Below are 57671 nucleotides of genomic sequence, written 5' to 3' on the forward strand. Positions count from 1 at the left end.
GCGATGTAGAGCAGCCTGTCGGCTTCGTGAATGGTCTGTTCGAGATCGCGGTACTGGCTGTCGGCGACGCCGATGCTGATGGTGACGCGATTGACCGGGCTTTTCTCGTGGTTGAGCCGAAGGTTCCATATGCAGTCTCTGATCCTCTCGGCGATTTCGGTGCCGCCGGCTCCGGTGGTATTGGGCAGCAGGACGACGAATTCTTCACCGCCGTATCTACCGACGATGTCCGTGTCGCGCAGCAACTGGGCAATCGCGGAGGCGACCGACTTGAGGCACTCGTCGCCGGACTGATGGCCGTAGCAATCGTTGTAGGCCTTGAAGTAGTCGATGTCCACCATGGCAACGCAATAGGTGAGCTGCTGCCTGACGGCGCGTCGGTGCTCTTTTTCTGCCTCGGCATCCCATGTTCGACGATTGAGGATTCCCGTGAGTCCGTCGACGCGCGAGAGCTGTGCGAGCCGGCTGTTGGTCTGCTCCAGCTTGGACGCGGTGGAGAGTAGTTGCTGGTTTCGATTTTCGAGTTCAAGCTCGGTCTGCTTGAGGCGAAGCTGGACGCCGATTCTGGCGAGCAGTTCCTGGGGCTCGATGGGTTTGGTGAGGTAATCCACGCCGCCTGCGCTGAGGGCCCTGACGATATTCTCTTTTTCCGAAGCGCCGGTGACAAAGATCACGGGGGTGGCGCGACCCCAATCGGACTGGCGAATGCGCTGACACGTTTCGACGCCGGAGAGGCCGGGCATGTAGAAGTCGAGCAGGACGATGTCGGGGCGCCTGGACTCTGCGAGTTTGAGGGCCTCGGCACCGCTTGTCGCAACGATGGTTTCGGCGCCGGCATTGTTAAGAATGTCGGCCAGGATCATGGTATTGGACCGAATGTCGTCGACGATCAGTACGCATGGGGGCGCGCCGTCGATCTGAGGCAGATGCATCGACGACGCCGCCTGCACTGGAGATTGGCCTGAGGCTTCCTGGGCGTGAGGAGTCATTGGTTGGGCTTCCCCCGAAAATGATTCGTGGATATAGCTTCGGTCACGCTCTCGATCGTCCCAGGGAAGGCCGCGATGGCTTCGTCGACGCTGGTGCGCAGCGACTGGATGAGCTCGTCCAGCAGATCCTGCCTTCCGGATTTTGCGCTGGATTCCAGCTCCAGTGCGGCGGTCGCAACGGCCTTTGCGGTCAGATTTCCCGCAGCGCCTTTGAGCGCGTGCGCCAGCTCTGAGATCATGCGGAGATCTTCGGCCTTCCGAGCGTTGGAGATATCATTCATTAGCTGCTCGGCGTCTTCCCCAAAGTGATGGAGAATTCTTGTTATGACGGCGGGGCCGCCGGGGCAGCGTTGCAAGAGGCCATTGATATCGAAGGCGGCGGATCGGTTGTTGAGTTCCGGCCGAGGGTCTGCCGGCTGAGCCGCTGCAACAGGCGCGACCGCGGTCGCCGCGCCGGCCGAGGATGACGTCAGACGCTTGATGGTTTCAAGGAGCACGACGGGATCCAGGGGCTTGGTCATGTAGTCGTCCATGCCGGCATCCAGGCACTTGCCCCGATCCCCCTGCAGCGCATTGGCAGTCAGGGCAACGATGGGGATTCTCGGGGCGGCGTCGCGGGATTCATTTTCTCGGATTCTTCGCGTCGCCTCGAAGCCATCCATCTCCGGCATCTGGCAATCCATCAGCACCAGGGCGTAGTCACTTTTCTCCAATGCCGACAGGGCCTCCAGGCCGTTCGACGCGACGTCCACCTGATAGCCGGCGGTTTCGAGGATGTTCGCCGCAACCTCCTGATTGATGCGATTGTCCTCCACGAGCAGCAGGCGGATATCTTGATTGGCGGGATTGGCCTCGACCCATGAAGCGTACGGCGCCGGCGCGGACTCACTGTGATGATATTTCGGATCGACCGCCTTGAGGATCGCATCGAACAAGCGCGACTGCTTGGCGGGCTTCGAGATCATTGCGACGAAGCCGATGTCCTTGAGGCGTTCAAACGTGTGATCATCCGTCATGGAGGTCAGCATGATGAGAGGAACGTTTTGCAATACGGGATCGGCCTTTATCATCTTTCCGAGATCAGCGCCGTCCCGGCCCGGCATGTGCATGTCCAGAATCGCCAGCCCGAAGGGGGTCGATTGGTCGCCGTCGCGGCGCATGGCGACGAGCGCCTCATCGGCGCTGCAGACCGCTTCGGGGGTCAAGCCCCATGCGGAGAGCTGCTGCATCAGGATCTCACGGTTGGTGCCGTTGTCATCCACGATGAGAACACGAAGCCCGTTCAGGGATGGAATCGCCCGGAGGCGCTTGGCGAGCATCGCCGGCTGATCCACGCTGCCGAGCTTTACGGTGAACCAGAATTCCGATCCTTCTCCCTGTTTGCTTGTGACGCCGATTTCGCCGCCCATCAACTCGACGAGCTGCTTTGAAATGCGCAGGCCGAGTCCCGTGCCGCCGTACTTTCGGGTCGTCGATGCATCGACCTGTGAGAAGGGCTTGAAGAGGCAGTCAAGGCGGTCCGCCGGGATTCCGATTCCCGTATCCTTCACCAGCACGCGCAGGACGAGTTCTTCGCCGCTTGCGGAGTCGGGAAGAACGGAAACTGTCACGTTTCCTTTTTCCGTGAACTTGATGGCATTGTTGGCGAGATTCAGGAGTACCTGCTGCAATCGGCCGGGATCTCCGCGCACCACGGGCGAAATCCTGGGATGAATAAAACATGCCAACTCGACCTGTCCCGGATCGGCACGATGGGCGACGAGATCAACGACCGACTCCACGGCTTCGATAAGATTGAATTCGACGTGTTCGATTTCAAGTTTGCCCGACTCGACCTTTGACAGGTCCAGAATATCGCTGATGAGACTGAGCAGCGTGTCGGCGGAGAGCTTGGCCGTCCGGGCGAAGTGCATCTGCCTCGGCTGGAGCCGGGAGGCGAGCAACAGCTCGGTCATGCCGATGACGCCGTTTAGGGGCGTGCGAAGTTCGTGGCTCATGTTCGCCAGGAACTCGCTCTTGGCCTTGCTTGCGGCCTCGGCAACGTCCCTGGCCTTTATCAGCTCTGATTCGGTCTGCTTGCGGTGCGCGACTTCCGCCTCAAGGTCCGTCGTGCGCCTGGCAAGTTCGTGCGTCCGGTCCTGCACCTGCTGCTCGATCGAGGCGTAGCTCTCCTCCAATCGGGAGGCCATGTGGTTGAAGGAACGAGCCAGTTCACCGATCTCGCCGATCGCGTCCTCGGTTGCCCGTCTCGTCAGGTCTCCGCCGGCAATCGCGGAGGTCGTGGCCACCAGATCGTGAATCGGACGCAGAAAGGGCTGCATGAGGAAACGCGTGGCGATGAGGACGACGCAGATCACCCCGAGCGCCAGGAGCGAGGTGGTCAGTGCCAGACCGCGCATGTCGGCCCTGAGCGGGGCAAACGTGTATTCGAGCATCGTGAAGCCCAGGGCTTCGGGGCTCGCCTGCTGGTCGTCATCACTGAGCATCTCTTGCAGGTGCAGATCGGAATCGTCGCTTCGCGGCATGATCGGAAGCGCAAGGGTGAAGCCATCGTCCGTATCTTCATAGATGGGGTGAAACTGGCCGTCGATCGCGCGAAGGGTGAATGCGGTGCTGCCCGGCATCGGCAGGCCTGACTCCGTGGCGACAACGACACCGGTTGCGTTGGTGAAAATGCAGCGACGAACGGCGATATCGCTGCTGGCGTTTCGAGCAAGCCGAATCAGCGCCTCTTTATCGTCGAGCAGAATAAACGGCTCTGCGTTCTGGCTGATGATCCTTCCAAATACGAGCGCCTTCGTGTGCGCATCCGCAACGGCGCTGCGAAAAACGACCCAGTTGTAGACGAATCCGAGCACGATCGAGGTGCCCGCCACAAGCACAATGCAGAGAGACATCACCTGGGCAGTAAGGCCTCGGCGATTCCAAAACGGAGAATGCCTGAGTGCAAAGATGCGCATTTCCAGACCCCTCCGACCGCTCACGCCCTCCCTTGGCCAAGCACTACGGCGATCGGCGCCGCAAGCGGTCCCGCGGCAGTACCCGCGGGGCCTTGGGTGTTTCCCGTAGCGAGAATCATCGGGCAAATGCGCACGGCACTTATCTTGTACCGGTACCTCCTCCCAAGAAGATTTCCGGACGGCCCGGTTTCAGTGCGACTCTCCGGGTTCTACGGGACGGAGTCCGAAAAACAAGAATCGGACCCGAGCGTCAACGTGGGAGAAAAGACGGGCCATCGGCCTCCCAATTGCACTCAATTCCGGATAAATGTGAATGCTATTTGGGCATTGATCCGACGATAGTTCTGCGTACATTACTGGAAGTACGGGGATGACGACGCTCCAAGCGAGGGGCTTGCCAGGAACGAGTAATTGATGCGATCCCGCCTCGCACGATTCACGCCGCGCCCTCGCAGGCAGCTCTTCGCATTCCCATTCCAAGCCTCCGTGGTCACCACCGGGCTCGCCATCATGGCGGGCACGTGGACTCATTCGAGTCGGGGTGAAGACCCCGGAGATCCCGGCAGGCTCACCATCCTGACGGGCTCAAACGACCGCTACAAAGCTGCCGCAGTTGCGCTGAGCGAATCGCTGCGTAGTTCGGGGATACCCAATTCCATCGTGGAGCTCCCCTCTTCAAAGGACAAGAAGGCGATTGAATCGGTCCGTGAACAACTCGGCCGGGAATCGCCCCGCGTCGTTGCCGCGAGCGGCGAGCAGGCGGTCAATCTGGCACTCAGCACACTTCCCAGCGCACGAATTGTTTGGTTCATGCTTCCAAACGCCGCCGACGCGAGATGTGTTACCGAATCGCAGAAGCTCGGCAACAGGACCGCGGGCGTTGCGGCCGATCCCAATCCGTCGGATCGGCTTGCCTGGATCAAGCGCGTGGTTCCCGGGACTTCGCGATTGATTCTCCTTCATTCAACCGCCACGAAGCGCGTGTTGGCGTCATTTGTCGACGCAGGCAAATCCATCGGGGTCGAGGTGGTCGGCATCAGCGTCGCGACCGGGGGCTTCGGAGAGGCACTGAAGACCCTGGCGTCCGGGCCATGCGATGGCGTGCTGATGATTCCCGATGCGAAATTTTACAATTCGGGCACGATTCAGGAATTGATCTTGTGGGGGCTTCGAAACAAGAAACCCATCTGGGCATTCTCGCCCAACCTGGTGAAGGCAGGCGCGTTTGCCGGTCAGTGGGCTGAGCCCGCCGATGTGGGTCTCGCCGCGGCGGACCTCGTAAAGCGCATGCGCCGCACCGGAAACGAGGATCGAAGCGCCATTTATTATTCGTCAGTGATCAAGAGGGCCGTCAACAAGAACACCGCCGAGAGAATCAACGTGTCGTTTGAAGATCGAATTGACCAGAAGGTCACCGTTTTCGGAGACGCCCCATGACGCTGACTGAGTCCCCTCCGGCAATTCGTTGGGACAGCCGGGCCCATGGCGGCGGGGCCATTCCGCTTGTTGCTGTGTTTCTGTTTATCGCCGCGCTGGTCATGACATCGTCCACGCCGGCTCGGGCGGACGGTCCCGAGAGCACCGGGGGTCGCGCAAACGTCGATGCGCCCGGGACCGCGGAGGAGCCTTCCACGGATTCATCGGATGACTCCGACATGGAGGAGCCCGAAGCCGGGGAGATTGAGGATGCCATTGATCTGTACGAGTTGGATGTTCCGGTGATGGTCAACGTCAACCGACGAAAGGAAAACATCAAGACGCTTCCTTATGCCGCGACCGTCATCACCGCGGAGGATATTCGTCGAGCCGGGGCGCGGACGGTGCCGGATGCGCTGCGACTGGCGCCGGGTGTAGATGTCTCCGACCTGACGTCGGGCGCCTCCGCGGTCTCTGTTCGGGGCATGCACGGGCTGCTGGCCAATACCGTTCTGGTTCTCGTGGATGGACGGCAGATCTTCGATCCGATGTTCGGCGGCACACTGTGGGGTAACTGGCCGTTTCAACTGGAGGACATCGATCGGATTGAAGTCATTCGCGGGCCTGCCGGCGTGGCGTGGGGCGCGAACGCGGCGACGGGAATCATCAACATCGTGACCAAGGATCCGAACGATCAGATCGGCTTGACGACGACGGCTGGTGGTGGATCGCGCGGGTGGCACAAGGAACACGTCGGGTACGGATTCAAGGAAGACAATCTGCGGATGCGCGTTTCGACTGAATATGAGGCCATGGATGGGTTTCGAAACGGCGTTTCGATCCTCGGGCCGTTTGACGACGAGTACAAGGGCGGCCGCGTCGGGGCGCGCGGCATCTGGACGCCGACGAAGGACGATGAAGTATCGTTTTCCATTGGCAGCCATATTCTGGAGGGCGGCGTCACGCCGACGCCGCTGGCGCTGGGTGGATACAGGACGAGCAGCTCGAACGCCAACTATCTCCAGGGTTCGTGGGATCATCGGATCGACTCTGAGAACTCCACGAACTGGACGTTTTACGTCAATGATTTCTACCTCGACGCCGGTATTCCGCAGCTCGAGTACCGGTATCAACAACTCGCCCTGCAATTTGGACATACGTTTTCGCCGGCAGAGAATCATACGTTTACCTACGGCATCGATTCGCGATGGGACCTGGTCGATACTTCGCTGGCCGATCCATTCATGCTGACGCGGGATCATGTGCAGACCGGCACGGTCGGGGCGTATGTGCAGGATCAGTGGCGATTCGCGGAGCGGTGGACGCTCGATCTGGGCGCGCGGGTGGACTACGACACTTACGGAGGCTTTGAGCCGAGCGGGCGGGCATCGCTCTCCTATGCGCCGACCGATGACTCCAGCGTGTACGGGGCCATATCGCGGGCGTTTTCGATGCCACCGGGTGCTACGCGGTTTCTGAATCTCCCGTTGATGGCGGGACTGGCCCGGGTCACCGCGGACCAGGACATCGACGCTCAGGGCATCATGGCTTACGAGGCGGGGTACCGAAAGACGTTTCTTGAGAAGAAGCTGTCGTTTGATGCCAACGTATTTCTGCACGATTACACCAATCTCACTACGTTGAGCCCGCAACTTGGTCCACCGGGGCTTATCCAGCAGCGCTTCGACAATTCCGGCGATGGGATACTGTACGGGGTGGAACTGGACAGCAAGTACAAGATCTCCAAGGCGCTCACGCTTCTGGCGAACTACACCTACCAGCAGTTTGACTGGTCGGCGCATACGTCCTTTCACGAGAAAGACACACTCTATCCGCCCAAGCACAAGGCCATGGTCGGCGCGCGATACGATCTGACGGAGCAGTTGAGCCTGAACGGTCACGTGTATTATGTCGATTCCACGAACGGTACGAATCCGAACTTTCCGTTCTTCAAGCGAAGGTACGACCCGTATATTCGCGTCGATCTGAATACGGAGTACCGATTCTGGGAGGATAAGGCGGCGCTTCAGGTCGGCGTGCGCAACCTGATGGACAAGTCGCACGCCGAGGGCGGGTCGTCCTTCATTCACGCGGGGGAGACGGAGCGCATGGTGTACGCCGAGCTGAGGCTTTCGCTCAAGTAGCGCATCGGACTTTGTCGTTGTCATCGCGATCAGCCTTGGCGCGCCTCGGCCGGGAGAAGGCCTGGTTCGGTGGGGCCTGCACGACTCGTTCACGAGCACCTCCGCCAGAGCATGCGTCGTGCCTGGGTTCATGTCTTCGCGATTCGCGCTCCGCTGCGGGGAAGGGATTTGGATTGATTTCCCGGGGAAAGAGCGACTTTGCAGGCAAAGTGGAACAAAGGGGTCAAGGGGGCGAGGGTGACGAGAAGATCGCGCGGGCACGGGGGCTCCGGGTGGTCCGTCGCCAACCCACTTCGCTGCGCTCCATGGGCAAGCCGGCAAGTCGCATTGGGGACCAGCGCGGGAAGCGGAAAAGCGAAGGTGACATAAGGCGAAAAAAGTTCTGGGGCGCGCTGGCAAGTGCTGTGGCGGGCGCGGGTTGGGGCGATTGGCATTTTGGGTGATTTTTTGGAGAAACGGACGCGAGACGTGGGGCACTGGGCTTGAGAAGGAGGGGGAGTTTCGGATTTGAGATTTAAGATTTGAGATTTGAGAGAGGACGCGGAGAGGCGCGGCGCGCGGGATGGGCGGAATTCGGGGTGACGTCCTCGCTGGCGCTTCGGGCTGGTCTGGGCGCGGGATGGGTGCGGTGCGCCGGTTTGGCGTAGAGGGCTGGATGGGTGGGGCTTGGCGCATTGCAATGGAGTTACTCGTGGCTCGATACTCGTAGCTCGATACTCATAGCTCAATACTCATAGCTCGATGCTTGCTCCGCGCTCGCGCCGGGGCCTGGCTGACGCAGCGCGCGATCTATCGTGAGACTGGGCTGGTGCGGCGTTTTTTATGGATGGATTGCCGCCGGCGCATGCTGAGAATGGGAGATCACATGGAAAAGTAGCATGTCCCTGAAATGCCCCCCGTCCGGCAGAGGCGCCGGACGCTACACAGATGCGCAAGCCGCCCTAGCTCACGCAAATATCGTGACTTGACGTTGAGAATTTAATTCCTCAGGCATCCCGGGAATTTCCAATGCTGGTGGAAGCAGGCTATTGAAGGATGCCGTCAGCCTTAATCGCGTGGCGAAGTTTGGCGATGGCCGACAACTGAATCTGCCGGACACGCTCTTTGCTGACGCACATCTTCTTGCCGACGTGTTCCAGCGTCTGACGTTTGCGGTCATCTTCGATTGGAAAACGCCTGGCCAGGACCTTCTTCTCCATATCGGTCAGTCCGGCATAGTCCAGCCGCAGGACTCGCTGCAGACGCTCCGAATAGAGCAATCGCTGGTCGGCCTTGCGCACATCCGGCGCATTGCTCGCATCGAATTCGGGATCGTACCGACCGATGATTTTGCTTCGGCGCTTTGATTCCTGCATTCCCGCCCGCGAAAAAGCGCGTATGATGGCGTTGCAGGCATAGGTGCTGAAACGAAAGCCGCGCCAAGGATCAAAGGTATCCACAGCCCGAAGCAGAGCCATCATGCCTTCACTGACCAGCTCTTCGCGCTCGATGCTGTCGAAGGAGCGGCGCCCGATGAGGTCGTACACCAGACCCAAGTTGCCCTCGGTCAGCCGCGCGCGAAGCTGGTTATATCGTAGAATCCAGCCTGAGTAGCGCCGTCGCCTCGATGCCGTCGGACCTGTATCGGCCAACCTGTACAAATGCCTGAGGCGGTAAGCGGAATAATGGAGCTGCTTGAAAAGCAACGTCTCATCGGATGGCGTCAGCCGCCCCAATCCAAGAGCAGGGCCGGGATAATCGGCGAACAGTTTCGCTTCGATGCTGCGACGAGCCAGTTCAGGATTCATGACATAGGGCGGCGGCTGCATCCAACTTTGCATCGCCCTGCGATCAGACCGCTTGGTCGTGACTCTCAAGGTCCGGCTATTCCATTTTCTGGACTGGCCCTCCGGTTGAGTCTTCACGGTTGAATTGGATTCTCTCATATTGAACCCCACTTTCGAAATCGGGCTGCGCCTTCCGCAGAACAAAAAAAAGCCGACGTGGATAAACGCCCGAAGGCATTCGTCCACGTCGGCTTACTCGCTAGCGAGCCACCCGCCACGGCGGGCTGCCCTTTATCTAGTCGTCCGACGACCTCTATTCAAATTCTGACGGAGACTGCGTAAAAGCTTACGACCGCTCCGGCACCTAAAACATTATGCTTGTATTGAGCAGAAAATGCAAACAGAATTCGGCTTGCTGGCCTGCAAGACAGACGATGGCCTGTGATTTGTCAGTCCACACAGCCGAATCCACCTCCGTAGAGGCCCAATCGTGAGGAAATGGTGGAAGTCGCACAGAAGTCACAAGGAGAAACCGGAGCCGGCATGTATGCGGTGATGAGACGCATTGAGCCGAGTGCCTGAATGAGAATTGGTTCCGGTCGTTGGACGACGCCAGACAGAAGGTCGAGAGCTGGCGCAGACATTACGATCTTGAACGACCGCACAGCGCCCTGGGATACATGGCTCCGAGGGAATTTGCTGCGACGAGAAGCCAGGTTGGCTTGAGCTGATGATGGTCGATTTCTCGCTCTAAGAATGGATCAACTTTTGGTACAAGCGCATGGGTTATCCGCGCAATCCTTGACATCTTCCTTAACTATCAGAGGCACGCGCCGGTTTTTTCAGCACTCTCCCATCCTCCAGGACATGACACACTTCTTCCTCCGGAATCATCAGCTTGCTTGCGATATGTGAAGGACTTCCACCGAAATGGGCGGCCGCCGCGATGATGAGCCGTCGCTTGATCTGATCCAAGGTCGGGCACTCCTCATCGAAGTTAATAACGATCGGACTCGTCTGGTGTAATGCCAGGCGGGATGTACCGGCAGATTGCATCGGTCGTAATGCAAGGTGCCTGGCCCTGATCGAGTCCTGCCCACACACGAGGACCGCACTTTCCATCGCATGTGAGAGCTCCCTTGCGTTTCCGGGCCAGTCGTAGGCCATCAGGGCATCCATGGCTTCGGTCTCAATCCGGGGTACATCGATGCCGGAGCGCCTGGCATGAGTTGAGAGGAATCGCTGAGCCAGTGGCGCGATATCGTCCCTTCGATCGCGCAGCGGCGGTAGGTGGATGACCGATTGCATGATGCGATGATAGAACTCGGGCATCAGCCGCTTGCCGATCATGTCCAGGGCAAGATCATGGCTGCTGGTCACCACGAATTGCAAATCGAGGTTGGTGCGGGCGCGATCGCCTTTCGCGGTCCCGGCATATCCGCTTTCGAGCAACCCGAGAAGGCGGGTCTGAGCTCGCCTGGAGAGGCCCGTTACCTCTTCCAAGAAAACGGTGCCGCTCTCTCCGAGTTCGACGATTCCCTTGCGCCCATTCTGCAGGTGCTCGGTGGCGTCGTCTGGTCCGAATAGTTCCTTTTCGATTTCATTCGCATCCGACGCCATGCAATGTGTCGAAAGAAAAGGCCCATCCCGGCGCGGACATTCGTTGTGTATCGCATGGGCCAGTTGCGACTTGCCCGTGCCGGTTTCTCCGGTGATGAGAATGACGGGGGGATCCTTGCCGGACATGACGGGCGAGGCGAGTAGCTGACGAACACGGTGTTTGATCTCGCGAATCGCCGGCGACACACCGAGGAACTCGTCAAGCGATCCGGCGCGGCGTTCAAAGGCCCTTGCGTGTTTGACTCGATCCAGCGCGCGGCTATGGCTGACTGCCCGGTTGATGAGATAGACAAGTTCTCGCAGCTCGATGGGCTTGTTGAGGTAGTCGTAAGCGCCTTCGCGGATGGCCTCCATCGAAGTCTGGTTCGTTCCGACCGCCGTCATGATGACTACCAGCGTCCTTGGCGCGGCTGCTCGAACTCGGCGAAGGAGCGCAAGCCCGTCCATTCCCGGCAGTCTGAGATCGCTGAGGATCAGGTCGGGCGCGAGAATGACGGCGAGTTCGAGCGCAGATTCCGCGGAACCTGCATCGTAGAGATCGTGCCCTTCGGCTCGCAGTCTGTCGACGATGTTCTTGCGAAGGATTTTTTCGTCCTCGACGACCAGAATGCGTGCCATGGAAAGGCTCCCTAGGCGAATTGCCGGATCGACTGCCGTCCGGTGTCGGCCGGGTCGCGGTGTGGCGGCGTCTCTGCCTGGATATGCCGCGGCAACGTGACGCGAAACGTCGCGCCCGACGTTGGCGCCGGTTCGAATTCCAGCGATCCGCCCATTGAATTGACGATGCGGCGCGCCCAGGCGAGGCCGACGCCGGAGCCTCCGTCCTTGGTCGTAAAGAAGAGGTCGAAGATGTGCTTTGCCGTTCCTTGCGGAACGCCGGGGCCGGAATCGCGAACGACGACGACGACGTGCTCCGGCGTGTGGTGAGCATGTACCTCGACGCGCCCACCCGGCGGGGTGTGGTCCAGGGCATTGGCGAACAACTCAAGAAACACTGACGCGAGCTCATCGCGATCCGCATCGGCGACCAGTCCATCGTGTCCCAGCCTGCAATCAAGCGTAATCTCGCGCTCCGCGAACCGGGAGGATAGCTCGCCGGTGATTTCCTCGACGACGCTGCTCACACAAACCGCCTTTCGACGCGGCTCCGGGGCGCGAGCAAAGTTCAGCAGACGACGGACACGGTGGCTGAGCCGCGTGCACTCCGTGAGCACGTCCTCCGCGCGATGGCGCGTGTCCGCATCCATGGCGCCCAGGTCAAGGATCAGCTCGGAGGAGCTGCGAATGGCCGCGAGGGGGTTTTGGATGCCGTGGGCCACGCCGGTGCAGAGTTCTCCGATGACCGCCAATCGCTCGCGCCGCTCCTCCTCGACGCGCAGTCGTTCCGTCTGAAGCGCTGCGTCTGATTGTTGCAGCCTGCGCGTGTACCAAATCATGCCTCCCAATGCTCCGATCAGGCCGACGGCCAGGATCATTTCAGCGATCCACTGCGCGGCGAGAAGGCCGGCGTGGTCGAGATGTCGTTCCGCCGCATCCGACAGGAGGGCTTCCTGTTGTCCGGCCAGGAAGCGCGCCGCCTTGCGACGATGACGATCCACCGTGGCCAGGGCGCTGGATAGATTCTCCGGTGCTTCCTGGCTCTGCTTCTCGTATCGGGCGAAGAAGGCCTCCTGCGCATGGCATAACTGGCCGACTTCGCTCCAGAACTCCTTCATCCGCCTTTGAGACAGGCGCGATCGCGCTTTGATATCCCCGAGATCGACTTGAAATCGCCTCCACCGGGTTCGCTGGCCGGCGACATCGCCTGTCTCGCAGACATCCATCGTCGGAGCGCTCAGTTGCATCACCGCTTCGCCGAGCGCGGTCAGATCTCGCTCGCGCGCGTCGAAAACCGCGGCTTCATCGAGGAGGCTCTGAAAGCTTCCCAGCGTTCGGTTGTGCAGCCAGAGACCGGTGGCGATCACGACGGCGTCGATTGTCGCCAACAGGAAACACGCGTGATGCCACCGGAATCTCCGCACGACACTCCTACTGCCTCAATGCGAGGCGGATTGTGCAGTTATTGTCCTAAGAGGCCTGACGCCGGCCCGACCTGAACGCTTGTGCCGACTTCCAGTTCCGTCGGGAGGCTGTTGGGCCAAGGAAGATGACCCGGCTCGATGTGGGTATCGAACTCAAGTTCGCCCTGACCGAGCGCGCCGATCGTAAGTTGGCCGATGAAGATTCCGCCCACCGACACGTCATGCAAGGTGCCGACGGCGGCGTCTTCCAGTTCAACGCTTAGTCTTCGCCGGGAACCATCCTTGCGATACTCTGCATCACCATGCGCCGCGGTTGAGCCGGTCAATTCAGCGTTGATGCGAAGGCTGTTGTTACCACCGCCGCCGTTGTCGTCGATGCCGTTGGATTCGGCGTCATCGTCGATGCCGTTGGAGTTTGCGTCGTCAAAGCCGTCGGTGTTCGCATCGTCCACCCCATTTGTGCCGATGTCGTCGCCCGCCGAGCCTTGCTGGAATACGACATTGATCAGCGCGTTGAGGTCGCAACCGTTGGATTGCCCGAGCAGCCCGACGGTGCAAATGGAAAGTGCCGCCCACATTGTCACTGTGTGTACGCTGGTCATTTCTTCGTTCCTTTTTGTAAATAGTCCCGATCAGCTTCGTCGCATCACGCGCGGCGAAGCACCCTACGCATTCAATTTCTTCGCCATCCTCCCCACATGGCCGTGCTGCTTATGGCTTGCACTTGCCACAGGGGGCCCAACCTTTGTCGAAGGCCGCGGCGGTTCCGGTTATCTCGATGCGTTCGTTGCCCGACTCGACGAGTTTGGAGCAGTCGGGCCGATGGAACGTGCCGCGGTCCGGTTCGCCGATGATGGTCCCTTCAGCGGACGGTGAGACCCACCGCCATATCCCGAGCAAATTCAATTGAGCCTCACGCTGCGCGGCAAGCAGCTCTTCGGCGAACTGTCGCTCACCCGCACGAAGCTTTACGAACGCCAGCCCGTCGCGAACCAGACGCTCATTGATGAAGGTGTCGTTGGCATAGATGTAGGCGTGGATACGTCCCTTTTCGTCGACGACACTCTCATCGAATCGCAGCCGCACGCCCTCATCCTCGATCCACTTGTTCAATACCTCGCGCGATTTTTCGGCATTGGGCTCGTCGTCGTAGGGCAGGCGGATGGCGGCGAACTCGACATCCCGCCCGTCCTTGAGCTTGAGTCGATCACCGCTTAATCGTCGGACTTCACCGCCGGCTGCGCGATGGTTGATCTTTGGCGTTGCCACGATGCCCTGGACGCCGAAGGCGACGGCCAACCCGGCCAGCGCGATCATGGCTGCGCCGCCGACCCAGGCCTTGGGGCCGCTGAGGATCGACTCCGACCTGGCCCGCGTGAATTCGCTTTGCTTGGTCATCAGATTACTCCCGGGCATCCAGCTTCTTCCAAATCTGCATCATGGTCGGGTTATCGATGAGCGAAGTCGGAAGCGTCATTTCGTTATCAATGAGCCGCTCGAAGGCCTGAACGAATCGAGCGTGACCGTCGGCATAGACGACGTTGACGCCGTTCTTGTGACCTTTCTCGGAGACGTAATCCGGCGCATGGAGGAGGTCTGCGTAAAGCGCCGTTGAGGCGGGAAGCTGCGTCACGTCCAACCCGGTGATCATCGGGCGACGACCAAATCCCGCTCGCGTATCGAGCAACTCCTGAATGGGCCAGGGGTTCACATAGGTCTTGAATTGGTGATGAGGCGAGGATTGCACCGGGCAGAAGAGAACCTGCATATCGGGGATGAGATTCTTCAAGACGAAGGGGCCGAAGTTGTGGTCCAGATCGCGACCATCCCAGATGATGTAGTTGTACTGCCAGTGTCCGTCCGACGGTTCGTTGTTGAGAGACGGAAAGAACTTATCTGATTGGAGATAGTAGAATGCGGCGTTGCCGACCTCTCTGAGTCGCACGGCGCACGTGGTTCGACGACCGACCTGGCGGGCCCGTGCCAGAACGGGGAGCAGAATGCCGATCAGGGTGGCAATGATGCTGACGACAACGAGCAGCTCGATGAGTGTGAATGCGCGGCGTGGAATGAAGCGATGGGCATCGCAAGACCGACGGCGATTCAGATGTTTGGGTAGTGGATTCATGATGAACACCTCGATTCACTGGGGATGCCCGCATCGCGCAGGTGGGCCAGCAGGCGTTTTGGTGACGTCCGGCGAAATGCGTCGGCGATGTCGTGCAAGCGTTGGGCCTGGCGTCTCGTCCCCGTTCTCAATCCGTGAATGATTCCGACCCTGAGCAACGAGCTGACGAGGTAAAAGCGCATGCGCGCGGCATCCATGACTGCGGACCGTCGAGTTCTCTTTCGAGCAGTCCGACATTTCTCATAGCTTTCCAGAAAACAGGCCGCAGCCTCGACCCACATCGCCCGGGGACGTCCATCACGGACTGAATCCCAGATCAGGTGCCCGATGAAGTTGCCGACATCCTGCTCCGCATCGCCGCGGGCGGCCGTGTCAAAATCGACAATCGCCCATCCCTGACGGGTCGGCAGAAGTTGGCTGTCGTAGAAGTCGCGATGAATGAGGGAGCCTGAAGATCGCGGCAATCGATGTCGCCATTTGCGCAAGTCAATCCAGATGCGCTTGGCTCGGGCATCGATTCGGCCCGCGAGCGCCCCCAATTCCACCCAGCGTGCTGTAGCCATCAATTCATCTGACGGTGTAAATGTGGACAGCTTGCCCGGTGAAAGGTCATGGAGGGTTGCGAGGACATTGCCGGCCGCCTGGGCAAGTTGGATCGGGCCGGCCGAACGACCCTCACGCGACTCGGGCGCAAGGACCCCCTCGAAGAGGACCATGTTCCAATCGTGCCAGACGGTTAGCACTCTGGGAATCGAGAGCTCCGCCGCGCCGCGCCGCGCCAAGTCGCTGCGTGCCTGACGAATTATCTGGGGCGTCCGTATCGCCTGGCCGTTGCGATAGATCTTTCCGACCACGAAGGGGCCATTTGGCGCGTTTTTGCGACGATATCGAAGGACACATCGACGTCGCGGCCGGTAGTTCAGGCAGTCACATTCCCAGGCATTCGTCCTGCCGAGAATTCGGGCGACGATCCCGCTGGTCAGTCGCTCCTTCATTCGAGGTCCGGCGGCCGCCTCGACAATGCCGCTTAGAGACGCGTCTTGATCCGGCGTGTTTAGCACGAGATCGGCGCCTTCAACACAGCAATCCAAGTCGAGAAAAGGGAACGGGCCGGACTTCGCCAAGCGAATGTTATTCTTCGATTTTTTTGGAGATGACGATCGCGATCCGGCGTAGATGCTGCCGGAGGTCGTTGTCCCCCGCCGCGTGCCTTCTACGCAGATATCCCATTGGACCCCAACCCCGCCGCCTTTCGATGGGAAGACGCGCGCGACCGACAAAGATGCCGGCGAAGTGCCCGCGGGCCAACTTACGACTTGACGCAGCAGGCGCAGCGCCTCGGTGGGGTCGATCAGTCGGCGAATGAGCCGCGACTGACTTTGGTCAACAGGTTTTTCGTGAAGGTCTGTCATCCCTACTCATTCAGTCCAGTCTGCGCCGCCGGAATAAACCTCCGACGCTCTTTCAAGCAGGCGACTTGCCGCTTCGCGCCAGCCGGGTCGAAGGTGTCTAAGCAATCCCCATGCCCGAAGGACCAGTGCGTGCGTTGCCCACCATCGTGCGGATCGGGTATTGAAGACGCCGCCCGCGGTGCGCCATGCCTGGACGCAAGCGGCGGCGATGTCATGCGATGATGCGGCGTCGCCGGTAAGTCGGGTTGCGAACTCAATTTCCGCCGCGAGGTTTGTAATGTCCTGCGTTGGATCTCCCAGTCGGCAGGCATCCCAGTCGACGACAAAAAGAAGTTCATTCTTTTGGATGACCTGCCCCGCGTGAAGGTCGCCATGCACCAGCGCATCGACCTGCGGTCTTGCGGGCTGTGTCCTGGCCCAGAGGTCGAGTGTGCGTGCACTCCCAGAAGCGGGAGGCAAGACGGCATGAAGGTCGGCGAGCATGGAGACAGGTTTGACGCGGTCATCTCCGGCCGGTACGGATGCGAGATCAATCTTTAACCGCGAAATCGAGGCCAGCTTTCGGCAGGCCTCCGCGACTTCCTCGCCCGAGGCGCAGGCGACTGCATCACGCAGCGTCCGACCCCTGATGAACTCCGTGGCCAACAGATGTTGTCTCGGAACGGCTCCTAACGATTCGGGCACGGCTAGTCCGCAAGCTGCATCGTTCAACGCTGCTCCGAGCCGGCTTAGTAGCTCAGACTGATCCGCGGCGTTATTGCGGCGCGAGATTCGAACGTACGCCCGGCACCACTTGGCCCCGGCCAATGACTCCCACTCGCCTTTCAATCTGCAGACCAGGCGAGACTCGGGAACGTACTTGATGGGAGAACACCGCCAGCTTTCCGGCGTGAAATGCCCGGCTCCATACTTCCGCTTAAACCATTCCGCCGACGCTTTGATCAGCCAGTCTTCGCGGCGCATGGCGCGAATCTGTCGTAGGCGTCGATCACGTGGATAGCGAAACAGGTCGAACGACTCGCCGCCCGACTCCACCCGAATCGCCGATGCGTAAGTTCGGCTCTCCGCAGGCCAGCGGGCATAAACGACCTCTGGGCGATCGATCCCGCGGACATTCAGGGCATAGGCGATTCGGCACGCGCGGCCCGGTTGATAGATTGCTTCCGTGGGGGTGCAGTCGTTGTAGTCTGCTGATTCCGGGGCGCCGAGGTCAGCCACGGCCGTTCTGACGTTTTCGAGCATCAGTTCCGGCTGGGCGCATCGCGACAATCCGGGCATTGCCGGATCCTCCGGGATGTCCATTAAATCCCGCATCGTGGTCGTACTCATCGAGCCGCACTCCCCATGCGCGGCTGCTCCTCGCCCATGCCGAACAGGTCACGATAGACGCCGGCAGCCTGTACGAGATCCTGTGGCTGACCACTCTGAACGATGCGACCCTCGCTAAGAACTACAATGCGATCCACATCGGCCAGTGGGCGCACTCCGTGGGAAATGAGGATCGTTGTTCGGTCGCGCATGGCTCTGCGCAGGGCGGCGCGGATACGCATCTCGGTTTGCCCGTCGAGGCCCGTCGTCGGCTCATCGAAGATCAGTATTCTTCCGCCACGCAGGATTGCCCGGGCCAATGCGATGAGTTGTCGCTGACCACCGGAAAGGGTGACGCCGCGCTCACCGACGGGTGTCTTGTACCCTTTGGGGAGCGAGGAGAGCCAATCGTCCAGATCGAGGGCGGCCGCGGCAGCGCGAACGTCGTCAAGGGTGGCGCCGGCGCGGCCCATGGCGATGTTCTCTTCGATCGTGGTGCCGAAGAGGACAGTCTCCTGCTGAACGACGCTGATCTGTCCGCGTAGTGACTCCAGCGTGAACTCTCTAATGTCTCGGCCGTCGATGCGGACTGCGCCGCTCGTCGGGTCATAGAAACGCAGAAGCAGCTTGAGGAGCGTGGATTTGCCCGCGCCGGTAGGGCCGACCAGGGCCACGCGTTGACCGGGTAGAATGTCGAGGTAGATGTCAGAGAGGGTCTGCGCACCCTTGGCATACCCAAACGCCAGGTTGTCGTAGGTGATGCGGCCGCTCAACGCGGGGGCCGGGACGGCGTCGGCGCGATCGCGGATTTCCGGCTCTGTGTCGAGGACGGCGCGTACGCGATCGGCACAACTGGACGCCTTTGCGATCTTGGCGGCAATCCTGGCAACCTGCCGTATCGGCTTTAAGAGATTGTTGAAGTAGGCCATGAAGACGATGAGCGTACCGGGCGTCATGCGACCTGCCGTTACTTCCTGCACGCCGAGATAAAGGATTGCGCAGGTGCCGACGGCAGTGACGAACTGGACCGAGCGATTCAGGCGGCTCTGAATCCTCACGCTCTTCAGCCCTGCGCGCAAGGCGGACCGGCCCAGGCGGCTGAATCGCTCCTTCTCTGCTTCCTCACGGGTAAAGGCCTGCACGAGTGCCATTGAAGAGAGCACCTCGCCGGCGATGCTGATGAGGTCGCCCTCCTTCTCGCGCGCTTTGCGCACGACGGAGCGCAGTCGAATCGACATGACCATCGAAAGGAGGGCTACGGCTGGGATCGTCATCAGCGAGACGAGCGTCAGTGTCGGCGCCATTCGGGCCATAACGATCAAGAGACCCATGACCGTCAGCGCGGCGGCGGCCAAGTCGAACATCGACTCCACCAAGAGCTCGCGGACCATCGTGATATCGCCCGTGAGGCGCAACAGAAGATCGCCGGTTCGATTGCGCTCGTGGAAGCCGAGGCTCAACGTCTGGAGATGCTTGAACAGCCGGCGGCGCAGCGTGTTCGAGATACGGTGGGCCGTGCTCGCTTGAAGGAGTTCGCTCGCGTATTCAAACAAACCTTGAAGGACGGCAATCACCACGACCGCGGCGGCGCAGACAGCAAGCAGGTTTTCATGCCAGCCGAGCCAGTTCAGCGCGTGCTTGAGCCATCCCTTCGCCGGATGTCCAAGAATGACCTGGTCCAGCACGACTTTGACCGGCCACGGCGCGGCCAATGCCATGAGCGTCGCAGCGGTTGTTGCAACGGCCGCAATGGAGAGCACCCATGCATGAGCCCGGAGCATGCCGCTGAAGTAGGCGAGCGTCCCCACGAATTGTCGAAGGTCCAGCACGCCGCGAGCGGTCTTGATGCGCAATGCCTTCACGCGACCACCTCCCCCGATGTCGCCCGCTGCATGTTTATGGGGGTTGGCTGACTTGGCACAGCGTCCGAAGAGTGCGCCCTCTGTGATCGCTGAGACGCATCCGCTAACCAACCTGAGAGGACGCCGACGTTCTGACGAACATCGAAGACCTCTTCGACCCTCGCTCGTCCGGTTCTGGCGAATCGGTGCTGCAATTCAGATTGGTCGAGCAATTCGACCAGCGCATCGGCCAGTGCCGAAGGATCCTCGGGTGGAACGAGCATGCCGGTGTGGCGATCGAGGATGATTTCCGGAATGCCCGACAATCGAGTCGAGACGCAGGGGCATCCCGCCGCCATCGCCTCCAGCAGCACGGTCGGCAAGGCGTCCATGTTTCCGTCTTTTGCTTCAACGCACGGCAGCGCAAAGACCGACGCGCGAGCGAGGGCCTGAGCGACGCGCTCCTGCGGCCATGCCCCAACCAGTTGGACCGTGTCCTTGAGACCCAGGCGCTTGATCTCCGTCCTGAGTTCTTCTCTTTGCGGTCCTTCGCCGACGATTTCGCATCGAACAGGGCGGCCCCGTGCAACGAGGGCCGCGCAGGCGCGAATGAGATGAAGAAAGCCCTTCTTCTCAATCAATCGGCCAACGCTGAGTATGGTCCCCTGTTCGCGCGGCCGCTCGCCGAATGGAAAGCGCTCAAGGGGAATGCCGTTGTAGAGGACTCGAATTTTTGCCGCGTCCGCCCCGATCTCCTCGCGAAGATACCGAGCGTTGAAGTGCGAGACCGTCACGCAAAAAGCGGAATGGGCGATGATGCGGCGAAGCAGCTCACGGTTCACGGTTTCGCGAAAGATGTCAAATGCATGCAGCGTCACCGAGTAAGTCGGCCCGCCCATGAGCCGGGAAAGATACGCGACCGTGGCTGCGTATCCGCCGAAATGGGTGTGGAAGTGCTTGACGCCGCGGCGCTTCGCCCATCGCCGAACGAGCAGTGCCTGCCAGACATCGCGGGTCGATACAAGACGCGCGATCCAGTGGCCTACACTTCGAGGGACGCCGCGCAGATCGGCGGAGAAAGCGTCGCGTGCAGCCTCGACAATTCTGCCTGGCTTGTCCCAAAAGCTCTCGGCGACGTATTCGGCGGGTTGCTGCAGATCCGCGAGGCATCCGTGAAACCTGCCCTCGCGCGGCAGCCGCAACGATAAAACTCGGACAGGTGATCCCTGTCTTTGGTGCTCAAGCAGTTCGTTAAGTATGAAGGTTTCCGAGTACTTCGGGAACACCTGGAGTAAGTATGCGATTTCATCCGCGCGGCCGCCCATCGCAGGGCTGGTTGATGAATCTACCTGGCTCGCCGCCAATTCAAGCCCGCGCATGGATCACCTCAGGCAGTCTCGTTCCACATCGTTGCCGAAGCGCCTGCCCCGCGAGATCGATGACCTGTTGCGCCGTATTGTCCCAGCCGCAGTTGGCAACGGACTTGCGCGCTCGATCTCCCAGTCGAGCCCGGAGGCCTGCGTCGTGCCCCACCCGGAGCATTGCCTCGACGAGCCCCTCACAATCACCGGAGGCAACAAGTAAGCCGTTGTGGCCATCGTCGATGACCTCGGCGATTTGTCCGGCGCGGCTGGCAATGACGCACAATCCCGAGGCCATGTACTCATAGAGCTTGAGAGGCGAGAAGTAGAATGTTGACTGCGGCAGATACGGCGCCAGCGCGACATCCACGCCTGCAAGGAGTCGGGCGACGGTCGGATGGTCTGTTCCGCCAAAAAAAGTGACATGACCATCGAGAGTCGATGAAGAGACAAGGGCTCGGTAGTAGGACAACCTGCGGCCGTCTCCGACGATCAGGAGGTGCGCCGCAGGCAATTCCCGCCGTATATGCATGAATGCTTCGAGCAATACCTCGACACCGTGCCAAACCTTGAGACTGCCGACGAAACCGAACACGAGGGCGTTCGGGGGCACACCCGCCTCGACGCGGGCCAGCGACTTGTCGTATGTCTGGTCAAACAATCCCAACTCGACGCCGTTCGGCACCGTCACGACGCGATCGGGATCGAGCCCGGCCGTCTGGATGGCGTGATCTCGCAAGTCGCTTGAGACCGTCATGACAAAGTCGGCAGCCTGAAGCGTCTTGTGCTCAATGGCCTGGGCCAGTGCCTGCAATCCTGCGTCGCGATAATTCGCGGCCTCCTGCGCCATTGGAGAGTTCATCTCGACGAGATAGGGAATGCCGCGCTTATGGGCGAACCTCATTCCTGCCGACGAGAACAGGGAAAGCCGCTCGACGACGACGTCTGCCTCGGGTGAGAGCGTTTCCTGATCCAACGCGTCGCTCAGCGCGGCGTCGTAGGACATCTGGGCGATTTCAGACGCCATGCCGGATTGGGCGTCATTTGACTCAAGCCATCGTCGTACGATGTCGCCAAGCTCTCGCGCATTGCGACCCAGACAATGATCTATCTGCGCAGCGGGATGCCCTTCCGGTAGCCTGCCGCGCGCCGCCAGCACCGATACCTGTGCGCCGTTTGAGCAAAGCGCGCGGGTAATTGCCCGAACGTGCTCACTCGCCCCCTTGGTGCCGTCCAGGGGTATGCCGAGATCGTTACACAAATACAGCCACTGAGTCACGTATGGCTACCTCCAGCTCAGAGAGCCGTTCGGCGACGTTTCTGAGTCCATTCATGTTCGGTGTGGTGGTGCACCGGCCATTGCTGTTTGACAGAATGCCGTCAATCGCATCCTGGATTTTTTCCGGCGTTACACAGTTGGGATCGAGCATTTCGCAAAGGTGATGGGCCGCGAAGCGCTTTGCCCGAATGTACTGTTCAAGTCGCGGCTCGACGCGGGGATACACGAGCATGGAGCGGCCTGCCCTCAGGACCTCGACCATCGTGTTGTATCCACCCATGCAAAGCACGACGTCGGCTCTGCGATATTCGCAATTCATGCAGGATGAAGTGTCAAGGAATGTCAGGTTTGAGAACGCGGCGGCGCGCCGACGAAGTTCGTTCGCGTGATCGCGGGGCAGATCAGGTCCGCCGATGATGGTCGAGTGGATGCCGACTGCGTTCTGTCTCGCCTGTGGAATCGACAAGTATTGATCGAGGAGTCGATAGCCGTCGGTGCCGCCGCCGACCGTGACCAGCACGTTTTTCGTACCGGCGCCCCGACTTGGTTCTCCTGAGTCATGCGAGCAGCCTGATCGGGCGATGAAACCGACGTATCGAATCTTCTGAGCAATTGCATCAGGCAGTTCATAGGCGGATACGACATCGAAGATCGCAGGGTCGCCGTAGACCCAGATCTCATCAACGAGATACTCCAGCGCTTCAAGATGCCGGCCTCGCTTCCATTCACGGATGGTCTGCTCCGGCGCGTCTTCGATGTCGCGCATTCCAAAGATGACGCGCGTGGCAGGATATCGATCGCGCACCAGCCGCAGCGCGGTCTCGGCTTCGTCGTGCACGCCGACAGGCGATTTGTCGATCAGGAGTACGTCGGGTCGATAGCTTGCCGCGGTCGCGGTCAGCAAGGCCGATCGGATGGCGATTGTGTCGGTCAGGCTCACGCCGAGCGTCTTCGCGCAGTACCGATAGTCCGGTCCCTTGCGAAGCGATGGAAGCTTGATGTAGTCGACTCGATCGGGCAGCGTGAAATTCGAAACGTGGACCGTGCCGCTGACAACCAGCGCCCGACACGATGGGATCGTCTGCGTAGCGCGCTCGGCAATGGCGAGCGTCCTTCGTAGGTGCCCGATGCCGACGCTGTCATGACAAACCGCCATCAGTCGCATGGCAAGTCTCCTTCAGCCGGCGAGCAGAGCCGTGACAAAGTCCGGCACGTCCAGGGTGTTGACGACGAAGTCCGCGTTCATGTCGCCGGAGCATGCGTCAGCATTTGTGCCGACTCCGAGCAGGGCGGCTGTGAATCGCTGCACATCGAGACCGTCGAGGTTTCCGCTATCGTCCATGTCGCCGGGAATGCCGCTGGGCAGTACGGTCAGCGAGTAGGACCGCGATGCCGTGCTCAAGGCGGCATCCGTCACCTGGACGTCAAAAGTGAATACCCCGCATTGGCTTGGGGACCCCGGAATCTGCCCGTTGATCGAAAGGGACAATCCCGCCGGCATGAGGCCACTTGTCTGAGTAAATGAGTACGGAGCAGTGCCACCAGTCGCCGCGATGGCTTGGTTGTACGCCGCGCCCTCGGCGGCATTGGGAAGCGGCGATGGAGTCGTGATTGCGAGAGCCATGGGCACCGTCAGGCTGAAGATGCCGCCCGCTTTCTCGTCGCCGATGTAGATGACGCGATTGGCCTCATCTACCGCGACGGCTTCGAATTCCTGGAGCGGCTGGCCCGGGAAGGCCTCGCGGGTCCAGAGCATGTCCTGTTGCCCGAGGACCGCGCCAGCCGTTGTGAGGACATAGAGTCGATTATTGGGAGCCGCACTGCTGCCGACTGAACCCTTTGCCACGACCAGAAGACACTCCTGCGTGATGGCGGAATTGTTGAGCATAAATTGGGCAAAGGCGGGTGAAATGACTGCCACGCCCTTGGATCTCTGCGGCAGTGCGTATTGTGTGCCTGCGTAGACCGGCGGATTGGCGCTGGTCCACACCTGCATGATGTCGGGGTCGCCCAGCACGTAGAAGCGATTTGTCAGCGCGCCGTAAGCAATGTCGTCCGGCGACAAGGCGCCTACGACCGACGTGAACTTTCCGAAGTCCGACAGCGCGCCCGTCACCGGGTTCAGCAGGGCCCTTGTGTTTCCATTCAGGAGGTATTGCTGATCTTCGACCGATACGAGGGCCGAGGCAGAAGCACCGTAGCCGGCCGCACTGGTGTTGAAGGTCAGTCCTTCGGGACCCCAGAAAGTGTTGTTCGCAATACTGGGATTCGGCGGCGGATTCATGATGGGCAACTGAATGGACGAGGTGTACGCAAGCGATCCGTTGGGTGACGTGGCATACACGCCGACTTGGTTTTGCGTCTCGTTCCAGTCGCCGGCGACGTAGAGCGAGCCATTGCGATAGGCCATTGCCTCCGGTCGCAACTTCGGCGGATCGTTCACTTGTCCGCTCAGAGTCGCATACCACGGCTCGGTGCTTCGGCTGGGCAATCCCAGTTCGACAAAGTTACCCCGCGCTTGCCACGTCCTGCCGAGGACTGGGCCGCTCGTCGTCGCTGTCGCGGGCGTCACGACCTTGACGGCGTAAACGGCGCGGGCCGCCTCGTCGCCGATGTAGATGACGCCGTTGGCCTCGTCGACGACGATCGCCTCCATCTCATGCGGGCCGGGCATGGTTCCGCCCTGGCTGCTGTTATCCAACGACGAGTCAATCCAGGAGATGTCCTGTATATCGCCGATCTGCGTGCCGTCGCTCCTGTACGCGACGAGGCGATTCTTGAGCGGCGGAATAGCACCCGGGTCTTCTTTGCAAATGACCAGGATGATGTCGCCGGTCAAAGTCATGTCTCCGGTGAGTGCCTGACCGTAGGCCGCAGACACAACGGTCATTCCTCGCGATCTCGCCGGAGTCGCCCACGAGGCGCCGGTGGGCGTCATGTTGGTGTCCAACACCTGCACGCTGTTCGGTATTGAGATCAGCAGATAGTACCTTTGCGACGCCGGGCCGTAGGCGATGTCATCCGCGGCGACCGTCGCGCTGAGATTGGCGAGGACGCCTGTTGTTCGATCGACCGTGGCAAACGTGTTTCCAATGCCGGCCTGCTGATCGTCGATCGTCACCAGCAGGGAACCTCCCGCGCCGATACCCGTCGCGCCGGTATTGAATGTCATCCCCTCGGGGCCCCACCACTGATTGTTTGGAGTCGTCGTCGGGGGAGGGTTCGTCAGCGGGTGCTCAATGACGTGATCAAAGGCAATTTCGCCCCAGGTGTTTGTCGTGCAGACTGCGATCTGATTCTGCGTTTCGTTCCAGTCGCCGGCGACATAGAGAAGCCCGTCCTTCAGGGCCAGGGCTTCAGGGCGTAGAGACGGCGGCTCAAGCACCAACTCGGTAAAGGGTGGGTTGTACAGCGTCGGGAACCAGGGCTCATCGGACCGACTCGGCAGAATTGGTTTCACGTCGTATCCGATTGCAACGTAGGGCCGTCCGAAGATGGCACCTTCGGAGGAGAGTGATTGGGATTGCCCGTTGGCGCTGGCCGCGGGTATCAAGGACACCAGGGCGAGAAGCAGCGTCGGCCACTTAACCATTCCATGCTTCAGATGCATTCAGGTTCTCCAAATTCGGATTCATGGGGCGCCTCGTCTTGCTCTTGTGCTGAAGGGCACAACGAGATCGGCGGACTCGATCGATACGAATGCACAACTCGTGCCACTTGGGCGATGAAGCAGAGACGGCCCAGCGATCGTGCGCGGCGAGTCTTGCTAACTGATTCTTAATGAAAGGATTAGGAGCCGGACTGATTCGAGGAAACGGTTGTGCTTCTCAAGCGGCCTTTGGTGAGAGGACCGGCTAGAGCGGGAGCGTGCACACATCCGAGATGTGCGTCAGGCGGCCGCTCGGCCCAGACAGACAGATCGCTCATCGAAATTGGGAGTCAGTAGGAAAAGTACTGGCGCGAAGGCGGAGACTGGGGTCGGTCAGGAATCCGGCTGATAGTTCCACTGCCACCAGGGCTCTTCGGTGGGGTGAATCGTGGATAAGACATGGCCGCCGACGAAGGCGACATTCATGCGGCCGCGGTGGCGGAACGAAGGGAACCAGTTCTTGCCGGATTCGTAAATGTCGATCCATTTGTCGGTAAGAATGGGAGGGGCGGAGTAAAGCGGGAGCACGCCACGCTCGGCCGCCTGCTGTCCGTCTACATCGAATACCAGCGGAACATCCGGCATGGTTAGAATCCTGCTGGAGAGATAGGCATTCGCCGGTAACAGGCGGCCACGTACCTCGCGGGTTCGAGTCTCCAGGCGCTTATTAAATCCGGTGCTCACGTTTTTCGCGGGGCCAATCCCCCCCGAGCTACAAGGTAATCCCGCTCGCCGCTCCAGCGCGCCTGCGGACGCGGGGCACATCAGTGGCGACGCACCGGCGTCAACCTGCGTTCGCTCGCTTTCGGGCCCGACCCAAAATTCGTCTACTTGATAAAGGGAATCCTGAAAGTCCTCAATCTGAAATCGACCGCCGAGCGACTGGCTCTCTCCGCGGAGTCCCACGCCGCTGTCGTCGGCGAAATTGATGAATCTCTGCGTGACATCCCGAAATTGCGCGCGGCACTCAAGGTCTTTAGCTGCCTGCCGCCCGGCACTCATGGCAGGAAGCAGAATCGCGGCGAGCAGTGAAATGACTCCCACTGAGACAAGCAACTCAACAATCGTGAGTCCTGGGACTTTCCTCTTGAATCGAGTCATGTGGAATACACCGGCTCGGCTCGGAATATGTGGGGGGACGATACCAACCACCCACCATGCTAACGGATGTACCATGCAAGTGGAAGCGGAAGTTTTCCCCAGCGACTATGGATTCAGCAAGATATTCAGGAATCCGGCGATGTCGGCTGCATCCAGCGATAGATCGCTATTGATGTCTCCGCGTGTGACTCCGGTCACACCGCCATGTGTGCCGGCATACAGGTCCGGCGTCAGCAAGGCCTGTACAAAGTCATCCACGTCGTCGAACTCGACAGCCTGATTGAGATCCATGTCTCCCATGATGACAGCGTCATTCAGCTCGACGATGCCATCATAGTTCGTGTCGAACACCGTAAAGCTGCGGGAGAATTGGCGCCAGAGTATGACCCCGTTAGATCCATTGCCGTCGTCGTCCACGCCCGCAGCGCCGTCGTTCGCTGCGATGAAGTTAACGAGCAACGCGACATCCGCGGCGTCGCGCACGCCGCTGCCGTCAAAATCGCCCGGCAGCGGATTCGGCCATGCGTCGGTCCAGATGAAACGCTCAAACGGCCCCTGAAGCTGTTCGTAGGCTGTGCCGACAAGGCCGAAGCTCGGCCAGTTCTCCGGCACGAGAAGATTCGCTACGACATTGAATTCCCAGCCTGCGATGAGCGCAAAGTCGGGCTGCATGCGATCCCATGGATCGGCGAACTCCGCGCTGATTTGCAAGTCCTCCAATGCCTCTTCGACCGAGTTTTGATTATCTTCGCAGCCGTCGTTCGGCTCGACGGGCGTACCTGGACTTTGTAGGGCCGCATCCGCTGCGTTCGTGAGCGGATAAACGAGCGAAACCGTCGTGCGTTCGGTCAAGACATCGTGTTTGAACTGAAGCTTTACCTCAGGCTTGTACCTGCCCGGCCGGTCGAAACAGGTAAACGCATAATCTTCGAAGCCGTGAGCGCGATGAAAAAAGTCCCCCTCCAGAACCCAGGTTTCGCCATCCTCGAACACCATCGGATTTCCGCCCGGCATTTCGGTCTTGATCGAAATGGAATCGATCTCCTCACCGGTGAGGGCAAGGTGAAACTCCTCGCCACTCCTCTCAACATATGGCGCCGTCAAGACGTTCTCATCGCAGTCCGCGGCCGTAACGGCGGCTCGATCCAAGAACCTGGCATCGCTTGGCAGACCACCGAAGCGACCCACGTTTCCAAGATAGCGATACTCAGTGTCACTCAATTCGCCGCCCGTGTCCGGGTTCGCGTCCATATCGAACTCCACATAGCCGAAGGCGGGATTGGGTCCGTAAAGGAACGGCTCGTACACCGGAAAGTTCTTTTCGAGCGACAACGGCCCCGGCGGGTTGACGAGTCCGTCGAAGACCATGTCGAAGCGCATGTACTGGCCATTGCTGTCCCAGGATCCATTGAACCGATCCAAATGTGGCGCGGCCGGCGAGAACGTGCCAAGCCGTGTTTCGATTACATCCGGCAACCGATGCAGCCCGGGATCGACGGGGCCGTCATTGCCGATGTCGGTCCGCCGAATGACGGCGTCGGCGACCGGCTCAGAGAACACGACCGGCTGAGCGATCGAAACGGTTCCACTCGCCGCCGCCCAGACAAGCAAACAACAGGTGAACGGCAGACGCCCCGATGAGGCAGCGCCAATCCCGACTGTTGAGATGTACTTAAGATGCATGATCAATCACCTGCTGCGCGGCGCCTGTTGCTTCGGCCAGCTTGTTTAATCGATACCGTACCGCTTCCCGCGTGATGCCCAGAATCCGCGCTGTGCGGCTCAGGTTCTGCCCGGTGTGCTCGAATGTCGCGACGAGGATTCTGTGTTCGATTTCCTCGAGCGTTGGGCAGGCATTGTCAAACTCAAGCCGCAGGACGAGGCCGTTTGGAATCTCAACGTGAGCGCCGCCGGGCTTTTCGCGCGACGACAACGGCAAGTGCATCGGGTCGAGCACTTCGCAATCCGCCTGCAGCAGTGCACTCTCAAGGGTATGCGACAGCTCTCGAATGTTGCCCCGCCATTCATACTGCTCCAGCGCCGCGATTGCCTCCGGAGACAGCCGCCGGGGCTTCATTCCGAATCGGTTGCAGTGAAGGGCAAGAAAATGTGAGGTCAGGAGCGGAATGTCCGACAGTCTCTCCCGGAGAGGAGGCAGTGCAATCTCAACGACTCGCAATCTGTGGTAAAGGTCGCGACGGAACTCCCCCTGCTCGACCGCCTCCTCGAGATTGCGGTTCGTCGCCGCGATGATGTGAACATTTATCTTGCGAGTTTGGGTGCCCCCGAGCGGGCGTATTTCACGGCTTTCGATTGCATGAAGCAGCTTGGCCTGCATTTCGAGCTCCATGTGCCCGATCTCATCGAGAAAGATTGATCCGCCCTGGGCGACATCGAACAGGCCTCGCTTCGCCTGCGTGGCGCTGGTGAAGGAACCCTTCATGTGGCCGAACAGCTCAGATTCAAACAGCGTTGCCGGTAGCGCGGTGCAGTTTACCTGTATAAACGGTTTGCCCCGCCGAGGCCCCTGATAGTGGATCGCCCGCGCTGCCAAGTCCTTGCCGGTGCCGGTCTCGCCGGTAAACAGAACGGTCGGCGGATCGGGCAGACTCAGGACATCGCCGCGCGTCAGCCTTCGGATGTTCTCCTTCAGCACGCGAATCGGGGCGGACTCGCCGATGATCCGGTCGAGGCCGCTGGATTCTTCTTCGCGACTCTTCAGGAAGGTGAGGTTGTCGGTGGTTTGTTGTCGCTCGACGATTCGGGCCATGACGAGCAGGAGTTCATCAAGCTCGACCGGCTTTGTAAGGTACTCGGTCGCCCCGGCCTTCATCGCATCGACGGCGATGCGCTCATTGCCATGGGCGGTGACGACGATGACATTGACGAATGGCGACTCCGCCTTGAGCTGCGGCAGAATATCCAGGCCGTCCGTATCGGGCAGGCACAGATCCAGCAGCACCAGCTCCGGAAGAAACTGGGCGCTCTCCGCGAGCGCTTCCTTACCGCTATGCGCTACTCGGGCTTCATAGCCATGCGCAACCAGCTTTTCGCGTACATTCTTCGCCAGTACGCGTTCGTCCTCAACGATGAGTACCCTGGTCATCTCATCTCCTCCTGCCTGGCTCGCTCGCTGTCCGGCCCTTGCATCGGGTGGCTGTCGTTTCCTTTGGAGTATCGCTCGATTTTTGAGGCGTCGCTGTCGCCTGTCTGGATTGAACTCACTGCGCATGTTCCCGGCGGAGCGACGGGCATCGTAAATCGGAAGCACGCGCCCCTGCTCGAGGGCACGAGAACCGTGTCGCCGCCGTGCAACTTGGCGTATCGCTTGATGGTGGCGAGCCCGATGCCGGTGCCGCCCGCTTTGGTGGTGAAGAACAAATCGAAAATTCTGCGCCTGATGCGCTCCGGGACTCCAGGCCCCTGATCAGCCACTTCGATCGCGACCGTACCGTTTTCCGAAACGCGGCGGCAGGCAACACGCACGCAATCACCTGACTTCGAATGATCGAGTGCGTTCGAGAGCAGCTCTATCACCACTTGCTCAAGCTGGTGGCGATCGCCCATTACCATGATCTCGGCTGGGTCGATGTCCTGCTCGATCGTCAAACCTCGCTCGGAAAACGCGGGGCTCAGCTCGCGCACCGCACGAGTGACAATCTGCAAGAGATTGACCGGACTGAATCCACAACTGGTTGCCCGCGCCATTGAAAGCAGGCCGGTGACTCGATCGCCAAGCCGACGACCTTCGTTCAGGATGTCCCCAAGTCTCTCCTTGGAGTTCTGATCCATTTGACCCAGCTCCATGGTCAACTGGGCCGAACTTCGAATGGCGGCCAGCGGGTTTCGAATCCCGTGGGCCACGCTGGTGCAGAGTTCGCCGATGGCGGCCAGTCGCTCGCGGCGCTCTTCTTCCACCATCCGTCGCTGTTCCTGCAATTCCCTGTCATACCGCTGCAACCGCCGACCGAACCAGAGAATGCCAACGAGTACCAGCACGACGGCCGCGATGAAGTAGCGTTCGGAATTGACGCGCTGCTGCAGTTCGCTCTCGTGCTGCAGCAGGAGCCGATCCCGTTTCTCGGCGTTTCTTTGAAACAACACGCTGAGCGCCCCCAACAACTCATGCTGCTGCGTATCCATTCGAGCCATCGCCTTGCCGGCCGTGGTCAGCGATTGCAGGCGGTCCTCGGCGGTCGCTTCGCTCGCGAAAAATCGCTTAAACTCATCGAAGATTTCTTGCGCCGCGGCCACCATCGCCTCCATGGGCTCGGTTGGTACGTTGAGCGGAGACTTCAGATTCTTTCCCGCGTCGAGCACTTCCCTCAAGTTTCGCTTTGCGACCTCGAACCGACGCAGGTGCAGGTCAAAGTCCCGCATCTGGAAGACGTCATTGCCTGGGGCGTTCAGATCGATGACACGCTGCTGAGTGAGCTGAAGCCAGCGAGATTGCTCGTCGAGATCGACCGCGGATTCGATCAGGCCGGCGGCGCTGGAAATCGTGCGGCCATGCATCCTGAGGCTGAGGAGGATGATCAGCACGTCGAACAATGCCAGGACGAAGTAATAGTGATACCAGCGTACTCGCGACATTAATTTAGAAAGCCCGAAAGCGACTGATTCTCCTGCCGGAAGATCGCACGGTCGGGCGCAGCCATGTGCACGCGGTCACATGCAATACGTGAGTCAGCACACATCCTGGCGAGCCAGCTCCAAATGGCCAAAGGACCTCCGATCGGCGACTATGAATATAACATCTTAATTCACATTTAGTTAAAGCTGCAACCCGATCTTGCTGCTCAGCACACACCCTAAGCGTAATTGCAAGGACCGTACCAAAGCGAATACGCCTCCCGAGGCCAGCCTGGTTTTTGGACCCTGGGAGGCGATTGCCACCATCAGATTGAGAAGCGGGGCAATAAATATGGCCGGTCGGCCGCTGGCTTCAGAGCGGACCTGATCTGCCCCCCGAGACTCGATGAACCGTCCAGCCGCCTCGGCATTTTGCATTTACTGAACTCCACCGACTGGTCCTTCGAAAGCGGCGCGCCACACTCTGGACAATGGTTCGAAGTACGTGCGAAGAGATAATATCCACGCGACATTCAGCAGAGTCATTCACGCCTGCGATTGGGCCGTCGCTCCATGAGAAACGGCCGTATTTCGAAATTTGCCACCCATGTTCCGCCATATACCGTCTCAGTTACACTTTGCCCGCAATGTTTATTTTCTTAGCGAAAACTGATCCGGATCCTGAGTGAGGATTGGAGCGTTTCAAGCGAGGATTCAATTCATCGCCTGCCGTTGATCCGGCGCCCAGAAGCGTGCGAATCTCAGGGCCAGGACCGGCAGGACGAGGAGGTTCAGGATTGTTGAGGAGATCAGGCCGCCGAGGATGACCAGGGCCATCGGCCCTTCGATTTCGCGACCGACTTCGCCCGACCCCAGGGCAATGGGGAGTAGGCCCAGACCTGTCACGAGAGCCGTCATGAGGACGGGGATGAGCCTTTCGGAAGCACCGCGAAGCGCGGTGTGGGTGTCCCATGTCTCACCTTCCTGTGTCACCAGATGCTCGAAGTGAGAGATCATCATGACGGAGTTACGCATGGTAATGCCGAAGAGCGTGACGAATCCCACGATGGATCCGATCGACAGGGTCCCGCCGGTCAGAAAGACCGCGAGCACACCACCGACGAACGCGAACGGGAGATTGGCGAGCACGAGTATGGTGTTGCGGGCATTTCGGAAAACCGCGCCGAGCAGCAACAAAATGCCCATCCCCACGATGCCGCCGTGCAGAAGGAGTTCGCCGCGCGCTTCAACGCCGGCTTCGGCGGTTCCTCCAAAGGCGAGGTAGGTTCCCGACGGAAGCACGACTTTGGCCGCTCGCTCTCTGAGTTCGCCGACAAACCCGCCGACATCACGGCCCGCGACGTTACACGCCACGGCTTGCTTGCGCCGACCGCCGTCGTGAAGGATCATGTAGCGACCGGTTCGGCGGTCGACGTCGGCGAGTTGGCCAAGTGGAAAGTACTGACCGGCCTTGTTGGAGATCAAGAGCGAGCCGATGGTGTCGGGATCCTGTCTGAGAGCAGGCTCCAGCAGCACCACCACGTCAAAGACGCGATTGCCTTCATAGGTCTGCGCGACGGCCGCTCCCTGGAAGGCGGTCTGAATGGCCGACAAGACTTCGACGGGCTGAAAACCACAGGCTTGAAGTCGATCTGGCCTCAGCGAGATCAGTGTCTCCGGCGAGCCGGGAGGTGAGGCAACGCGAACATCCTCAGCCCCGTCGATGCCACCGACGATGCGGGCGAGTTCCTGCGCCTTGTCGTCCAGCGCATCGAGGTCATCGCCGAAGAGATTGACCACAACCGCGGCGGTTTCACCGGTCAGCGTTTCGCCGATGCGATCCCCGAGAAACGTCAACACTTCGTAGGTATTTCCGGGATATTGGCTGAGCAGATCGCGAATCTGTTGCTGCACGTCTGCCTGATCGGCGCCGGGCACGTCGGGTTTCAATTCGACGTGCAGTTCGCTGCGATGCGGCCCCCATGGGTCCTCGCCAAGCTCGGCTCGACCCGCCTGTAGTGAGATAGTATCGATCACCGGCTGGCCTGCCACCTTGATCGAGTCGAGCATATCGCGGGAGATGAGGCCGCCGATACGCATCATCTCGCGGAGGCTCGTCCCGGGAGCGGCATTGACTTGGACGACAAAGTGACCCTCGCGGAATTCAGGAAGAAACTCCTCGCCAAAGCCGCGAAGCAGGCCGAATGCGGCGAGACCCAGGCCGACGCAGGTGGCAATAATGAGATTGCGCCGGCGGACAAATCTCACGAGAAGGCTCTTGTACCCATCGCGAAATCGTTGCAGAAAAAACGGTTCGGCGGCGGTCAGGCTTTGAGGCGTCAAGAGCATGCACGACAAGGCGGGGGTTACAGTCAGGGCGACGAACAGGGACGCCAGGATCGCGAGGATGTAAGCGACGCCAAGCGGGGCGAACATGCGCCCCTGAAGACCGGACATGGTGAGCACGGGAACGAAAACGAGAACGACCACGAAAGTGGCGTAGACGACCGCGCTGCGGACCTCAATGGATGCGTCGCGAATGACCTGCGCGAACGGCTTGGGGGCCGCCAGATGCCGGTTTTCCCGCAGGCGGCGGAGGATGTTCTCGACGTCGATGATCGCATCGTCGACGACTTCGCCGATGGCGATGGCGAGTCCGCCAAGCGTGATGGTGTTCATGGTGAAACCGAGCCATTCCATGATGATGACGGCGGAGAGCAGCGACAACGGAATGGCGAGAATCGAAATCATCGCGGTGCGGAGATTGAACAGGAACAGCAGAAGGACAACCGTGACCAGCAGGCCACCGATGTAGAGGGCGAATCGAACGTGATGAAGCGCGGTCTCAATGAAAGTCGCGGGCCGATGGAGACGGGGGAATACCTTGATTTGCTCCGCCTCGAGGGCAGGAGTCATTTCTTCGAGGGCTGCTTCCACGCCTTCCGTGACGTCCATCGTGTTGGAGCCGAACTGACTGAGTACTTTCACGAGCACGCCCGGTCCGCCCTGAATGAGCACGTCGCCGAATTGGAAGGCAGCGGCCTCACGCACGTCGGCGACATCCTTAAGGCGGACGATGCCCGATGCGGAACTGGCAACGATGACTTCGCCAAGTTGGTCGGCATTGAGCGATTGGCCTTCGCTCTGTAACACGATGCGCTGGCTGTCGGTCTCGATAAACCCGGCGCCAACCGCGCCAGTGGACTGGCGTGCGGTATCGATCAATTCATTGAGAGAGACCTGATGGGCGAGGAGTCGTGCGGGATCAATCTGGATTTGAAGCTGGCGCGTCTCGCCGCCCATGACCCCGACCTGTGCGACACCCGGCACGGCTTGAAGCCTCGGCTTAAGGGTCCATTCGGCGAAGGCCCGAAGTTCCATCGGTGATTGGTGATCGGAAACGAGCCCGATCTTCAGGAGATCCATCGTCGATGACGTCAGCGGCGCGAGTCGCGGCGGCTTGACGCCCGCCGGAAGCTCCACGGAAACCGAATTGAGTTGCTCACTGAGCATTTGCCTTGCGATGAAGATGTCGGCCTTTTCTTCGAAGACGACAGTGACGATGGACAGTCCCTGGATCGACTGGGAGCGGAGAGACTCCAGATTCGTGATTCCGCTGACGGCCCCTTCGACCTGTCGCGTGACGAGCGATTCGACTTGCTCCGGCGACATGCCCGGCGCCTCGGTCTGAATGACGGCCTGGGGCTGCACAAAGTCGGGAAACACGTCGAGCTTGGCGTGCATGGCCGTTCTCACGCCGAGGAATAGCAGCGCGCCGGCCAGACAAAGCACGACGCCGCGCCGACGGATCGAGGATTCGACGACGGCATTCAGCACGGGCTTTGCTCGCTCTCGGAGTGAATCGCGATCGCTGATAGCCGGAATGGTCGGGAGCCGCGATACATGGGCTACTCTTCTCCCTCGGCTTCTGCTTCGATCTGGGCGCGGAGTTCTTCGGAAAGGAGAATTCCGGCGCCAACGACGACAACGCGATCGTCGGCGGTCAGGCCCCTTCGAACGAAACTCCCGGCCTCGTCGGGCGCCTCCGCTTCAAATTGTTTCCTCGTGAACTGCTCTTCGTCGGACTGGACGTAGACATAGGTAGAGCCGCCGAAGCGGATGATGGCGCTGCGAGGAACGATGACGCCCTCAATAGGCGTGCCGGCGGACTCCAACGTGGCTGCGACCGCCATGCCCGGACGGAGCAGCTTGTCTCCGACGTCGATCGAAGCAAGAAACGTCTGACCTCGCCCGGCGCTCGCGTCAGCGGGCACGCAGGAAATAACCTTTGCCTGAAAGACGTCTGTCTCTTCACCCAGGACCTGAATTTGCGCTGATATCGGAGTCTGGCTGAGAATGGTGCCGGGCGAGACGGTCACTCGCGCGATCAAATGAGCAAAGTCGTCCGTCTTGAGAAGTAGTTGGCCCGATTCAACGGCCTCGCCGGGCTGTGCCAGCATCTCCACGATCTCTCCCGCCCTCTGGGCAACGAGCGGTAGCGCGGACTGCTGATTACGCCCCTGAACCATCGCGTCTTCTAGAAGCCTGACGGTCTCTACCGAAGCCTGGAGCCGAGCCTCACCGCTCTTGACCTTGGCCTGGGCCTCCTCGAGGGCGCGATCGCTTACGACCTTGCCGTTTTCGTTCAGACGCTTCTTGTTTTCGTAGGATGATTTCGCCGCCACAAGATCAGCATTGATCTCCTCGACATCGGCGTGGGCCTGCATCAGGCGGGTGCTCAAATCGTATCGCTCGACTGGACTGAGACGGGGCCGAACGGACCCGATCGTTGCGCCTGCGGAAATTCGTTCGCCCAGTCGCGGCCATGTCGTGCCGTCGGGAATCGCGAGAAAGCCCGCCACCGGCGATCGAAGCATGAAAGATTGCGACGGATCCGCTTCAATTTGGCCGATCGCCCGAACGTGGGGCTGCATTTGACTGGGCGTCAGCTTCTGCACTGTCAGGCCGACCCGCTCCTGAACCTCTTTGCTGACCGTGAAAATGCGCCGGCCTTCGGCGTCTCGCGCCAGCGTGACGGGCGGCGTGGCCTTCTTGTCGCCTTGCGTTGCATTGTCACCTTCGTGCTTAAGCGCGGTGGAACATGCCCGGGGAATAAGCCAGGCGCTCAGGCCCACGACGGCGACGACTGCCAACCATTTCAACGGTGAATTCTGCATGAATCGTCTCAGTCCGAACGACAGACGCCGTGCCTAGAACAGGAACGCGGCGAGCAGTTGTCGCAAGAAATCTCCAATAAATGTCACCAGCGTCGACAAGGCGCCGAAGATGGACTGGAACGCAAGACTTAACGGGTCCATAAGTAATTCGCCGGAATTAATCGGCGCCTCCGATGTCGGTGGGTTGAGTTGTGGCCGAAGAGGTTGCGGTCGCCGGCGGCGTTCGACCGCCAAGTGCTCGCCTCAATTCCACTTCTGCCACGAAATAGTCACGCCGGATATTCACCCCTGCGAGTCGTTGAGCGATCAGGAATTTCTGAGCCTCGATGACCGCCACGATGTTCTGTTCGCCGACCTCATATGCCTTTCTCGCCAGCTCAAGATTCTGCTTGGCGGTTGGAAGGCCTCGATCGTCGTAGAAGCGCATGAGACCGACCGAGGTGGTGAGTACGGCCGTGGCGCTTTGGACCTCGGCGGAAACGACATCGAGCAGGTCTTCATATTCCTTGCGAGTCTGCTGAGCCCGGTACCGCGCCTTTGCGATCTGTGCCTGATTCTGGTCCCACACAGGCAAAGTGACTTGTAGGCTGGGACCGAGCAACAGATCGATGATTTGTCTCCGGGCCGCATTCCGTTCCCCGCGCGTTTCGATGTCAGGGGCGGTCAGTTTGCCTGAACGGAGCGAGGACTTCCCGGTATCCGCGGGTATCTTGCGGCCCGGCAGTGCGCGCCGCTCCGAGCGCTCGCCCTCAAAGCCCATAGATACGCTTGGAAACATATTGAGGTATTGGCGCTCAAGCTCTGCTTCTGCGGCGCGTACTTTCTCTGCGGACATTCGCGCTTCCAATCGTTCGCACATGGCGAACACGATCAGCGTCGGATCATCGGGAAGCTCCATCACGGAAGGTTCGAAAGCCGTAGTTAGCTTCCACGGCTGCTTCCAACGGGCCAGGCCCAGCACCCTGCCGAGGTCGGCCTTGGCAACGGCGCGATCACGGGAAAGACTCAGCAGTGATGTCTGCACGTCGATTTCATTGGCCATAAGGAGATTCACATCGATCTGTCCGGTCTCTCCGGCCTTTAGCCGGGCCTGGGCGATCTCGATGGATTGCTTGACGAGATCAAGATTCTCGCGGGCGATCTGCTCGGTGCGCTCAAGCGTCGCCAATTGAAGGAACTTCTTCTTCACGTCCGCGGCAAGATCGATACCGCTGCGGGCGACGTCGAGAATTGTCTGTTCGAGCTGGGCCTCGGCGATTCGGCGCTTGACCGGAATCTGCCAGAGATCGACCAGTTCCTGCGCAAAGGTCAGCGTCAGGTTGGATCGACCACCGCCCTCCGGGAATCGCGCCATGAATCCGATTGATGGGTTGGTCAGCAGGCCGGACTGTACCACGTCGGCTCGGGAGGCTCCGATGCTCGAGAACAAGGCCTGAAAGCCGCGATTCGTCAGCAGGGCGACCTGCACCGCCTCGTCAATCGTCAGGCCGTCCTGAAGAATCTCCGCGACACGCGCATCAACAACGGCGTCGGTATCGGGATCATACGCCTCGGGTGCTTCGGTCCGCTCCGCCAGCATGTCGCCGGTTCGTTGGAAGTCGTGCTTGGGATCGACGCGCGCGCACGCTGTCCAGAGTGACAGAAGGATGACGATGACGGTTCTTTTTGCGAGTCCGTTCACGCTGCTTTGGCCTGTTGGAATGTCGAAAAGATGTTCGCCTGAAGGCGGCGGGCGTCAGAAGGCAATCTGGAGCCTCAGTCCGGCGCCGAGATTGGGAGTCTCTTCGTTGTCATCGAGCCCGACCAGAATTCCCGGACCGATTGTCACGTGTTCGTTGAACCGATATTCGGCGGAGAATTCGAGCGCGTTGACGTTTGAGTGCCCCTCTTCCTCGCTCGATTCAATAAAATAATCGCCGATCAATGCGAGCGTGTCGCTCACTCGATACTTATAACCGGCGCGGGCGCCCCATTGAAAGTGCCGCAGGTCCTCGACATTGTCTCCGTTGGCGGTCTTGACCCATCCGTTCAAAAATGCGGTTCCGCTGCCCATTTCCTTGGCGAGGATGCCGGTGAGGGTGCCATCGACACCGGAGGAGTGATATCCCGTGGGCAGGCGAATCTCGGCCAGCGTGGAGATCGTGGGCATCATCCCATCTTCCTTGACCCATCGCTGCTGCCATCCGAGATCGATATCGGCGTTGCCTTCGACACCGCCAAGACCCATCTCGACGGGAACGCCGAGGATCAGTTGCATGTTTCGAAGGAACTCGTTGCCATCGGGCGTATACTGCAATTCAGTTGAGAGTTCGAATGGATCGTGCTCACCGGATGTTGTTTTCCAGCCGAATTCCAATTGAAGCTCCAGCTCCCCCGCCGGGCCCGGTTGACCGTCCTCAAGAGAGTTAAAGGCGTCAACGGATTGATGTTCAGTGACTAAGTCCTCTCTTGAAGCGAGAGATTGCTCGCTTCTTGTGGTTCCGCTTTCTTCGTAGCTAGTCGCCTCTTGATCCTGCATCTCTGCGAGACTCATGGGTTGATAGCGATAGGGATCGCCTTGAGACGAATCACGGCGTGCCGAACTCCTCGCCGGATCCTGGGCCGTTGACTGCCTGGTGGCGATCAAGCTGATCATCGATGCGAGAAACAGCCGCACATACAACTTTCTTGAAAAGCTCACAGGAGGTTCTCCATGTGGTTTGGGCACCGATGTGGGCAGCTAGTCGTTTGAGTCGTCCACTTCGTCGCCGAATTCTTCATGTTCGTGTCGTCGTCCATCGGGCGCAAGCCCCTGTTCATGGTGATGGTCACCCTGCTTGATACTCCGAGATGCGGGTGCTGTCCGCGTGCTTACTCTGGGCGCTGAGGGCCGCCGCAAAGACGATGAATCCGGCAGCAACAAATCCATACGAGCCAACGATACCAGACTTGCTCCTTCGCATCGCTGAACTTCCTGCGCAGCATACCGTCGCCGATCTTTGGTGCAAATCTGATTGAATCGGCTGTCGCATCTGCCAAGGACGATAGCAGGCACATTTAAACTGCTGATGACGGATAGATGACAAACCTGTCATCTCGATCGGCCCCCGAATAAGCCCTAACCACGAGTGCACCTCTGTACTAACCTTATGGAATACCTAAGGTGCTGCCGTGTGCTTGAGGCAACAACCCTTGAGTTCGTGACTTTGCCGTGGTTTCGGTGGGTAATTTGCCCCTACCCAAAACCGAGTAAAGCGATGCGCGCCGAAAAAGGGAGGTGCAACCCAGCGCAAGCTGACAACGAATGACACTTAGATTACAAAACTGTCATCTTTTCCCCACATGGCTGACATGTTTTCGACTGGCCTTAGGATACCAATTCGCAATAGCGAGTTGAGAGGGAGTCTAAGTAAGCCATGCGTGCCCTGGTCATTGAGGACGACGTCGGAATTCGGACATTTGTCTGCCGCGGCCTGCGGGAATCAGGGTTTGTCGTTGAAGAGGCGATGGAGGGGTTTGAAGGCCATCGAATGGCCACGACGGAAGCATACGACGTGTTGATTCTCGATCTCATGTTGCCGGGTCGCGATGGCTTCAGCATTCTCCGCGATCTGCGGGGCATGGGCGTAAAGACGCCCGTCATCTGCCTGACCGCGCGCGACGCGGTAGATGATCGCGTCAGGGGACTTAATCTCGGCGCTGACGATTACCTCGTCAAACCCTTCAGCTTCGCGGAGCTACTCGCGAGAATTCACGCTACGCTGCGCCGCGGCGCATCGCTCGCGATGAACCCGATTGTGATTGGGGATCTGCGTTTGGATGTCATGGCCCGACAGGTGCACCGCGGCGACGAGAAGATCGAACTTTCAAGCCGCGAGTTTTCCCTGTTGGAATATCTCGCGAAAAACGCCGGACACGTCCTGTCGCGCACCATGATCCTCGAAAAAGTCTGGGATATGAATCAAGACCCGATGACCAACGTCGTCGACGTGCACATCAATCGACTGCGCAAAAAAGTCGATCACGGCTTCTCCAAGCCTTTGATCCATACCATTCGGGGCGTGGGCTATGTCCTTCGGGAGGAATAATAGAGGCCGTCCCGCGTTCACCGTCGGCATGCGGCTCACGCTTTGGGGGACTGCGGTCACATGCAGTGTGTGTCTCATTCTCTGCGTAGGGCTTTACATTGGGCTCCGCCTGTCACTCATGGGCGAAGTCGATCGGTTTCTGGAAGGCGAGGTACTCGAGTTCAGGTCGATTCTCTCCGAGGCCAATGATAATCTGCTGGAGATCGAGCAGGATATCCGTCGCGAGCTGGGCAGTCGGCTGAGAAACGACCTGACATTCCGCCTGCTTGATAGTCACGGCCGCCTGTTGGTGACGAGTGATCCAGACGATCGACTTCCACCTCAGTGGATTCCGCCGGCCCGGGACGCCGAAGACGAAAGCCGCGTCGTCTTAGAGACGGTTCCACTTGCCGGCCTCGATTATCCGGCACGGGTTTGCAGTCGATGGGTGACATTGCCGGACGGCTCGTCATGTCTTGCTCAGGCGACCTATCTTCTAGATCGTGTCAACAACTCACTGTCGATCTTTCGTCGTGCCTGTGCACTTGCCCTGTTGCTCGCGGCACTGCTCGCATTCGTGGGAGGCCGCTGGCTTGCGAACCGCAGTCTCGTGCCCGTTGGAAGGATGGCCAATGCCGCGAGACGCATCGGTGCGGCAGGTACCCTTTCAGAGCGAATCGACCGCACCGGCACGGCAGATGAACTCGACCGGCTGGCCGAGACGCTTAATGAAATGTTGGAGCGAATCGAGCGGCAGGTTCGTCAGATTCAGCAGTTCACCGCCGACGCGGCCCACGAACTTCGAACGCCGCTTGCCGCCTTAAGGGGGGGCGCCGAAGTGGCGCTTTCTCGAGCTCGAACATCTGAAGAACTCAGAAAGGTGATGGAAGAGTCGATCGAGCACTATGTGCGCCTGTCGCGCCTCACCGACGACCTTCTTCTGCTCGCGCGGGCAGATGCGGGCCACCTCGCGCTCCACGTTGAAAAGTTCCGGCTTGATCGGGCTGTGGCCGATGTGGTCGATCTCTATGCGCCGGCGGCGGGCGAGCACGGACTCGATCTGCGCCTTGGTGAGTCACGCGAGGTCTGGATCGAAGGCGACAGCTCGCGAATCCGGCAGCTCGTCGGCAACATCCTCGACAATTCAATCAAGTACATTGGGAATGGAAAGCGAATTGACGTGAGCGTCGCCGTGGAGAATGGCAGGGCTGCCCTCCGCGTCAAGGACGACGGCGTGGGGATCTCGCCGGACGAAGTCGACCACGTCTTCGATCGCTTCTTTCGCGCCGACAAGGCGCGCGTTCATGAGAGCAGCAACGGCGCGGGACTGGGACTTGCGATCTGTCAGTCCATCGTCAAGCTGCACCAGGGCACGATCGACTTGCAGAGCACGCCGAACATCGGCACACAAGTCGTCGTCTCAATGCCGAGTATCGCCCCTCCGACTGCCCAATTCAGGACCGAACAAGTTCGCCATGCACCTCGTTCCTGAAACGCGGCCACTCCTTGCTTACCAAATCGGTGGTGAACTGCCAGTTGATTCGTTTGGATCGATGGTTCCGATTTGATTCCCATGCCTTCACTTGCTTTGTTAGGGCCTTTTCATCGGGGACGCGGCCGTTGAGAGCCTGCTTTTCCATCACGCTGAACTCGATCTCCGCCATATTCAACCACGATCCATGCTTGGGCGTATGCACCACGTCCAGCTTGTCCATCAGCCGTCTTGCCTCGGCTGGAGGGAAGGCGGCATAAAGGCTCGACACGGTGTGGGTGTTGAGATTGTCCATCACCACGGTGATCTTCTCCGCACGGCGGTAGTGGAGGTCCACCAGCGCCCGCATCTGGCCGGCAAAGTCGGTTTTGCAACGCCGCGACGTCACCGTCACCTGCCGCCAACCTTTGAGCGGCTCCACGAAGACAAACAAATTCGCCGTCCCATTGCGCTCGTATTCATAGTCATACCGCGCCGCCTGACCCCGCTTCGCCGCCATCGGCCGACGTACCTCCGAGACCAGTTGCTTGGACTTCTCATCGAAACAGACCACCGGGCGTTTCGGATCATAGGGCCGGTGATAAACCTCCAGAACATTTTCCATCGCACAGACGAACGCCGCATCCTGGTCCGGCGGAATGCACCACATCTTCTTCTGCCACGGTTTCAACTCGTTTTTGAAGAACACGCCGGATCGTCTCATGGGACACCGCGTCCACGATCTTCAATTCCACCACCCGGTCGGCCAGCAGCCGGAGCGACCAACGTTCGTATCCCTTCGGCGGCTGCGAGCAGGCCACGCCACAAGTTTGGCCTCCTTGCGGCCGTCGAACTTTGGCGCCACCGGCGGAAGGGCCGTTTCTTCGGTGCCAAACAGGCCTCCAATCCTTCCTCTACAAACCGCTTCCGCAGGTACTCGATGCTCCGAACCGACACCGCCAGGCCTTCTGCGATCCGCGTATCGGGCCAGCCCGGTCGTGACTTCGATTCATCCGCCTGAAGCAGAATGTTCGCGTGCCGAATTTTGTAGGCCGCCGCCCTGCCCGTCGAAACCAACTCCTTTAATCGCCGCCGCTCCACCGCCTCCAGCCGAACCACATACCGTTTCATCGCCGATCCTCCATGATCAACAGGCCATCCACGGCCATCCAATCATGAACATCGACCCTTTCCAAAAATAACCCGCAAAGCTAACGATGACGGAGCACTAGGGCGCGAGGAGGAGCGTTTTTCGGGGCGATGGATGCTTGTTAGGCCGTGCGCTTGTCCAGGCCGTTGATCAGGCCGGAGAGCATTTTGGCGACTTCCTCGAGTTCATTCTTCATATTCGTATGTCGTTCAGGCGTGATAAGCGAGCGCCTTCGTGCAAGTTCCAGCAGGGGTACGCATTCCTGCACTGACCCTCGGGCAATGGTGAAGAAGTTGCGACGGTCTGGTTTCGTGAAGCGACCATTGCCTTCGGCAATGTTGGCGGCGATTGACAGCGACGCCCGGTTGAGCTGGTCGGCGAGAAAACCGTAGCCGCGTGGGAAGGCCTCAGTGGCAGCGGAGACTTGATCGGCGAAGTCGACCGATCTCTGGTAGACGATGAGTTTCTCGAATGCGAAGGCCATGAGAGGAGAGAGTAGAGGGGAGACCGCAGGAGTCGGCAACGCCTGGGCGGCGGTCACTCCAATCGCGACCGCTACTTGCCTGCTCTACTTTCTCCTTTCTCCCTTCTCCTGCTCTATTGCCGCTGCGCGGCGATTGAGCAGGAGAGCAGGTGAACAGGAGACCGCAGGTGACGAGTCGACTTGGCCCGGACGCCCTTATTAGGGTTGGGGAGATTTTTCCCCTCTCCTGTTCTACTGCTCCACTTCTCACCTGCTCTATTGCCGCTACGCGGCAATCGGGGCGACAAGACACCAGTTGAACTCCTATGTAGCCGGTTTTGGCAAGGGTGCATGTTGGATGACGATGTGTCCAGGCTCCTATCCGGGATCACGTATTGACGTACGGTCCCATTCAACCAGTTACGAAAGACGACTCCCATTCTTTTTCACCAGGCTTGAAGCCCATGTTCAACTTCGGGTTGTCGTCAGTCCATCGGCATCCATCAATTCTTGATCGTCACCGCCCCAACGAGCATCGGAACCCTCTTAACTCGTGGAGAGCGCGCCGAGCGGATTGCCGGGTTCGCGCCATGTCGTGCCGTCGCGGAGCATGGCCCAACAAATCACCAAAAGTCTCCTGGCCGTGGCGATCACAGCGATCTTTCTTCGCGTCTTATTTCCACGGCATACGTCTTCAAAAATCTTGCTGATCCTCCCGTTGCAGCGGCGGCCCAGCCACGACACTTGGACCAGCAGCGCCCGAAGCAGCTTGTTGCCACGACCGCTGATACCACCCTGCCGATTCATTGTGCCCGACTCAAATTGCATGGGCGTCAAACCTGCATAAGCTCCGACCTGCTTGGCATTCTTGAATCGCTTGGCGTCATCAATGACGGCAACGACTACCTCGGCCAATCGTGGACCGACGCCGGGAATCGTCCGCAACTGATGGACGCGGGAATCTTCTTTGGCCAACGCGTCAAGCATGACCTCCACTCGGTTGATCAGCATCTGAGCCTGAAGCATGGCCTCCAGTTCCATACGAAGCTCAAATCGCCACAAGCCGTCCGGGTTCGCGTTTTCGATGAACCCGGCGATGCGTTTAAGAGATACGATTGCCTTGTCGGTCCATCCCGATGGGCCGACAGGCCAGCCTATCCCCTGACGATCGAGGATTGAGCGGATATGGTTTTTGATCGCAGTTCGTCGAGCCACGAGAGTGTTGCGATAGCAAATTAGGGATCGCCATTGGCGGACTTTCTTCGACGGAAGCTGGACCATCGGCAGTTGATTCATCGCCGACAACTGGGCGAGTTTGAGGGCATCGTCCTTGTCAGTCTTGCGCTTGACATTCTTCCACCGCCACGCCTCGTGGTTGGGGTTGGCGACCTGTACCTCCACATTCATCGTCAGCCCCATATCGTAGACCCATCCCGCCGCCGAACCGATCTCGATCACCACGCGATGCGGCTGGTGCGTCGCCAGAAGGTCGTGAATTTCAGCCGGCTTTGTGCGGACGATGGTGAACGCGTGTTCCCCGGTTGCACTCTCGTAGACGCACGCGGCGCTCTTGAACTTACCCAGGTCGATAGCCAGAATCTTCATGGTCGAGTCTCCTTACTTCAGGGGTGCTGGGCCGGGCACACGCCACAGCCAATCGATGCAACAACAGATCGCATCGATCCAATCTAGTGCACCCCTGAATGGGAGCCCCGGCTACATAGTTTCTTTTTGTGGCCGGAATCCGCGTTTTTGACCCCGTCAGTGCCGTTAGAAACCTCTAGGGGAACAGAATCAATGGCCGGGTTTGAGGGCGCTCACGCCTGGCGGGTTTTGAGGTGCCTCATGACACGGCAACAACCATTTCGTGCGTGACGGCCGATTCAAGTCTAGTCCGCGAACAATTGATTGATCAGCAATTGGAAATGCAACATCTTGCCAATTGAGCGTATCCGTAAACTCAATTACTAACTGACGGGCACTAAGCCACATATCATCAAATTGTAACTTTTGAACAGAGTCAATTTCATTGTCCCGAATATTTCGCGGAGCCAAAGCACGCGACTGGCTCGCTGATTGTTCCCGGAAGCTTGCAAAGATCGTGATATAGTGGGAATCTGGAACGATGTAACTATCGGCTAGGTATCTGAAGAACCCAATCTGCTCAAAGCTGCGTAGCAAGTTATCTATCGCTTTCTTATCGCAAATACCAGCAAGGAGAGAATCAAACCGGCCGCTCGAGTACCGCCATTTCAGGCAGTGACCATCGTCCCAAACAGCGATGTTAAACTCCTTATCATTAAGGCCTTTTCCACGGCTTGGGTAATGCACGAAGTAAAGAACAGGCGTGTCTCGCGACCGACGATCGTCTTTCGATATCCCACTGTTTGATTCCACACTCCCGCCACATCCGGTACTAATGGGTAAGAAGAAAAAGCAGAACATTGAAAGGTAAGCAACACGGCGCGCCATGGTCTTTCCAAAAGTACGATTCATGTTACCTCCATAGGACTGGTGAATGGCACTTCACAATATCGGCAGCAATCCTTGGGCGAAAACACATGTCAGTTTACACTACTCGGTCTAAACCGCCCTGCCGTGGTCACAAAGCTGGGCCTTCTGGTCAGCATTAGCATCCCCCTGGGGGTACGAATTCACCGCAGTGATTTGCAGCCTGTTCCCTTTCCCAATCAAGATTTTGTTGAATTGCGTCACGACAACTCTGATTGGAACCACATCTGTCGATTGAATTCTCCAGACATTGGGCACCCGCACAGGAGCCAACACATTCCTGATAATGAATATTCTCGTCACTAGGATTTGAGAATGGTGGCCTGCTCAAGTCAACATCTGAAGGACAATCCACATCATCTAAGTGTGTTTGCTCATGAGCTAGCGTACAGTATCTGATTATTCCCTCGGCCCCTGGTCCCCCAGGTCCCCATGTCGGGTTGTTCTTCCAGTCCCACGAACATGTTACTTTTCGACCGCAACAACAGAGAACGCCTCCAGAATCTCCTGCATCTAGGCCCGTCTGTGCAGCTTCATCACAGCAGTTCCTGTCTGTCAAACAGCATGCTAGGCCACTAGGGTCGGCATAGAGTCCGTGAGTGTTTGAGAGGTAAGCAAAGAGTTGCACTCGTTGCTGAAAATACATTCTTGAACTCTCTGTTATTCGGGAACCGATCCGTAGGAAGGGGGTGCTACCTGCATCGCCATTTGGCCTCGTCGCATTGCCAGGCAAGTCCACTCGCATTGGACCGACAATTAGTTCGCGGGTATTGACTTCTTCTGAAGGAATCAAGGGAATCCTGAGTTTCCGGTAATGGTGCAGCGGATCCCTTGTCACCCATCTCCCCGTGACAGGATCTGCGAATCGTGCCCGGTGGTGGTTGAGCATGAGCTTGCCTTCGGTGGCGGAGCTTGAGGTGTCGAGGGCGAAGTGGGGGATGCCCTGGAACATGAACGGGTTGTCCACGTCGCTGAAGGCCTGACGCGGGTCGACCGGCGGGCCTGCTCCGCTCCAGTCGGAGTACTTGAGGTCGTAGGCGGTCTCATCGTTGGCATCCACATCGCCGTCGTCATCCATATCGGCGCGCGGGTCCCAGATCGTGTCGTCATTGGCATCATCGAACCGGGTCGTGTCGCCGCTTGACATTTTCGTGTCGTTATTCATGTCGCCACGCCCGCAGGACTCGCGGATTCTGGGCCTGCCATAGGAGTCGTAGGCGTACCGCTCGACGATCGCCCCGGCTCGGTCCAGAAGCAGTCGTACATTATACATCCGATCGAGCACGTAGTAATAGGGCTTCGTGCCGGCCAGCATCAGCAGGTGCTCATCGACGTAGCTGACGCCATGGATGTAGTAACGGTTCGTGTAGGAGGGGATTTCGCCGTCCTGGGTGGTTTTCTCGTCGATTTCCTTGACCCCGTCGTACCAGTATTCAGTGGTTTGGTCGAAGTCGGCGTTGACGAACTCGATCCGCCGGTCACATTCTCGCTCAGAAACTCGGTGTCCTGAGACCGTCTTGAAACACCCTCTTAACACGGGTCTACTTAACATGGGGTAGCGCACGGGGCGGGTCAATTGCATTGTACTCTTTTGTTTACTTTATCAATTGTATGCACTGCGACGTACAGAAAGCAGCTATTTGCACTCCAAATAATCGGCAGCAAGAGAAAAGCAATGGCCATTGACCATTGCGACTGGACATGCGTGAGGACTAGCCATGCCAAAATGAGCAGGGATGCGAGGCGAAGTAATCTGCAGACGCGCGGCGCCGGTATCATTGACATAATATAAGATGCAAACCACAAATAACAAACAAACGGAGTAATAGCCAGGCCGATTACCACTATCGACAGAATTGGTGAGAACTCATGGGGAAACGTAATCGGTATCGTACCCGGGTTGATTAGGCATTGGGTAACGAAGGTGACTTGGACATAAAAATATGGTATCGGAGCAAGTGCCATAGAAAAAGGGACCAAATTGTCAATGGAAATCCACTTGGTGCATCGACAGGACTCAGCGACTGTAAACATCTTGCGTAAACTTGAGGTGATTCGGCGGACTGAAAATAGTCTGCGTGTAGCTAGCCATGAAATAGAGACTGTCAACAGTATTCCTGCGATGCACAATTGAAAAATAATAGCTTGGTACCCAGTACGTACTCGCAATGCGGTAACCAGCCAAACAAGTAGCATCATGTGCGAGACGAACTGACGGTAGAGTGCTCTTTTTAGGATTTGGAGCTGTGGATATCCGGTAACAAAGAGTCGGTAAGAATCAAAGGAAAATACAGTTGAAACGCCACACTCAGGACATATGTCATGCTCTCCTTTTCCATAGAGATCATAACTGCATTGAATACAGCGTATATGGTTGGCAGTGATAGCGCATTGGCGTGAATTTCCTAAGTCAGAATCCACCGAGATGATCCCGTCGGAGTTGAGTCATGAATTCAATAATCCGAAACAGTCTTACGAACGAAGGATTCCAGAAGTATTAATTTGATCATAGATCATTGCAAGAAATAGTAGCGGTAGTTACACATCCTGCGACTCCGGCCGCAACCGTAGTTGTTGCTGGAGGACCTGTGAAATAGCAGGTTTGAACAAAAGGATTGGTCCCGGCACACCATTGCTCGCAGCGTGCCTCCGTGTTGCCTGAACATCCTTGAGTCCAGACGGCACCGAGTAATGGTCAAATTTCGTTGATGACGCGGTAATCAGGCGGCGTTTCTCTCGGCCTTTTCTCCATTGACGAACTTCACACCGGCGATGACATCGGGAAGCAGCGTCGCGCCATTGAGCAGCCGCCAGTGGTTCGCGGCGGACTCGCACAGCTTGAACACCATTGCCAGACACGCGATCCGACTGCCGTTGCCTTTGGTCCGGCGGTGACGCAGCCGCACCGTGGCGAACGTACTTTCGATCGGATTCGTCGTCCGCAGGTGCCGCCAGTGCTCGGCCGGGAAGTCGTAGAACGTCAGCAGCACCTCGCGATCCTTCACCAGGCACTCGGCCGCGCCGGGGTATTTGGCCGCGTAGTGGGCCACGAAGTGATCGAACGCCTGGTTCGCATTCTCCCGCGTCGGCGCCATCCAGATCTCGTGCAGCTTGGCCTTCGCGCCGGTCTGCACCCGCTTGGGCATCTTGTCCAACACGTTGGCCGTCTTGTGCACCCAGCAGCGCTGCGCCCGGGTCGTCGAATAGACCTTCGGCAGCGCCGCCCAGAAGCCCAGCGCTCCGTCCGCCGTGGCCAGCTTCGGGTCGATCGTCATGCCCCGTTGTTGGCAGTCCAGCAGCAGCGAATACCACGACTGCTCGCTCTCGCGATGGCCGTCGACCACCGCGATCAGCTCCTTGCGGCCGTCCGCCCTCGCGCCCATCAGCACCAGAATGCACTGCCGGTCTTCCTCCAGGCGGATGTTGAAGTGAATCCCATCCGCCCAGAGGTACACGTAGTGCTTGCCTTCCAGGGAGCGGCGATTCCATGACTGGTACTCGTCCTGCCAACTCGTCATCAAACGCGTGATCGTCGTGGCGCTGAGCCCCGCCGCCTGGGGACCGACCAGCGCCTGCAGGGCCTCGCTGAAGTCTCCGGTGCTGATGCCCTTGAGGTACAGCCAGGGGATCAACTCCTCGATGGCCTTCGTCTTCCGCAGGTACGGCGGCAAAATCGACGAACAGAACCGCTCCACGGCCTGGCCATTTGCATCCAACGCTTCGCCGGCCTCGCCGCGGCCGACGATCCGACGGTCCCACACCCGCGGCTGCGTCACCTCCACCGGCCCGACGCCGGTGACGAGGGTCCGGGTGGGATGATGGCCGTTCTTGACCACCTGCCGGCGGCCTTGCGGATCGCGCAGATCGGCGTGCCCTTCGATCCAGCCATCGACCTCCGCCTCGATCGCCTGGCCCAGGAGCCGTTGGGCCCCGTCCCGCAGAATCTCCGTCAAAACGTCTCGGCTGGGGACTGGAATCGTCTCGATCGACTCGTTACTCTCCTGCATCGGCGTACTCCTCTGCCCATCGTGGGCGGCTCGGAACCTCGAACAAGTCCCGAGAGTACGCCGCCTTTTTTTATCCCGCCACCATCAACGAAATTCGGTTATAGCTCGACGGCACCTGTCCACCAACCGCTCCCACTTCCGGAGCCGCCTGTTGTGGCCAAACGGCAAGTCTGTTGTCCTCCGACGCATGGTCCGCAATAGACGTTGTCGAAGTTCGTACACGAACTACTGCATCCGAGATAAGCGGTTACGCAAAAAAAGCCCGGCCCAGCGTTGCAGCTAAAGTTGATGAGACCTGTTGGATCAGCCATCAGGGTGGGATTATCGCCATACATTTCGTACATCGGATTCGAATCGCCGACATCATTATTGTTGCGGGCTTTGATATCCCATAGAAACACAAGAGAATGTAGGAGGGCAGTGTTTGTGCGAAGCAATGGTCGATTGTATAATAATGGGTCCCTTGTCGTCCACCTTCCCGTCACCGGATCGGCGAAGCGGGCTCGGTGGTGGTTGAGCATGAGCTTGCCTTCGGTGGCGGAGCTTGCGGTGTCGAGGGCGAAGTGGGGGATGCCCTGGAACATGAAGGGGTTGCCCACGTCGCTGAAGGCCTGACGCGGATCGACCGGCGGGCCTGCTCCGCTCCAGTCGGAGTACTTGAGGTCGTAGGCGGTCTCATCGGCGGCATCCACGTCCCCGTCGTCGTCCATGTCGGCGCGCGGGTCCCAGATGGTGTCGTCGTTGGCGTCATCAAAGCGCGTCGTGTCGCCGCTGGACATCTTGGTGTCGTTGTTCATATCGCCACGCCCGCAGGACTCGCGGATTCTCGGCCGGCCGTAGGAATCGTAGGCGTATCGCTCGACGATGGCCCCGGCACGGTCCAGGAGCAGCCGTACATTATACATGCGAGTCGGGAGAAACTGGATGCAATTCGCGATGGATGGCACTGGGGCGCGAAGGGGAGCGTTTTGCGGGGCAATGGATGCTTGTTAGGCCGAGCGCTTTTCCAGTCCGTTGATCAGGCCGGAGAGCATTTTGGCGATTTCCTCAAGGTCATTCTTCATTTTCATATGTCGTTCAGGCGTGATGAGCGATCGCCTTCGTGCAAGCTCCAGCAGGGGTACGCATTCCTGGACCGACCCTCGGGCAATGCCGAAGAAGTTGCGCCGATCCGGTTTGGTGAAACGGCCGTTGCCTTCTGCGAGGTTGGCGGCGATGGATAATGACGCTCGGTTGAGTTGGTCGGCGAGAAAACCGTAGCCGCGTGGGAAAGCCTCAGTGGCCGTCGAAACTTGGTCGGCGAAGTCGACCGATCTCTGGTAGACGATAAGTTTTTCGAATGCGAAGGCCATGAAAGGAGAGAGTAGAAAGGAGACCGCAGGAGTCGGCAACGCGTTCGGCTACGGTCACTCTAATTGCGACCGCTGCCTGTTTGCTCTACTTTCTCCTTTCTTCCTTCTCCTGCTCTATTGCCGCTACGCGGCAATCGGGGCGACTAGATTCGAACTAGCGACCTTCTGCACCCCATGCAGACGCTCTAGACCAGGCTGAGCTACGCCCCGTCGCGGGCTTTCGCCTGCGAATCGGACATTAGAAACCGCTGACAGGGGCGTGTCAAACCGGCTCGATGCAGCCTTTGTCGCGGCAATAGGGACGCGGCGCGGGCGTTGGTGCTCGTCATGGCCGGTGCGGCGGGAACGATCGCCTTTTTACGGTGTGCGTTGACGCCCTGCGGACCTGGTCGATAATTCGGGCTCCCTCGATTGCGACGCAAGGGTGGGGGAATGCTCGTTGCACGATCGGTCGGACTCGCGACGCCTCGAAACAAGATGCTGACAACCATTTCGGGAATTCTACTGGTCGGCTACGCCATTGGCGTCCTCCTTCTGTGTCGAAGCGTCTATCAGACGTTTACGCTGCTTCGGGGTCAGCGCGAGCTGGGGGCCGGAGACGTTCCTGCGCGCGAGTGGCCGTCGCTCGACGTAGTGATTCCGGTCAAGGATGAAGAGGCGCATATCGCGGCGTGTCTGGAGTCGATCCTCGCGCAGGATTACCCCGGCATGCGGATCATCGTGGTGAACGACCGGTCGACGGACGGGACGGCTGCAGAGATCGCGCGCGTGCAGGCGAAGCATCCGGCGGTGCATCGGATCGACATCACCTCGCTGCCCGAGGGCCAGTATGGAAAGCCGTCGGCGGTCGCGGCGGCGATGCCGGAGCTGCGCGGGGAGATGGTGGCGTTCATCGACAGCGACTTTGAGCTGCATCCGAACTGCCTGCGGACGCTGGTCGATCATGTGACGACGCAGGGGCTGGACTGGGTGGCGGTGATGGGCCGGCCGGTGCTATCGATGTTCTGGGAGCGGCTGCTGGTGCCGATGCTCGGCGCAGTGACGTATGCGTGGTACGACCCGCGGAAGATCGCGGACCCGAAGTGGGACAATGCGATCGGCAGCGGGTTTATCGTGGCGCGGCAGTCGGCGTACCGGGCGATCGGCGGGCATACGTGCGTTGTGCGGGCGTATGACGAAGACAGCGCGATCATGCGGGTGGCGAAGCGTGCGGGCCAGCGCATTGCGTACGTATTGGCGCCGGAGCTCTTTGCACTGCGCATGTACGGGACGCTCTCGCGGACGGTGCGGGGCATCACGCGGACATTCATCGGCGGGCTGAAGACGCTGCCGCGATTTCTTATCACGATCAACGGGCTCAACTTCGTCTCGCTGCTGCCGATCGGACTTGCGGCGGGACTTGTGCTGGCGGGGCCATTCGGGTGGGAGATTCCGTATCGACCGTGGTGGGCCGGGCTGGTGGTCGTTCACCTGCTGGCTTCGATGGTGCTGGCGTGGCAAGTGTATTCGCGGGCGGGAACGGGCCGACGATTTGCATTCCTTCACCCTCTCGGCGCGGCGATGCTGATCGGCATTTGTGTGCGGGCGGCGGCTGAACTGAAACGCGGCAAGCCGATCACCTGGCGAGGCACATCGTATTGAACTTGCCACTTGCAAAGTCCGGCGAGTCGATGGCCCGCGCCGATCAGCGGAAATTCGCGGAGTTGCCGCTGCTGGAGAGGCCGTTTCATCTGCTACGACTTGGCGCGCCGTACATGCTGTTCTGGCTCGGGGGGCCGCTGCTGCTTTATGTGTGGACGCTGGGCGGGCCGTTTCTGGCGGACGATCTGAATCTGATCCTCAAGTCTGAGGCGTATCAGCGAGGGGAGCGCACGGAGCTTGGGCTGTATCGGTTCGCGGATTCGGACGAGGAATGGCAGCGGCTGCGCGATCGCGGGACGATCCCGTGGTGGTCGCCGGAGTCCGGGCGGCTGGATTTTCTGCGGCCGGTTTCCGAGTGGTTTTTTTACGCCGACGTTTTTCTTTACGGGCGGCGGCCGGTTTTCTATCGGCTGACGAGCCTGCTCATCTTCGCGATTGCGTTGTTCAGCGTTCGGTGGATGTTCCTTCGTGCGTCGGGGGACACGGTGCGCGCCGGGGTGGCGACGTATTTCTTCGGCGTCTCTCAGACCGTCACGCCGCCGGTGACGTGGATGTGCAACCGGCAGGACCTACTCGTGGTGATCGGGGTGTCGATTGCGGCGGGGGCTTATTGGGCGACTGTTGCGACCGGGCGGCGGCGGTTTTTGTTGATGGCCGTCGGGGCGTTTGCGTTCGCACTTTTCTCCAAGGAAGTGGCCGTCGCGTTGGCGGCGGTGATCGGATTGCACGAACTGATTCGGCGATGGCAGACGAAGCGGTGGTTCGACGATCTGGCGCCACTGGCCATTGCGCTGGCGATGGTGGTGATGTCGATTCTGTTCGTGGCCTATTACGCTTATTCGCGCCCGTGGGTATTTGATCTGGACGGGCGAACGGGGATGCCGAGCCAGCTTGGCCTCAGCCTGCCGGTGTCGCTCTTGCTTTATGCGGCGGTTTGGACGCTGGGGTATCCGATCGACACGCTTGCGGCGATGCCGGAGTACGTGACGCTGGTGGTGGCGGGCGGCGGCGCGTTGATGTTAGTGATTGCCGTTTATTACATTCGGATTGCGGCGCTGGGCGACCGGACGACACTCTTTTTCGTACTTTGGGCGATTCTCTTTGTTCTTCCCGGTCTGCGGGCGATGACGGCGAGCACGCGAACTTTGTGCACGGCCACGATCGGGTGGAGTTACCTGTTATCAGCGGTGATCGTTTCGACGAATCCGCGGGTCGGGATCGCCCCATTAAGCGTGCGCACGGTGTTGAATGCGACGAACGGCATCGTGAGCATTTGCTGCGCGATTGCCACGGTGCTGGTGATGAACGGAGTCGAGGCCAACTCGGCGGCGCGGCTGGAGCGGGCCCTTGCCACGATGGATCGCCCGCTGAAGGACGGCGACGCGCTGGTGCTCAAGCAGGCGGACTCGGCATTGGAAATCATCTGCGCCGGGGACAGGCTGGAATTCATGACGGGTAAGAAGGACGTATCGGCGACTTACCTATTCCCCCCGTCAGTGTCGGTGAATGTGATTCGCGTGGATGACAAGACGGCGCTCTTGCGAGCCAAAGACGGGGCGCTACTCGGCACACGATTTCATCGTTTGACGCGCGGGCCGACGTGGGAGCCCCGCACGGGCGACGCGTTTCATCTTTCACACGTGACGATTGAAGTGACGGAGGCAGACAAGAACGGCGATGTGCGCGAGTTGCGGCTGACGTTTCCGGGTGGACTGGATGATCCGCGGCTTCATTTCGACCCGAAGGAATTCGCGGCGGCGCTTCGCAGTCGGCCGGCGGCCTCTGCCGTCAGTCAGGCATCGGTACGGTGAGTCTGTCGATGCGCATTCCGCTTAACGCATGCGACTTTGTCATTTTCGGGCAGCACCGTGTCTGGCATCGGACCGGCGGCGGCAATTTTCCTTACATGATCGTCGAGCTGGAGGGCGAGATCGAGGCGTCTGCGATGAAGGCGGCGCTGACGCGGGCCCTGTCGAGGCATCCGGTGCTGGTGGGCGGCGTAGGGATGTCGCTGTTTCGGCTTCGACCGTTCTGGCAGGTGGGCGATGGGCGCGAGGCCAAGGTGGAAGAGGCGGCGGCGCGTGTCTATCAGTTCGACGATCTCAGGTCGGTGGCTGACGCGGGCGCGGCACTCGAGGAGATGTGTGAGGCGCGGTACGGCGGTGACTGGTATCGCAGCAGCGGGCCGCAGGTGCGGCTCGAGCAATACGCGATGCCGCTGGGGCGGACGCGACTGGTGCTGCGCTGGCCGCATTACCTGATGGATGCCGAGGGGGCGCAGCTCTTTCTCGCGTCGCTGGGCGATGAGCCGCCGACGGTGGCCGCGCACACGGGTGACAAAGATGCCCTTTTGCTGCCGGATCATCAAGCGCCGCGGGTGCTGAAGGATTACAGTTGGTTAAAACTGATTGGGATGATTCGGCGCGGAATGGGCGCAGGGCGGGCGCTGAAGAACGTCGGGTCGCAACAGGAGCTGATCGACTCGAAGGCGCGGTTCAGCGGGTATGCAGTTCTGCATCGCCATTGGGACGGCGAAGTGTTTACGCAGATGCGAGCGGCGGCCAAGCGACTGACGCCGGGCGGCCCTGCGATGTTCTCGCGCTTTTTAGCCGCAGCGGTGTGTCGTGCGCAGCAGCGGCTGCACGTGGAGCGAGGCGGCCGGGCGGAGGCTTTTTTCATTACGTTTCCGATGCGGGTCGGGTTTTCGCGGCCGGACGGACGTCTCTTTGAGCGGCGGCCGCTGGTTGGAAATTACCTCGTTGCGCCGACGCTGCGGGTTCTGGAAACGGAGACGACCGATCGGGCGGTTTTGTCAGCCGAGATTCTTCGGCAGGTGGAGGCATTCCTGGCGGCAAGCGGGGACATCGCTCAGTGGGCTTTGTTGGAACTCGCGGCGCTTTGGCATGCGTGGTTTTATCATTTGATCTTCAAGCTGCCGCTGAGCGTGAATCGGTGCTCGTCTGGTTTCTCGTATTACGGAGAGATCAAAGGACACCTGCGCACGATTGGGAATGCCCGGGTGAAGAACATCTGGGGCGGCGGGCCGACGACGACGCCGCCTGCGTGGAACCCTGTGTTCAGCAAGTTCGGCGAGCAGCTCAATTTGAGCCTTACTTACAGTCGGCCCACGATCGGTGATGATTTGGCGCGCAGGTACGCCGAATTGATCGAGGACGAACTGGTGAATCCGACTTGATCGCCCGAGGGGCGGTGGTATGTTCCATTCGAGCATCACGACGAGGCGAATTCGATGTCCATAACCCTGACAAATGCACTGCTGTTCGATCTCGATCCGGTCTCGGTAGTGGAGGGATCGCTGCGCATCGACGGGGAGACGATTGACAGCATCGGCCCCGGCGTCGCGCCGCAGGCGGGCGACGAGGTGATTGATTGCCACGGCGCTGTTGTGATGGCGGGTCTGGTCAACGGCCACACGCACCTTTACAGCGTGCCGGCGCTGGGCATGCCGGGGCCGCCGCGGACGCCGCGGAACTTTCACGAGATTCTCGAACTGATCTGGTGGCGACTGGATCGGGCGCACGACGCGGAATCGGTCGAGGTCAGCGGGACGATCGGCGCACTGGACGCGCTGCGATGCGGGACGACGACGATGATCGATCACCACGCCTCGCCGTCGCACATCGCGGGGAGCCTGGACGATCTGGAGCGCGGGATCGACGCGGTCGGGCTTCGCGGCGTGCTTTGCTACGAGAGCACGGATCGGCACGGGACGAAGGACGGGCTCGCCGGGCTGGAGGAGAACCGGCGGTACATTTCGAAATGCTGTGCTCGGGCGGACGGACGATTTGCGGCGCTGGTGGGCGCGCATGCGGCGTTCACGATGTCGGATGAACTGCTTTCCGGATGCGTTCGAGTGGCCGCCGAGACGAATACGGGTGTGCATATCCATGTCGCGGAGGACCCTTGCGACGACGAAATATGCCGCCGGGAGTATGGATCGCCGCTGGTGGATCGTCTGGCGCGGTGCGGCATCGGCGACCCCAAGAATCCCGCCTCGGCAAAGACGATTCTGGCGCATTGCACGCACCTGTCGACGGACGATGCAAAGCGACTGTCGGGCGCGGTCGGGGCCATCGCGCACAATCCGCGGTCGAATATGAACAACCAGGTCGGCTATGCCCCCATCGGCGCGATCATCGGATCGGGCGCGGCGGGCGGCGGGCCGGGGCCGATTCAACTGGGAACGGACGGCATCGGCTCGGACATGTTCGCGGAGCTGCGCCATGCGTGGTTTAAGTCGCGCGACGGCAAGGCGGGGATATCGC

39 protein-coding genes, 1 tRNA gene and 1 pseudogene (2 of these 41 only partly in view) are annotated in these 57671 nt (G+C 59.6%); 9 read left to right on the top strand and 32 right to left on the bottom strand.

The window, feature by feature from the left end:
• Positions 1-989: the start of a diguanylate cyclase gene (locus tag HS101_03220; GenBank protein ID MBE7505276.1), read on the bottom strand. Its footprint begins 1636 nt before the window's first position; 989 of the gene's 2625 nt are visible here — the first part of the coding sequence; it begins with the start codon at positions 987-989; the stop codon falls past the left edge of the window.
• The gene (locus HS101_03225; protein MBE7505277.1) at positions 986-3949 is read right to left on the bottom strand and encodes a response regulator; all 2964 of its coding nucleotides are present in this window, start codon (positions 3947-3949) and stop codon (positions 986-988) included. Before HS101_03225 ends, HS101_03220 begins: the two co-directional genes overlap by 4 nt.
• A 414-nt stretch (positions 3950-4363) precedes the next feature.
• Between HS101_03225 and HS101_03230 the strand changes: the two genes are divergently transcribed.
• A complete protein-coding gene (locus HS101_03230; protein MBE7505278.1) occupies positions 4364-5386 on the top strand; it encodes a hypothetical protein in 1023 nt (340 codons plus the stop codon).
• The gene (locus HS101_03235; GenBank protein MBE7505279.1) at positions 5383-7509 is read left to right on the top strand and encodes a TonB-dependent receptor; all 2127 of its coding nucleotides are present in this window, start codon (positions 5383-5385) and stop codon (positions 7507-7509) included. The genes HS101_03230 and HS101_03235 overlap by 4 nt, the downstream gene beginning before the upstream one ends.
• 1025 nt (positions 7510-8534) lie before the next feature.
• Here HS101_03235 and HS101_03240 read toward each other — a convergent pair.
• On the bottom strand, positions 8535-9329 hold the full coding sequence (locus HS101_03240; GenBank protein ID MBE7505280.1) for a sigma-70 family RNA polymerase sigma factor: 795 nt from the start codon (positions 9327-9329) through the stop codon (positions 8535-8537).
• A 548-nt stretch (positions 9330-9877) separates the two neighbouring features.
• On the opposite strand from HS101_03240, the gene HS101_03245 reads away from it, so the two are divergent.
• Positions 9878-10006, top strand: coding sequence for a transposase (locus HS101_03245; protein MBE7505281.1), 129 nt, complete (start codon positions 9878-9880; stop codon positions 10004-10006).
• A gap of 82 nt (positions 10007-10088) precedes the next feature.
• Here the strand turns inward: HS101_03245 and HS101_03250 are convergent, their stop codons facing one another.
• From HS101_03250 to HS101_03345, 20 genes are all read right to left on the bottom strand, one after another.
• Positions 10089-11513 carry a sigma-54-dependent Fis family transcriptional regulator gene (locus tag HS101_03250; GenBank protein MBE7505282.1) on the bottom strand — a complete coding sequence of 475 codons (1425 nt, stop codon included), beginning with the start codon at positions 11511-11513 and terminating at the stop codon, positions 10089-10091.
• An 11-nt stretch (positions 11514-11524) separates the two neighbouring features.
• A complete protein-coding gene (locus tag HS101_03255) occupies positions 11525-12916 on the bottom strand; it encodes a HAMP domain-containing histidine kinase (protein MBE7505283.1) in 1392 nt (463 codons plus the stop codon).
• A 38-nt stretch (positions 12917-12954) separates the two neighbouring features.
• Positions 12955-13518 carry a hypothetical protein gene (locus tag HS101_03260; GenBank protein ID MBE7505284.1) on the bottom strand — a complete coding sequence of 188 codons (564 nt, stop codon included), beginning with the start codon at positions 13516-13518 and terminating at the stop codon, positions 12955-12957.
• A gap of 109 nt (positions 13519-13627) precedes the next feature.
• On the bottom strand, positions 13628-14314 hold the full coding sequence (locus HS101_03265; protein MBE7505285.1) for a thermonuclease family protein: 687 nt from the start codon (positions 14312-14314) through the stop codon (positions 13628-13630).
• A 4-nt stretch (positions 14315-14318) separates the two neighbouring features.
• Positions 14319-15044, bottom strand: a complete 726-nt coding sequence (locus HS101_03270) for a type II secretion system protein (GenBank protein ID MBE7505286.1) — start codon at positions 15042-15044, stop codon at positions 14319-14321.
• A complete protein-coding gene (locus HS101_03275; GenBank protein ID MBE7505287.1) occupies positions 15041-16456 on the bottom strand; it encodes an aminoglycoside phosphotransferase family protein in 1416 nt (471 codons plus the stop codon). The genes HS101_03270 and HS101_03275 overlap by 4 nt, the downstream gene beginning before the upstream one ends.
• A gap of 6 nt (positions 16457-16462) precedes the next feature.
• Positions 16463-17785 (bottom strand): phosphotransferase, encoded by a 1323-nt coding sequence (locus HS101_03280; GenBank protein MBE7505288.1) that lies wholly within the window; start codon positions 17783-17785, stop codon positions 16463-16465.
• Entirely contained in the window at positions 17782-19626 is a 1845-nt protein-coding gene (locus HS101_03285; GenBank protein ID MBE7505289.1) for an ABC transporter ATP-binding protein, read from the bottom strand. Before HS101_03285 ends, HS101_03280 begins: the two co-directional genes overlap by 4 nt.
• Positions 19623-20984, bottom strand: coding sequence for a glycosyltransferase family 4 protein (locus HS101_03290; GenBank protein MBE7505290.1), 1362 nt, complete (start codon positions 20982-20984; stop codon positions 19623-19625). The genes HS101_03285 and HS101_03290 overlap by 4 nt, the downstream gene beginning before the upstream one ends.
• The gene (locus HS101_03295; protein ID MBE7505291.1) at positions 20971-22245 is read right to left on the bottom strand and encodes a glycosyltransferase family 4 protein; all 1275 of its coding nucleotides are present in this window, start codon (positions 22243-22245) and stop codon (positions 20971-20973) included. Before HS101_03295 ends, HS101_03290 begins: the two co-directional genes overlap by 14 nt.
• Positions 22220-23410, bottom strand: coding sequence for a hypothetical protein (locus tag HS101_03300; GenBank protein MBE7505292.1), 1191 nt, complete (start codon positions 23408-23410; stop codon positions 22220-22222). Before HS101_03300 ends, HS101_03295 begins: the two co-directional genes overlap by 26 nt.
• Positions 23411-23422: 12 nt before the next feature.
• Positions 23423-25855 (bottom strand): putative Ig domain-containing protein, encoded by a 2433-nt coding sequence (locus HS101_03305; protein MBE7505293.1) that lies wholly within the window; start codon positions 25853-25855, stop codon positions 23423-23425.
• A gap of 372 nt (positions 25856-26227) precedes the next feature.
• On the bottom strand, positions 26228-26995 hold the full coding sequence (locus HS101_03310; GenBank protein ID MBE7505294.1) for a prepilin-type N-terminal cleavage/methylation domain-containing protein: 768 nt from the start codon (positions 26993-26995) through the stop codon (positions 26228-26230).
• 105 nt (positions 26996-27100) lie between these two features.
• The gene (locus HS101_03315) at positions 27101-28678 is read right to left on the bottom strand and encodes a hypothetical protein (GenBank protein MBE7505295.1); all 1578 of its coding nucleotides are present in this window, start codon (positions 28676-28678) and stop codon (positions 27101-27103) included.
• The gene (locus HS101_03320; protein ID MBE7505296.1) at positions 28668-30101 is read right to left on the bottom strand and encodes a sigma-54-dependent Fis family transcriptional regulator; all 1434 of its coding nucleotides are present in this window, start codon (positions 30099-30101) and stop codon (positions 28668-28670) included. Before HS101_03320 ends, HS101_03315 begins: the two co-directional genes overlap by 11 nt.
• Positions 30098-31588, bottom strand: a complete 1491-nt coding sequence (locus HS101_03325; protein MBE7505297.1) for a HAMP domain-containing histidine kinase — start codon at positions 31586-31588, stop codon at positions 30098-30100. The genes HS101_03320 and HS101_03325 overlap by 4 nt, the downstream gene beginning before the upstream one ends.
• A gap of 693 nt (positions 31589-32281) precedes the next feature.
• Complete coding sequence (locus HS101_03330; GenBank protein MBE7505298.1) at positions 32282-35404, bottom strand: efflux RND transporter permease subunit; 3123 nt, start codon at positions 35402-35404, stop codon at positions 32282-32284.
• A gap of 71 nt (positions 35405-35475) precedes the next feature.
• The gene (locus HS101_03335) at positions 35476-36744 is read right to left on the bottom strand and encodes an HlyD family efflux transporter periplasmic adaptor subunit (GenBank protein MBE7505299.1); all 1269 of its coding nucleotides are present in this window, start codon (positions 36742-36744) and stop codon (positions 35476-35478) included.
• Between the two features lie 157 nt (positions 36745-36901).
• Positions 36902-38425: a TolC family protein gene (locus HS101_03340; GenBank protein ID MBE7505300.1), complete on the bottom strand. Its 1524-nt coding sequence runs from the start codon at positions 38423-38425 to the stop codon at positions 36902-36904.
• Positions 38426-38479: 54 nt separating this feature from the next.
• Positions 38480-39424, bottom strand: a complete 945-nt coding sequence (locus HS101_03345; GenBank protein ID MBE7505301.1) for a hypothetical protein — start codon at positions 39422-39424, stop codon at positions 38480-38482.
• A gap of 715 nt (positions 39425-40139) precedes the next feature.
• On the opposite strand from HS101_03345, the gene HS101_03350 reads away from it, so the two are divergent.
• Together HS101_03350 and HS101_03355 are read left to right on the top strand one after the other, a co-directional pair.
• On the top strand, positions 40140-40811 hold the full coding sequence (locus HS101_03350; GenBank protein ID MBE7505302.1) for a response regulator transcription factor: 672 nt from the start codon (positions 40140-40142) through the stop codon (positions 40809-40811).
• Positions 40812-40839: 28 nt separating this feature from the next.
• Positions 40840-42282, top strand: a complete 1443-nt coding sequence (locus HS101_03355; GenBank protein ID MBE7505303.1) for a heavy metal sensor histidine kinase — start codon at positions 40840-40842, stop codon at positions 42280-42282.
• 28 nt (positions 42283-42310) lie between these two features.
• Here the strand turns inward: HS101_03355 and HS101_03360 are convergent.
• The 9 genes and pseudogenes from HS101_03360 to HS101_03400 form a co-directional block, all read right to left on the bottom strand.
• Positions 42311-43392, bottom strand: a pseudogene (locus tag HS101_03360) (IS630 family transposase).
• A gap of 140 nt (positions 43393-43532) precedes the next feature.
• On the bottom strand, positions 43533-43895 hold the full coding sequence (locus HS101_03365) for a four helix bundle protein (protein ID MBE7505304.1): 363 nt from the start codon (positions 43893-43895) through the stop codon (positions 43533-43535).
• A gap of 525 nt (positions 43896-44420) precedes the next feature.
• Entirely contained in the window at positions 44421-45479 is a 1059-nt protein-coding gene (locus HS101_03370) for an IS110 family transposase (protein ID MBE7505305.1), read from the bottom strand.
• 189 nt (positions 45480-45668) lie between these two features.
• Positions 45669-46370 carry a hypothetical protein gene (locus HS101_03375; GenBank protein MBE7505306.1) on the bottom strand — a complete coding sequence of 234 codons (702 nt, stop codon included), beginning with the start codon at positions 46368-46370 and terminating at the stop codon, positions 45669-45671.
• A gap of 133 nt (positions 46371-46503) precedes the next feature.
• The gene (locus HS101_03380; GenBank protein ID MBE7505307.1) at positions 46504-47967 is read right to left on the bottom strand and encodes a hypothetical protein; all 1464 of its coding nucleotides are present in this window, start codon (positions 47965-47967) and stop codon (positions 46504-46506) included.
• A 1138-nt stretch (positions 47968-49105) separates the two neighbouring features.
• Positions 49106-50392, bottom strand: coding sequence for an IS256 family transposase (locus HS101_03385; GenBank protein MBE7505308.1), 1287 nt, complete (start codon positions 50390-50392; stop codon positions 49106-49108).
• A gap of 98 nt (positions 50393-50490) precedes the next feature.
• Complete coding sequence (locus tag HS101_03390) at positions 50491-51297, bottom strand: hypothetical protein (protein MBE7505309.1); 807 nt, start codon at positions 51295-51297, stop codon at positions 50491-50493.
• Positions 51298-51381: 84 nt separating this feature from the next.
• A complete protein-coding gene (locus HS101_03395; protein MBE7505310.1) occupies positions 51382-51744 on the bottom strand; it encodes a four helix bundle protein in 363 nt (120 codons plus the stop codon).
• A gap of 134 nt (positions 51745-51878) precedes the next feature.
• Positions 51879-51954 (bottom strand) — tRNA-Pro (locus HS101_03400).
• A gap of 222 nt (positions 51955-52176) precedes the next feature.
• On the opposite strand from HS101_03400, the gene HS101_03405 reads away from it, so the two are divergent.
• The 4 genes in view from HS101_03405 to HS101_03420 are tightly spaced (at most 54 nt apart) and all read left to right on the top strand, a layout consistent with a single transcriptional unit that may run on beyond the window.
• Positions 52177-53385, top strand: coding sequence for a glycosyltransferase (locus HS101_03405; GenBank protein ID MBE7505311.1), 1209 nt, complete (start codon positions 52177-52179; stop codon positions 53383-53385).
• Entirely contained in the window at positions 53382-55196 is a 1815-nt protein-coding gene (locus HS101_03410) for a hypothetical protein (protein ID MBE7505312.1), read from the top strand. The genes HS101_03405 and HS101_03410 overlap by 4 nt, the downstream gene beginning before the upstream one ends.
• Positions 55197-55204: 8 nt before the next feature.
• Positions 55205-56581, top strand: a complete 1377-nt coding sequence (locus HS101_03415; GenBank protein ID MBE7505313.1) for a hypothetical protein — start codon at positions 55205-55207, stop codon at positions 56579-56581.
• Positions 56582-56635: 54 nt separating this feature from the next.
• Positions 56636-57671 carry the 5' portion of an amidohydrolase family protein gene (locus tag HS101_03420; protein ID MBE7505314.1) on the top strand. 317 nt of this gene lie beyond the right edge of the window, so 1036 of the gene's 1353 nt are visible here — the first part of the coding sequence; its start codon is at positions 56636-56638; the stop codon falls past the right edge of the window.

This window comes from Planctomycetia bacterium, assembly GCA_015075745.1.
Classification (GTDB): Bacteria; Planctomycetota; Phycisphaerae; order UBA1845; family UTPLA1; genus UTPLA1.

Excerpts from the sequence above, each read along its gene's own strand:
- HS101_03225 (MBE7505277.1), bottom strand. The coding sequence starts at position 3,949 with ATGCGCATCTTTGCACTCAGGCATTCTCCGTTTTGGAATCGCCGAGGC.
- HS101_03230 (MBE7505278.1), top strand. The coding sequence starts at position 4,364 with ATGCGATCCCGCCTCGCACGATTCACGCCGCGCCCTCGCAGGCAGCTC.
- HS101_03235 (MBE7505279.1), top strand. The coding sequence starts at position 5,383 with ATGACGCTGACTGAGTCCCCTCCGGCAATTCGTTGGGACAGCCGGGCC.
- HS101_03240 (MBE7505280.1), bottom strand. The coding sequence starts at position 9,329 with ATGCAAAGTTGGATGCAGCCGCCGCCCTATGTCATGAATCCTGAACTG.
- HS101_03250 (MBE7505282.1), bottom strand. The coding sequence starts at position 11,513 with ATGGCACGCATTCTGGTCGTCGAGGACGAAAAAATCCTTCGCAAGAAC.
- HS101_03260 (MBE7505284.1), bottom strand. The coding sequence starts at position 13,518 with ATGACCAGCGTACACACAGTGACAATGTGGGCGGCACTTTCCATTTGC.
- HS101_03265 (MBE7505285.1), bottom strand. The coding sequence starts at position 14,314 with ATGACCAAGCAAAGCGAATTCACGCGGGCCAGGTCGGAGTCGATCCTC.
- HS101_03270 (MBE7505286.1), bottom strand. The coding sequence starts at position 15,044 with ATGAATCCACTACCCAAACATCTGAATCGCCGTCGGTCTTGCGATGCC.
- HS101_03275 (MBE7505287.1), bottom strand. The coding sequence starts at position 16,456 with ATGACAGACCTTCACGAAAAACCTGTTGACCAAAGTCAGTCGCGGCTC.
- HS101_03280 (MBE7505288.1), bottom strand. The coding sequence starts at position 17,785 with ATGAGTACGACCACGATGCGGGATTTAATGGACATCCCGGAGGATCCG.
- HS101_03290 (MBE7505290.1), bottom strand. The coding sequence starts at position 20,984 with ATGCGCGGGCTTGAATTGGCGGCGAGCCAGGTAGATTCATCAACCAGC.
- HS101_03300 (MBE7505292.1), bottom strand. The coding sequence starts at position 23,410 with ATGCGACTGATGGCGGTTTGTCATGACAGCGTCGGCATCGGGCACCTA.
- HS101_03305 (MBE7505293.1), bottom strand. The coding sequence starts at position 25,855 with ATGCATCTGAAGCATGGAATGGTTAAGTGGCCGACGCTGCTTCTCGCC.
- HS101_03310 (MBE7505294.1), bottom strand. The coding sequence starts at position 26,995 with ATGACTCGATTCAAGAGGAAAGTCCCAGGACTCACGATTGTTGAGTTG.
- HS101_03315 (MBE7505295.1), bottom strand. The coding sequence starts at position 28,678 with ATGCATCTTAAGTACATCTCAACAGTCGGGATTGGCGCTGCCTCATCG.
- HS101_03320 (MBE7505296.1), bottom strand. The coding sequence starts at position 30,101 with ATGACCAGGGTACTCATCGTTGAGGACGAACGCGTACTGGCGAAGAAT.
- HS101_03325 (MBE7505297.1), bottom strand. The coding sequence starts at position 31,588 with ATGTCGCGAGTACGCTGGTATCACTATTACTTCGTCCTGGCATTGTTC.
- HS101_03335 (MBE7505299.1), bottom strand. The coding sequence starts at position 36,744 with ATGCAGAATTCACCGTTGAAATGGTTGGCAGTCGTCGCCGTCGTGGGC.
- HS101_03350 (MBE7505302.1), top strand. The coding sequence starts at position 40,140 with ATGCGTGCCCTGGTCATTGAGGACGACGTCGGAATTCGGACATTTGTC.
- HS101_03355 (MBE7505303.1), top strand. The coding sequence starts at position 40,840 with ATGCGGCTCACGCTTTGGGGGACTGCGGTCACATGCAGTGTGTGTCTC.
- HS101_03365 (MBE7505304.1), bottom strand. The coding sequence starts at position 43,895 with ATGGCCTTCGCATTCGAGAAACTCATCGTCTACCAGAGATCGGTCGAC.
- HS101_03370 (MBE7505305.1), bottom strand. The coding sequence starts at position 45,479 with ATGAAGATTCTGGCTATCGACCTGGGTAAGTTCAAGAGCGCCGCGTGC.
- HS101_03375 (MBE7505306.1), bottom strand. The coding sequence starts at position 46,370 with ATGAATCGTACTTTTGGAAAGACCATGGCGCGCCGTGTTGCTTACCTT.
- HS101_03380 (MBE7505307.1), bottom strand. The coding sequence starts at position 47,967 with ATGCAATTGACCCGCCCCGTGCGCTACCCCATGTTAAGTAGACCCGTG.
- HS101_03385 (MBE7505308.1), bottom strand. The coding sequence starts at position 50,392 with ATGCAGGAGAGTAACGAGTCGATCGAGACGATTCCAGTCCCCAGCCGA.
- HS101_03390 (MBE7505309.1), bottom strand. The coding sequence starts at position 51,297 with ATGTATAATGTACGGCTGCTCCTGGACCGTGCCGGGGCCATCGTCGAG.
- HS101_03395 (MBE7505310.1), bottom strand. The coding sequence starts at position 51,744 with ATGGCCTTCGCATTCGAAAAACTTATCGTCTACCAGAGATCGGTCGAC.
- HS101_03405 (MBE7505311.1), top strand. The coding sequence starts at position 52,177 with ATGCTCGTTGCACGATCGGTCGGACTCGCGACGCCTCGAAACAAGATG.
- HS101_03415 (MBE7505313.1), top strand. The coding sequence starts at position 55,205 with ATGCGCATTCCGCTTAACGCATGCGACTTTGTCATTTTCGGGCAGCAC.